Source organism: Zhihengliuella flava, from assembly GCF_015751895.1.
Classification (GTDB): Bacteria; Actinomycetota; Actinomycetes; order Actinomycetales; family Micrococcaceae; genus Zhihengliuella; species Zhihengliuella flava.
On record NZ_JADOTZ010000001.1, the window covers coordinates 459905 to 517575 of the forward strand.

General features: G+C 63.8%; 55 protein-coding genes, 1 tRNA gene and 1 other RNA gene (2 of these 57 running past the window's edge). 20 read left to right on the forward strand and 37 right to left on the reverse strand.

From position 1 onward, the window contains the following. The 4 genes from IW252_RS02175 to IW252_RS02190 form a co-directional block, all read right to left on the reverse strand. Positions 1-434: the 5' portion of a metal ABC transporter ATP-binding protein gene (locus IW252_RS02175; protein ID WP_231366111.1), read on the reverse strand. It extends 361 nt beyond the left edge of the window; 434 of the gene's 795 nt are visible here — the first part of the coding sequence; it begins with the start codon at positions 432-434; the stop codon falls past the left edge of the window. A gap of 34 nt (positions 435-468) precedes the next feature. Beyond that, on the reverse strand, positions 469-1491 hold the full coding sequence (locus IW252_RS02180; RefSeq protein ID WP_196835074.1) for a metal ABC transporter solute-binding protein, Zn/Mn family: 1023 nt from the start codon (positions 1489-1491) through the stop codon (positions 469-471). Between the two features lie 114 nt (positions 1492-1605). Beyond that, positions 1606-2694 carry a hemolysin family protein gene (locus IW252_RS02185; protein WP_196835075.1) on the reverse strand — a complete coding sequence of 363 codons (1089 nt, stop codon included), beginning with the start codon at positions 2692-2694 and terminating at the stop codon, positions 1606-1608. Continuing rightward, positions 2691-4010 carry a hemolysin family protein gene (locus IW252_RS02190; RefSeq protein ID WP_196835076.1) on the reverse strand — a complete coding sequence of 440 codons (1320 nt, stop codon included), beginning with the start codon at positions 4008-4010 and terminating at the stop codon, positions 2691-2693. The genes IW252_RS02185 and IW252_RS02190 overlap by 4 nt, the downstream gene beginning before the upstream one ends. Before the next feature lie 413 nt (positions 4011-4423). Between IW252_RS02190 and IW252_RS02195 the strand changes: the two genes are divergently transcribed. From IW252_RS02195 to IW252_RS13775, 3 genes are all read left to right on the forward strand, one after another. Next, a complete protein-coding gene (locus IW252_RS02195; protein ID WP_196835077.1) occupies positions 4424-8245 on the forward strand; it encodes a multifunctional oxoglutarate decarboxylase/oxoglutarate dehydrogenase thiamine pyrophosphate-binding subunit/dihydrolipoyllysine-residue succinyltransferase subunit in 3822 nt (1273 codons plus the stop codon). A gap of 113 nt (positions 8246-8358) precedes the next feature. Next, positions 8359-8964, forward strand: coding sequence for a GDSL-type esterase/lipase family protein (locus IW252_RS02200; protein ID WP_196835078.1), 606 nt, complete (start codon positions 8359-8361; stop codon positions 8962-8964). Positions 8965-9046: 82 nt separating this feature from the next. Further along, the gene (locus tag IW252_RS13775) at positions 9047-9124 is read left to right on the forward strand and encodes a 50S ribosomal protein bL37 (protein WP_373278143.1); all 78 of its coding nucleotides are present in this window, start codon (positions 9047-9049) and stop codon (positions 9122-9124) included. A 78-nt stretch (positions 9125-9202) separates the two neighbouring features. Here the strand turns inward: IW252_RS13775 and rsrA are convergent, their stop codons facing one another. Both rsrA and IW252_RS02210 read right to left on the reverse strand, forming a co-directional pair. Further along, a complete protein-coding gene (gene rsrA, locus IW252_RS02205; protein ID WP_196835079.1) occupies positions 9203-9469 on the reverse strand; it encodes a mycothiol system anti-sigma-R factor in 267 nt (88 codons plus the stop codon). Next, positions 9470-10114, reverse strand: coding sequence for a sigma-70 family RNA polymerase sigma factor (locus IW252_RS02210; RefSeq protein ID WP_196835080.1), 645 nt, complete (start codon positions 10112-10114; stop codon positions 9470-9472). Between the two features lie 233 nt (positions 10115-10347). On the opposite strand from IW252_RS02210, the gene IW252_RS02215 reads away from it, so the two are divergent. The 10 genes from IW252_RS02215 to IW252_RS02260 all read left to right on the forward strand — a co-directional run bounded on the left by IW252_RS02215 (position 10348) and on the right by IW252_RS02260 (position 18274). Then, complete coding sequence (locus IW252_RS02215; protein WP_196835081.1) at positions 10348-10866, forward strand: DoxX family membrane protein; 519 nt, start codon at positions 10348-10350, stop codon at positions 10864-10866. A 5-nt stretch (positions 10867-10871) separates the two neighbouring features. Further along, positions 10872-12197, forward strand: a complete 1326-nt coding sequence (gene aroA, locus IW252_RS02220; protein ID WP_196835082.1) for a 3-phosphoshikimate 1-carboxyvinyltransferase — start codon at positions 10872-10874, stop codon at positions 12195-12197. Beyond that, positions 12197-13300, forward strand: a complete 1104-nt coding sequence (gene rsgA / locus IW252_RS02225) for a ribosome small subunit-dependent GTPase A (protein WP_196835083.1) — start codon at positions 12197-12199, stop codon at positions 13298-13300. Before aroA ends, rsgA begins: the two co-directional genes overlap by 1 nt. A gap of 21 nt (positions 13301-13321) precedes the next feature. Continuing rightward, positions 13322-14119: a histidinol-phosphatase gene (gene hisN / locus IW252_RS02230; RefSeq protein ID WP_196835084.1), complete on the forward strand. Its 798-nt coding sequence runs from the start codon at positions 13322-13324 to the stop codon at positions 14117-14119. Between the two features lie 91 nt (positions 14120-14210). Then, positions 14211-15176, forward strand: coding sequence for a metal ABC transporter solute-binding protein, Zn/Mn family (locus tag IW252_RS02235; protein WP_196835085.1), 966 nt, complete (start codon positions 14211-14213; stop codon positions 15174-15176). After that, on the forward strand, positions 15173-15898 hold the full coding sequence (locus IW252_RS02240; protein WP_196835086.1) for a metal ABC transporter ATP-binding protein: 726 nt from the start codon (positions 15173-15175) through the stop codon (positions 15896-15898). Before IW252_RS02235 ends, IW252_RS02240 begins: the two co-directional genes overlap by 4 nt. Further along, the gene (locus IW252_RS02245) at positions 15899-16753 is read left to right on the forward strand and encodes a metal ABC transporter permease (protein ID WP_196835087.1); all 855 of its coding nucleotides are present in this window, start codon (positions 15899-15901) and stop codon (positions 16751-16753) included. Next, complete coding sequence (locus IW252_RS02250) at positions 16750-17388, forward strand: metal-dependent transcriptional regulator (RefSeq protein WP_196835088.1); 639 nt, start codon at positions 16750-16752, stop codon at positions 17386-17388. Before IW252_RS02245 ends, IW252_RS02250 begins: the two co-directional genes overlap by 4 nt. A 5-nt stretch (positions 17389-17393) precedes the next feature. Further along, positions 17394-17891, forward strand: a complete 498-nt coding sequence (locus IW252_RS02255; RefSeq protein WP_196835089.1) for a fluoride efflux transporter FluC — start codon at positions 17394-17396, stop codon at positions 17889-17891. Continuing rightward, on the forward strand, positions 17888-18274 hold the full coding sequence (locus IW252_RS02260; RefSeq protein WP_196835090.1) for a fluoride efflux transporter FluC: 387 nt from the start codon (positions 17888-17890) through the stop codon (positions 18272-18274). Before IW252_RS02255 ends, IW252_RS02260 begins: the two co-directional genes overlap by 4 nt. A 39-nt stretch (positions 18275-18313) precedes the next feature. Here the strand turns inward: IW252_RS02260 and IW252_RS02265 are convergent, their stop codons facing one another. From IW252_RS02265 to IW252_RS02340, 16 genes are all read right to left on the reverse strand, one after another. Beyond that, entirely contained in the window at positions 18314-18742 is a 429-nt protein-coding gene (locus tag IW252_RS02265) for a DUF2568 domain-containing protein (RefSeq protein WP_196835091.1), read from the reverse strand. Positions 18743-18913: 171 nt separating this feature from the next. Beyond that, positions 18914-19289, reverse strand: a transfer-messenger RNA (tmRNA) gene (ssrA, locus tag IW252_RS02270). 96 nt (positions 19290-19385) lie between these two features. Beyond that, positions 19386-19877 (reverse strand): SsrA-binding protein SmpB, encoded by a 492-nt coding sequence (gene smpB, locus IW252_RS02275; RefSeq protein WP_196835092.1) that lies wholly within the window; start codon positions 19875-19877, stop codon positions 19386-19388. Between the two features lie 75 nt (positions 19878-19952). Next, a complete protein-coding gene (locus IW252_RS02280; RefSeq protein ID WP_196835093.1) occupies positions 19953-21449 on the reverse strand; it encodes a M23 family metallopeptidase in 1497 nt (498 codons plus the stop codon). A 73-nt stretch (positions 21450-21522) separates the two neighbouring features. After that, positions 21523-22437: a permease-like cell division protein FtsX gene (gene ftsX, locus IW252_RS02285; protein WP_196835094.1), complete on the reverse strand. Its 915-nt coding sequence runs from the start codon at positions 22435-22437 to the stop codon at positions 21523-21525. Continuing rightward, the gene (gene ftsE, locus IW252_RS02290) at positions 22434-23237 is read right to left on the reverse strand and encodes a cell division ATP-binding protein FtsE (RefSeq protein WP_196835095.1); all 804 of its coding nucleotides are present in this window, start codon (positions 23235-23237) and stop codon (positions 22434-22436) included. The genes ftsX and ftsE overlap by 4 nt, the downstream gene beginning before the upstream one ends. A 186-nt stretch (positions 23238-23423) precedes the next feature. After that, positions 23424-24068 carry a CoA transferase subunit B gene (locus IW252_RS02295; protein WP_196835096.1) on the reverse strand — a complete coding sequence of 215 codons (645 nt, stop codon included), beginning with the start codon at positions 24066-24068 and terminating at the stop codon, positions 23424-23426. Between the two features lie 3 nt (positions 24069-24071). After that, complete coding sequence (locus IW252_RS02300; RefSeq protein ID WP_196835097.1) at positions 24072-24854, reverse strand: CoA transferase subunit A; 783 nt, start codon at positions 24852-24854, stop codon at positions 24072-24074. 91 nt (positions 24855-24945) lie between these two features. Further along, the gene (gene prfB, locus IW252_RS02305; RefSeq protein WP_196835098.1) at positions 24946-26064 is read right to left on the reverse strand and encodes a peptide chain release factor 2; all 1119 of its coding nucleotides are present in this window, start codon (positions 26062-26064) and stop codon (positions 24946-24948) included. A gap of 17 nt (positions 26065-26081) precedes the next feature. Then, positions 26082-26510 (reverse strand): hypothetical protein, encoded by a 429-nt coding sequence (locus IW252_RS02310; protein ID WP_196835099.1) that lies wholly within the window; start codon positions 26508-26510, stop codon positions 26082-26084. Positions 26511-26512: 2 nt separating this feature from the next. Beyond that, complete coding sequence (locus tag IW252_RS02315) at positions 26513-26983, reverse strand: hypothetical protein (protein WP_196835100.1); 471 nt, start codon at positions 26981-26983, stop codon at positions 26513-26515. Then, a complete protein-coding gene (locus IW252_RS02320; RefSeq protein WP_331271546.1) occupies positions 26976-27368 on the reverse strand; it encodes a TadE/TadG family type IV pilus assembly protein in 393 nt (130 codons plus the stop codon). Before IW252_RS02320 ends, IW252_RS02315 begins: the two co-directional genes overlap by 8 nt. Before the next feature lie 71 nt (positions 27369-27439). After that, positions 27440-27628 carry a hypothetical protein gene (locus IW252_RS02325; protein ID WP_331271547.1) on the reverse strand — a complete coding sequence of 63 codons (189 nt, stop codon included), beginning with the start codon at positions 27626-27628 and terminating at the stop codon, positions 27440-27442. A gap of 66 nt (positions 27629-27694) precedes the next feature. Continuing rightward, entirely contained in the window at positions 27695-28336 is a 642-nt protein-coding gene (locus IW252_RS02330) for a type II secretion system F family protein (protein ID WP_231365871.1), read from the reverse strand. Positions 28337-28632: 296 nt separating this feature from the next. Continuing rightward, positions 28633-29487 carry a type II secretion system F family protein gene (locus IW252_RS02335; RefSeq protein ID WP_196835102.1) on the reverse strand — a complete coding sequence of 285 codons (855 nt, stop codon included), beginning with the start codon at positions 29485-29487 and terminating at the stop codon, positions 28633-28635. Beyond that, positions 29484-30710 (reverse strand): CpaF family protein, encoded by a 1227-nt coding sequence (locus IW252_RS02340; RefSeq protein WP_196835103.1) that lies wholly within the window; start codon positions 30708-30710, stop codon positions 29484-29486. The genes IW252_RS02335 and IW252_RS02340 overlap by 4 nt, the downstream gene beginning before the upstream one ends. A gap of 1525 nt (positions 30711-32235) precedes the next feature. On the opposite strand from IW252_RS02340, the gene IW252_RS02345 reads away from it, so the two are divergent. Beyond that, complete coding sequence (locus IW252_RS02345) at positions 32236-34617, forward strand: ATP-binding protein (protein ID WP_196835104.1); 2382 nt, start codon at positions 32236-32238, stop codon at positions 34615-34617. On the opposite strand, the gene IW252_RS02350 is transcribed toward IW252_RS02345, so the two are convergent. Beyond that, the gene (locus tag IW252_RS02350; RefSeq protein WP_196835105.1) at positions 34614-35060 is read right to left on the reverse strand and encodes a hypothetical protein; all 447 of its coding nucleotides are present in this window, start codon (positions 35058-35060) and stop codon (positions 34614-34616) included. The two genes, IW252_RS02345 and IW252_RS02350, sit on opposite strands and share 4 nt — an antisense overlap. A 276-nt stretch (positions 35061-35336) precedes the next feature. Here IW252_RS02350 and IW252_RS02355 point away from each other — a divergent pair, with 276 nt between their 5' ends. Further along, positions 35337-35585, forward strand: coding sequence for a WhiB family transcriptional regulator (locus tag IW252_RS02355; protein WP_102157788.1), 249 nt, complete (start codon positions 35337-35339; stop codon positions 35583-35585). Positions 35586-35714: 129 nt separating this feature from the next. After that, the gene (locus IW252_RS02360) at positions 35715-37838 is read left to right on the forward strand and encodes a Stk1 family PASTA domain-containing Ser/Thr kinase (protein WP_331271402.1); all 2124 of its coding nucleotides are present in this window, start codon (positions 35715-35717) and stop codon (positions 37836-37838) included. On the opposite strand, the gene IW252_RS02365 is transcribed toward IW252_RS02360, so the two are convergent. From IW252_RS02365 to IW252_RS02375, 3 genes are all read right to left on the reverse strand, one after another. Next, positions 37812-38264 carry a hypothetical protein gene (locus IW252_RS02365; protein ID WP_196835106.1) on the reverse strand — a complete coding sequence of 151 codons (453 nt, stop codon included), beginning with the start codon at positions 38262-38264 and terminating at the stop codon, positions 37812-37814. The genes IW252_RS02360 and IW252_RS02365 overlap by 27 nt on opposite strands. Before the next feature lie 109 nt (positions 38265-38373). Continuing rightward, on the reverse strand, positions 38374-39771 hold the full coding sequence (locus IW252_RS02370; RefSeq protein ID WP_408065757.1) for a class II 3-deoxy-7-phosphoheptulonate synthase: 1398 nt from the start codon (positions 39769-39771) through the stop codon (positions 38374-38376). Positions 39772-39846: 75 nt separating this feature from the next. Next, the gene (locus IW252_RS02375; protein ID WP_196837049.1) at positions 39847-40566 is read right to left on the reverse strand and encodes a lysophospholipid acyltransferase family protein; all 720 of its coding nucleotides are present in this window, start codon (positions 40564-40566) and stop codon (positions 39847-39849) included. 126 nt (positions 40567-40692) lie between these two features. On the opposite strand from IW252_RS02375, the gene IW252_RS02380 reads away from it, so the two are divergent. Further along, complete coding sequence (locus tag IW252_RS02380) at positions 40693-41481, forward strand: alpha/beta hydrolase (RefSeq protein WP_196835108.1); 789 nt, start codon at positions 40693-40695, stop codon at positions 41479-41481. A 69-nt stretch (positions 41482-41550) separates the two neighbouring features. Then, on the forward strand, positions 41551-43353 hold the full coding sequence (locus tag IW252_RS02385; protein ID WP_408065758.1) for an AMP-dependent synthetase/ligase: 1803 nt from the start codon (positions 41551-41553) through the stop codon (positions 43351-43353). Positions 43354-43454: 101 nt separating this feature from the next. On the opposite strand, the gene IW252_RS02390 is transcribed toward IW252_RS02385, so the two are convergent. Further along, positions 43455-44714, reverse strand: a complete 1260-nt coding sequence (locus tag IW252_RS02390) for a MinD/ParA family ATP-binding protein (protein ID WP_196835110.1) — start codon at positions 44712-44714, stop codon at positions 43455-43457. Between the two features lie 131 nt (positions 44715-44845). Continuing rightward, positions 44846-48301 (reverse strand): pyruvate carboxylase, encoded by a 3456-nt coding sequence (locus IW252_RS02395; protein ID WP_196837050.1) that lies wholly within the window; start codon positions 48299-48301, stop codon positions 44846-44848. A 239-nt stretch (positions 48302-48540) separates the two neighbouring features. Between IW252_RS02395 and IW252_RS02400 the strand changes: the two genes are divergently transcribed. Continuing rightward, on the forward strand, positions 48541-49377 hold the full coding sequence (locus IW252_RS02400; RefSeq protein WP_196837051.1) for a ParA family protein: 837 nt from the start codon (positions 48541-48543) through the stop codon (positions 49375-49377). A 115-nt stretch (positions 49378-49492) separates the two neighbouring features. On the opposite strand, the gene IW252_RS02405 is transcribed toward IW252_RS02400, so the two are convergent. From IW252_RS02405 to IW252_RS02420, 4 genes are all read right to left on the reverse strand, one after another. Next, positions 49493-50083, reverse strand: coding sequence for a MerR family transcriptional regulator (locus tag IW252_RS02405; protein ID WP_196835111.1), 591 nt, complete (start codon positions 50081-50083; stop codon positions 49493-49495). A 181-nt stretch (positions 50084-50264) separates the two neighbouring features. Continuing rightward, a complete protein-coding gene (locus tag IW252_RS02410; protein WP_196835112.1) occupies positions 50265-50753 on the reverse strand; it encodes a bifunctional nuclease family protein in 489 nt (162 codons plus the stop codon). Between the two features lie 72 nt (positions 50754-50825). Next, the gene (gene ftsR / locus IW252_RS02415) at positions 50826-51572 is read right to left on the reverse strand and encodes a transcriptional regulator FtsR (protein WP_331271403.1); all 747 of its coding nucleotides are present in this window, start codon (positions 51570-51572) and stop codon (positions 50826-50828) included. 23 nt (positions 51573-51595) lie between these two features. After that, entirely contained in the window at positions 51596-52051 is a 456-nt protein-coding gene (locus IW252_RS02420) for an FHA domain-containing protein (protein ID WP_196835113.1), read from the reverse strand. A gap of 230 nt (positions 52052-52281) precedes the next feature. Between IW252_RS02420 and IW252_RS02425 the strand changes: the two genes are divergently transcribed. After that, positions 52282-53388 (forward strand): AI-2E family transporter, encoded by a 1107-nt coding sequence (locus IW252_RS02425; RefSeq protein WP_196835114.1) that lies wholly within the window; start codon positions 52282-52284, stop codon positions 53386-53388. A gap of 62 nt (positions 53389-53450) precedes the next feature. On the opposite strand, the gene IW252_RS02430 is transcribed toward IW252_RS02425, so the two are convergent. The 5 genes from IW252_RS02430 to IW252_RS02450 form a co-directional block, all read right to left on the reverse strand. Beyond that, a tRNA-Pro gene (locus IW252_RS02430) sits at positions 53451-53527 on the reverse strand. 122 nt (positions 53528-53649) lie between these two features. After that, positions 53650-55185, reverse strand: coding sequence for a ribosome biogenesis GTPase Der (gene der / locus IW252_RS02435; RefSeq protein WP_196835115.1), 1536 nt, complete (start codon positions 55183-55185; stop codon positions 53650-53652). Between the two features lie 58 nt (positions 55186-55243). Next, positions 55244-55909 carry a (d)CMP kinase gene (cmk, locus tag IW252_RS02440; RefSeq protein ID WP_331271404.1) on the reverse strand — a complete coding sequence of 222 codons (666 nt, stop codon included), beginning with the start codon at positions 55907-55909 and terminating at the stop codon, positions 55244-55246. Beyond that, on the reverse strand, positions 55906-57021 hold the full coding sequence (locus tag IW252_RS02445; RefSeq protein WP_331271405.1) for a prephenate dehydrogenase: 1116 nt from the start codon (positions 57019-57021) through the stop codon (positions 55906-55908). The genes cmk and IW252_RS02445 overlap by 4 nt, the downstream gene beginning before the upstream one ends. A gap of 63 nt (positions 57022-57084) precedes the next feature. Next, positions 57085-57671, reverse strand: the 3' portion of a protein-coding gene (locus IW252_RS02450) for a pseudouridine synthase (RefSeq protein ID WP_231365877.1). Its footprint extends 409 nt past the window's final position; only the last 587 of its 996 coding nucleotides appear in the window; its start codon lies off the right edge, out of view; the stop codon is at positions 57085-57087.

Consider the following 57671-nt stretch of genomic DNA (forward strand, 5'->3'; position numbering starts at 1 on the left):
TTGTCGGCCAAGGCCTGAGCCGCCCGCAGGCGCTGTTGCTCTCCCCCGGAGAGAATGCCAACGGGCTGGTCCGCGTAGTCGGACGCCCCCACGCGTTCCAGCAACGCGTCCACGGTCCGATTAATCTGCCGGCGATGAAAGAGGCGAGGCCCCCAGCGATGGCCGTCGATTCCGAGTGCCACAAGGTCCCTTGCACGCAACGGGGTGTCCTCGGCGAACGTCTTTTGCTGCGGAATCGTTCCGATGCGGCGGGACCCCGCGCGGGCGGGCTTGCCCGCAATCTCGACGGTTCCGGCGGAGAGTGGCCGCAGGCCAAGGAGGACCTTGAGAAACGTGGACTTGCCGGAGCCGTTCGGCCCGAGGACGGCGAGGAACTCACCGGGAGCCACATCGAGATCGAGCCCCTCCCACAACACTCGGTCGCCGAAGGCCATGCTCGCGCCGCGTAAGCGGATCGCGGGCGGTGTCTCACTCGGCAAGTGCATCCTCCAAGGCGGTCAGGTTGGCATCCATCCACTCAATATAGTCCTGCTGCTCAGGCAAGGTCTCCGTAAATTCAACCACGGGCACGCCTGCGGCCTCGGCGGCCTCGCGGGCGGCCTCCGTTTGCGGGCTCGAGGTCTGCGGATTGTAGGCGAGAACGACGACGTCGCCGCCGTCGAGGAGTTCTACCAGTTCGCGCTGGATCAGCGGTGCCACGTCGTCACCGTGCTCGATCGCCTCGCTGTATCCCTCGGGCGTCGCGTTAGACAAGCCCGCTTCCTCGAGCAGGTAGTACGGCACCGGCTCGGTCATCGCGTAGTCGCCGTCGATGCCTAGCCCGCTCTGGCGTTCTTCAAGTTCCGCCAAGCGGTCCGAGAATTCCTGACGATTGGCCTCGAAGGTCTCCGCCTGCTCGGGCTCTAGTTCGCTGAGCCGCTCGGCGATGTCGGTGGCCACCGCGTCCATGACGTGCAAGTCATACCACACGTGCTCGTTGTACTCGGCGTGGTGGTGCCCGGCATGCTCGTCGGCGGTTTCCTCGGCGTGGTCGTCGCCGTGATCGTGCTCGTCGCCGTGGTCATCGTCATGGCCCGCACTCTCGGCAGCCTCTTCCTCTGCGTGCTCGTGGGCAGCCTCGGAATAGTCCACCGCGGTCACCACCTGATCGTCCGCCAGGCCCAGATCCCCGACCAGCTGGTCCATGTAATAGTCGTACCCGCCGCCGTTGGCGACCACCAGGTCCGCTTTGGAGAGCGCCAGTTTGTCCTGCGCCGTCGCCTCGTACGAGTGCGGGTCCTGCGCCGTCGTCGTCACGATCGACGTGAGCTCAACAGCGTCGCCGGCGATTTGCTCCACGAGGTCCCCATAGACGCTGGTGGAGGCCACGACGCGCGTGACGCCGTCGTCCGCCGCCTGCTCGGACGACTGGCCTGCGGCACCGCAGGCGGACAGAGCGAGGGCGCCGACGGCGGCGGACGTAACGGCGAGGGGAAAACGGGAGCGGGGCACGAACTGGCCTACCTTTCACACACCGCATGCCAAGAGATGCGGACGTCTTGAGTCAGAAGGAGTGCGACGATGCGCACCACTGCACCCTACCCTAAATGCGAATCGTTTGCATTTTCACGGGGTGGGTGCCGACGCCGCATTCGCCGACCCGTTGCGGCGACGCTCCCCCTGCGCCTGAGTAGCGTCGCGGATTTCGCCCACCAACACTTCGATGACGTCCTCCAAGAACAGGATTCCGCGCGTGGCACCCTCAGAATCGATGACACGGGCCAAGTGCGACCCCGTTCGCTGCATGACCGAGAGGGCGTCCTCCACCTCCGTCAGGCCGGACAAGTTGGCCAGGGTGCGCAGGCGCGTCAGGGGAATGGCCTCATCGGACCGATGCGGCGGGATACTCATGACATCCTTCAAGTGCAGGTAGCCCGCCAAAAGGTCCTCGTCATCGCGCATGACGAAGCGGGAGAACCCGGTCCGCCCGACCGCCCGTTCGAACTCGTTCGGCGTCGTCGTCGCGGGAAGACTGACCAGGTCATCGAGCGGCACCATTAACGTCTCGGCCGTATACCCCGAGAACTCGAGCGCGCCCGAGATCACGCCCGATTCGTCCTCCACAAGCCCCTCCCGGCGCGACTCCTCGACGATGTTTTGGACCTCTTCTAGGGTGAAACTCGACGCCACCTCGTCCTTCGGTTCGACCCGCATTGCGCGCAGCAAGTGGTTGGCGACCCAGTTGAGGCTGGCCACCACCGGATGGACCAGCCGTGCCAGACCCAGCAACGGCGGGGCCAAGACCAGCACCGAGCGGTCGGCCACCGAGACGGAGATGTTCTTCGGCACCATTTCGCCGAAGGTCACGTGAAGGAACGTGACCAACAACAGCGCGATGACGAAGGCCACGGGCGACGCCAGCGAGTCGGGCACGCCGAGGGTATGCAGCGGCTCCGCCAAGAGGTGGTGGATGGCCGGTTCGGCAATGTTGAGGATCAACAATGAGCACACGGTGATGCCGAGCTGGGCGACAGCCAGCATCAAGGAGACGTTCTCCATGGCCCGCAGGGCGGTCGCCGCCGGCTTACTGCCCGCGTTGGCTTTAGGCTCAATCTGGCTGCGGCGGGCGGTCATGACGGCGAACTCGGCCCCCACGAAGAAGGCGTTGCCCAAGAGCAGGACGACGAGCCAGACGATTCCCATCCAGTCACTCATGCGGCCACCTCCGGACCTTCGGCGTGGTGCACGGGAATGTACCGCAATCGCTCGACGCGGCGCCCTTCCATGCGAACGACGACGAGTTGGCCGCGCTCCAGATCCACGCAGTCTCCGACGTCCGGAATGCGCCCGAGTTCCGCCATCATGTATCCACCGGCCGTCTCGTAGGCCCCGTCCTCAGGGATAGTGAGGCCGGCAATGTGATCGCCGATCTCATCTGGCCGCAGCATCCCGGGGAAGTACCAATCACCGCTGGCCGCTTGCAAGACGCCCGGCATCGTGCGGTCGTGCTCGTCGGCCACTTCGCCCACGATCTCCTCGACGAGGTCCTCGAGGGTGACCATGCCGGCCGTGCCGCCGTACTCATCCAGCACCATGGCCACCTGCAGATTAGCCTCACGGAGTTCGGCCAGCAGCGAATCCAGATGGACCGTCTCCGGAACGGAAATGATCTCCGACATGACATTAGCGGCCACGAGACCGTGACGACGCTCGCGCGGCACGGCGACGGCCTTCTTGATGTGGCAAACACCCAACACGTCATCCGGCGACTGGCCAATAACCGGGAACCGGGAGAAGCCCGTCCGGCGCGCCACCTGAATGATGTGTTCGAGGGGATCTTCAGCCCGCACGGATTCCATGCGGATGCGTGGAGTCATGACGTCCGCCGCCGACCGTTCGGCGAAGCGCAGGGAGCGTGACAGAAAGTTCGCTGTTTCCTGATCAAGCGTTCCCAAGTCGGCCGAGCGCCGGACCAGAGAAGCCAGCTCCTCGGGGTTACGGGCACTGGAGAGCTCCTCCTTGGCCTCGAGGCCCATCAGACTCAGGATCCAATTCGAGAATCCATTGAGCACCACGATGGCTGGCTTGAAAACCGCGGTGAACAGCAGCTGCGGGCGGGCCAAGGCCTTGCCCACGACGAACGCTTTGGCAATGGCCAGGTTTTTCGGCACCAACTCACCGATCAGCATCGAGAGTAAGGTAGCCAAAACCATGGCGACGATCAGCGCGGCGGGCCCCGCCGCGGCGTCGAACCCCCACGCCTCGAACACGGGCGCTAGGAGACGCCCGACGGAGGGCTCCATGACATAGCCAGTCAACAGCGTGGTGAGGGTAATTCCCAGCTGGCAGGACGACAGCTGCGTGGAAAGAGTCTTCAGGCAACGCAGGAGCGGCTTCGCACCACGATCACCGGCATTAATCGCTGCCCGCACCGTCGTCTGGTCGAGGGCGACGAGAGAGAACTCAACAGCTACAAAAAATCCTGTCCCGAGGATCAGGAGGAGGCCGAAGCCGAGATAGAGCCACTCCATTCAGCAGCCCGTTTCCAGCGACGGCGGCGCGCTGCGGCGAAAGCTCGGTCTAGAAGGCTCCGCGCTGGCTGCGTCGGCAGCGGGTTGGTCGGTCAGAGTACACAGGGAGGCGCCGGCGCTGGTGGCCGCGGAATGAACGCGCGCGGCCGGCCGGCTCAGAGAGTGACTGTCCATAAGAATCCCCAGTGTACGCAATCAGGATGAATGTGGGTATGGGGACGCGGCCCTGTCCCCGGGCCTGGGGCGTGGGCGGCCGCTCGCCGCGGGAACCAGACCGCTCACGACATGGCTGCAGATAGATTCGCAACTGAACGACGGAAGTCACTAGACTGACCGGAGGTCTAAGACTCACGCCCCGCACCACGTTCGCGGGGTCAACGCGGCGAGGCTATTCAAGGAAGAGGCGTATAGACGTGCCAGATCAACCGCACCACCGGCTGACCGAAGAATTCGGCGGAAACGAATGGCTCGTTGATGAGCTATATCAGCAGTACCGCCGGGACAAGAACTCTGTCGATAAAAAGTGGTGGGACATCTTCGAGTCCTTCGAGGAATCCGGCAACGGTGCCAGCGCGTCGTCGGCGCCACAGGCCGAGCCGGCAGCGAAGCCGGCCCCGACCCCCTCAGCCCAGAAGTCGCAGGACTCGGGCCAGTCCACTGAGCCGTCCTCCGCCACCCATGCCCGCGTCGTCGACACCACGGGCACTACCGCCGGCTCGTCCAGCGAGTCGTCCACGGGGTCCAGCAAGGAACGCCTCCCCGCCGACCCGTCCCCCGACAAGACCAAGCAAAAGTCCGCACCCAAGACGGCCCCGATCCCGGCCGAGCTGCCGAAATCGCAGGGTGAGGCGCCCACCGAGGAAGACGTGGTCAAGCCCCTGCGCGGGCCAGCCAAAGCCATCGCCACCAACATGGAAGCCTCCCTGACGGTTCCGACGGCCACCACTGTGCGCGCGGTGCCAGCCAAGGCACTCATTGACAACCGTGTCGTGATCAATAACCACCTCGCCCGCGCCCGCGGCGGCAAGGTGTCCTTCACGCACCTGATTGGCTTCGCCGTCGTTCGCGCGCTCAAGTTGTTCCCGTCCCAGAACGTGACATTTGACGACTCCAACGGCAAGCCTTCCGCTGTCCACCCGGCACACGTGAACTTCGGCATCGCCATCGACTTGCCGAAGCCGGATGGCTCGCGCATGCTGGCCGTGCCGAACATCAAGAAGGCCGAGACGCTCAACTTCTCGGACTACTGGAACGCCTACGAGGACCTGATCCGCCGGGCCCGCAATAACAAGCTGACCGCTGACGACTACGCCAACACGACCGTCTCGTTGACGAACCCCGGTGGCATCGGCACGGTGCACTCCGTACCGCGCTTGTCCAAGGGCCAAGCCACGATCGTCGGCGTCGGGGCCCTCGAGTACCCGGCCGAGTACCGCGGCGCCAGTGAGAAGACCATCGCGCGCGCCGGCGTCGGCAAGATCATCACGCTGACCTCCACGTATGACCACCGCGTCATTCAGGGCGCCGGTTCGGGCGAGTTCCTGCGCATCATCGAGAACCTGCTGCTCGGCGCAGACGGCTTCTACGACGAGATCTTCGAGGCCCTGCGGATTCCTTATGAGCCCGTGCGGTGGGTCCGGGACAACCAAGTTGATGCCGACTTGGAAGTCAACAAGATCGCCCGGATCCAGCAGCTGATTCACGCCTACCGTGTGCGCGGCCACCTGATGGCCGACACCAACCCGTTGGAGTACGTCCAGCGGCGTCACCCGGATCTCGACATTCAAACCTACGGCCTGACGCTGTGGGATTTGGATCGCGAGTGGGTGACGGGCGGATTCGGCGGCGATCAGCGCCTGCCGCTGCGAAAGATTCTGGGCGTTCTGCGTGACACGTACTGCCGGACGACCGGCATCGAGTACATGCATATTCAGGATCCCGAAGAGCGGGAGTGGTTCCAGGCGGAACTGGAACACGAATACTCCAAGCCCACGCGGGAAGAGCAGTTGCGCATTCTGGGCAAGCTCAATGCCGCCGAAGCCTTCGAGACCTTCTTGCAGACCAAGTTCGTCGGGCAGAAGCGCTTCTCGCTCGAGGGCGGGGAATCGCTGATCCCGCTGCTGGACGCCATCATTTCCGACGCCGCCGACGGCGGACTCGACGAGGTCGCCATCGGTATGGCTCACCGCGGCCGTCTGAACGCGCTCACCAACATCGCTGGCAAGACCTATGCCCAGGTCTTCCGCGAGTTCGAGGGGACCCAGGACCCTCGCTCGGTTCAGGGCTCCGGTGACGTCAAGTATCACCTCGGCACCGAGGGAAGCTACGTCTCGGACCATGGCAACGAGACCAAGGTCTACTTGGCCGCCAACCCGTCGCACCTCGAGGCGGTCAACCCGGTCCTTGAGGGAATTACCCGCGCCAAGCAGGACCGCCTCGACCGTGGCAGCGATGGCTTCTCCATCCTGCCGATCTTGGTCCACGGCGACGCGGCGTTTGCGGGCCAGGGCGTCGTGGCTGAGACCCTCAACCTGTCGCAGCTGCGCGGCTACCGCACTGGCGGAACCGTGCACGTCATCGTCAACAATCAGGTCGGCTTCACGACGGCACCGACGTCGTCCCGCTCCTCGGTCTACTCCACCGACGTCGCCAAGATGATTCAGGCTCCCGTGTTCCACGTCAACGGCGATGACCCTGAAGCCGTGGTGCGCGTGGCCCAGTTTGCGTTCAAGTACCGCCAGAAGTTCAACAAGGACGTCATCATCGACCTCGTGTGCTACCGCCGCCGCGGCCACAACGAGGGTGATGATCCGTCGATGACGCAGCCGATGATGTACAACCTCATCGAGGCCAAGCGCTCGACGCGCAAGCTGTACACCGAGGCGCTCGTCGGTCGCGGTGACATCACGCAAGAAGAGGCCGATCAGGCACTGCGGGACTATCAGGACCGGCTGGAGCGCGTTTTTGCGGAGACGCACGCCGCGCAGACGTCGCCGATCCCCGCGGTCAGCTCGGATGGCACCGTCAACGATCTGGAGCTGCCGAATGCTCAGGTGAGCGATGGCATCAACGCCCCCGCCACCACGGCGATCAGCGCAGAAACCCTCGCCCATATTGGCAGTGCGCACACGCAGATTCCGGAAAACTTCACGGTTCACCCGAAGCTCAAAGCACTGCTGGATCGCCGGGCCAAGATGTCGGCCGAGGGCGGTATCGACTGGGGCTTCGCCGAGATCGCGGCGTTCGGATCCCTCTCGATGGAGGGCGTCCCCGTTCGGCTGGCCGGCCAGGACTCCCGCCGCGGCACCTTCGTCCAGCGCCACGCCGTCTTCCACGACCGCAACACTGGCGATGAGTGGATGCCGCTGCAGCATCTTTCCGAGGATCAGGCCAAGCTGTGGATCTACGACTCCCTCCTGAGCGAATACGCCGCAATGGGCTTCGAGTACGGTTACTCCGTCGAGCGTCCCGACGCGCTGGTGCTCTGGGAAGCGCAGTTCGGCGACTTCGTCAACGGCGCCCAGACGGTCATCGATGAGTTCATCTCGTCGGCGGAGCAGAAGTGGGGCCAAAGCTCCTCGCTCGTCCTCATGCTCCCGCATGGTTACGAGGGGCAGGGGCCAGATCACTCCTCGGCACGCATCGAGCGTTTCCTGCTGATGTGCGCCGAGAACAATATGGTGGTGGCCAACCCCACGACGGGCGCCAATCACTTCCACCTGCTGCGCCGACAGGCGTACTCGCGTCCACGCAAGCCGCTGGTGATCTTCACCCCGAAGCAGCTGCTGCGCCTCAAAGCCGCGGCCTCTTCGGTGGAGGACTTTACCCAGGGCACGTTCCGCTCGGTGATCGGCGATACGGCCGACCTGTCGGCTCAGGACGTCGAACGCGTGGTCCTCGTCTCCGGTCGCCTCTACTACGATCTGGCCGCGGCACGGAAGAAGGCCGAAGACACCAAGACAGCGATCGTGCGCGTCGAGCAGTTGTACCCCCTGCCTGTCGAGGAGATTCAGTCTGAGCTAGCCAAGTACCCGAACGCCGACGTCGTCTGGGCTCAGGACGAGCCGGCCAATCAGGGCCCGTGGCCCTTCATTGGGCTGAACCTCGCCCCCGAGTTGGACCGGACGCTGCAGCTGGTCTCACGCACGGCCTCGGCCTCGACGGCCGCCGGTTCGCACAAGCGGCACGATGCGGAGCAAGCCACCCTGCTCACGCAAATTTTCGACCGCGGATAACCGAATCCACGCGGAGGGCGGGCACGACGTTCGTGCCCGCCCTTCGTGTTGCACGGCGCCACCGCGTCCACCCACTTGCTAGGGTTGAGCCACCGCCAGCAGAAAGGTCCCTCGTGGAACAACGAATTATTCGCCTCGTCGCCGTCGGTGACGAGCTTCTGGCCGGGCACGGCGACCCACGTGCCCTCGGATGGTTTGGGCGCGTTTTGGCCCGCACGACGAGCCCCGAGACCCTCGTGGAGCCCTATCAGTTGGCCGCGCCCCGCGAGGGGACGGAGGCGCTCGCCAAGCGATGGCTGACGGAGGCGCGCCCCCGGTTTTCTGACGCGCGGGAGAACCGCGTCGTCATCGCCTTGTCCGACGCGGATCTCGACGAAGAACTCTCCACCGCGCGGAGCCGACTCAACCTCGCCAACATGCTCGACGCCGCCTCCCAAGCCAGCATCAAGGCCATGGTGGTTGGCCCTCCCCCGGGACTCGACGCCGACCGCAACCGCCGTCTCGCCGAATTGTCCGCTGCTTTCGCCGATGTCGCCAGCCGGCGCCACCATGCCTACGTCGACACGTTCACGCCCTTGCAACACCATGAACAGTGGCGCAATGATTTGGCGGCAAACGACGGAGCCCCTGGTCAAGCAGGCTACGGACTCATCGCTTGGCTGGTTCTGCACCGCGGCTGGTACCAGTGGCTTGGCATGCCGGAGCCAGCTGCCGGTTAGGCCCCAGGACCTCGGTGTGGGAGACTGGTCTGTAGTCCTTTTCGGATGATCATCCTTTGACGAACCACCTTGAGGAGTCACCATGAGCAGCAAGCGTGCACGTAAGCGCAAGGATCGCAAGCGCGGCGGCGCCAACCACGGCAAGCGCCCGAACAGCTAAGCGATTCGTTCTGCGAATCACAGGAGGCCGGCACCCCGATGGGTGCCGGCCTCCTGTGCCTTCACGGCAGGGCCCAGGCTAGCGGTGCCCACTCTCGACTCGGATTTCACTGATGCGCATCATGATGCGCGATTTTAGCGTGTGCGGGGCTTGCTCCGTGCAGGATCGCTTGACCACGGAACGAATGATGCATTCCAAGTCGTACTCCTGCGCGCACTCCGTGCAGTGCTCGAGGTGGCGCTTGACGTCATTGAGGTCGTCGACAGACAAAGCGCCGTCGAGGTATTCGTAGAGCCGGACGATCCGCGAATCATCGCAGTCGCCCAGAGACTGACAGTCGCCCATTTACTTCTTCTCCTGCTTCTTCGCCGCACCGCGTGCGGTCCCCTGATCTCCGATACCGCGGTCTGCTGCGTAGTCGGCGAGTAGCTCACGCAACTGTTTGCGACCGCGGTGCAGACGTGACATGACAGTGCCCATCGGGATGCCAAGGATCTCTGCGACTTCCTTATAGGCATACCCCTCCACGTCGGTGAAGTAGACGGCCAACCGAAATTCCTCAGGGATGGTTGCCAAGGCGGTTTTCACGTCTGAATCCGGCAGGTGATCCAACGCTTCAGCCTCCGCAGACCGCAATCCCGTCGAGGTGTGCTCGGCGGCTTCGGCCATCTGCCAGTCTTCAACCGTGTCCGTGCTGGCACGCAGGGGTTCTCTTTGCCGCTTGCGGTAGAGATTGATGTACGTATTGGTCAGGATGCGGTACAGCCACGCCTTGAGATTGGTTCCAGGCTTGTACTGGTGGAACGCTGAATACGCCTTGGCGTACGCCTCTTGGACCAAGTCCTCGGCGTCGCTAGGATTACGCGCCATCCGCAGGGCCGCCGAGTACAGCTGATCGACGTACTGCAAGGCGTCCGCCTCGAAGCGCGACCGGCGCTCTTCGGTGGTCTCTTGCGCGGCCGTGTCCGTGCTGGTCTGTGAATCGGTCATCACGCGACAGTCTACGCGCGTCGGCCTCTCCATGACGGTCGTGGATGATCCAGCCACCGAGCGCCTCCATATCTCTGACTGTTCCTTGCAGGTCGTATAACGAACCCGGCCGCCATGCCTATTCCCGCGAGCTATTTCGGCTCCAGCACGACTCGTCAGCGCGGAAAGAACGCGCCAGCATCACAAAGATGTCAGACTAGGGACTGACACGTCGGCTTGACCATGGAGGAAGAATGACTGCTGTCCGCGCGATCGCACGCCCTTTGCTCGCTTCGAGCTACGTCTACACAGGACTCGAACGGCTACGGAAGCCGCAGCTCGCCGCCGTGCGCTTGCGGACGGTGCTTGATCGGGCCGCTGCCAAGGCGCCGCGCTTGGCGCCGCTGGCCGAGCGCGCCGAGTTGGTCGTGCGCGCTATTGGCGGGACGCAGATCGCTGCGGGGATTTTGTTCGCCGCAGGAAAAGCTCCTCGTTTCTCCGCCGCAACCCTCGTCCTCTCCTCTCTCGCGGCCGCCGCGGACGATTACGCCGATACCACCATCGCGGAGAAACTGAAGCACGCTTCCCTCGGCGGCGGAGTCCTCTTGGCCAGCGTCGACACGGCCGGGCAGCCCTCCATCGCGTGGCGCGCCCAGCATCTCACCAAGGACGTCCGCAAGCAGTTGGCCCGCACCAATCAGGACGTCACGAAGGCGGTGCGCTCCACGGCCAAGGATGCGGCCAAGAACGCCGAGGACCTGCTGAACCGTTAACCCAGATGACCACTTCAGGTATCTCTGCCGACCTGTGGCCGGCGCCGTACGTCGACGGCCCCGTTGACGCGACGGTTTCCATCCCCGGATCGAAGTCCCTCACAAACCGTTATCTGCTGCTCGCTGCCCTAGCGGACGGGCCTTCGATCCTGCGGCGCCCCCTCCATTCACGCGACTCCCGTCTCATGATCGAGGCCCTCGAAGCCTTCGGCGCCCGGGTGGAGGAGCTGCCCGGGCACGGCGAGTATGGGCCGGACCTCCGCGTGACTCCCCCCACCGCAACGATCTCGAACCCCGGCGTCGTCGACGTCGACTGCGGGCTGGCGGGTACCGTGATGCGCTTTGTCCCACCCCTTGCGGCAGTGTTGGGGCGCCGCGCCCGGTTCGACGGCGATCCGCACGCCCGCCAGCGGCCCATGTCTCCCATCGTCGACGCCCTTCGACAACTTGGCGCCACGGTGGACGACGACGGTCGCGGCGGTTTGCCCTTTGAGCTCTCCCCGCAGCCACCACAGGACGCACCGGCACAGGTGAGCATCGATGCCAGTGGCTCTTCGCAATTTGTCACGGCCCTCCTGCTCGTGGGGTGCGCGCTGCCCGGCGGCCTCACGGTCCACCATGTGGGCCCCACGGTCCCCAGCCCGGATCACCTTGCCATGACCCTCGACGTACTCCGCAGCGTCGGCGTTGACGCCACCCAAGTGGGGGCGTCCGCGTGGACGGTGGCTCCCGGGCGCATCCCGGCGTTCGACACGGTGATCGAGCCAGACCTGTCCAATGCGGGTCCGTTCTTGGCCGCTGCCATGGCAACGGCCGGCACGGTTCGCATTCCTGATTGGCCGCAGCGCACCACTCAAGTTGGTGACCAGTGGCGCTCCATCCTCACCCGCATGGGCGGAATAGTGAGCTGGGACGATCACGTGCTCACCGTCTCGGGGCCGGCCGAACTGCTGGGCATCGATGTGCCGGATTCCTCAGAGCTCGCTCCCACGGTGGCCGCGCTAGCGGCCTTGGCCACGACGGAATCCCGACTCACGGGAATTGCCCACCTCCGGGGACACGAGACGAATCGCTTGGCGGCCGTGGTCACGGAGATTCGACGCCTCGGTGGCCGCGCCGAGGAACTCGACGATGGGCTGGCCATCGCACCGGCGCCGTTGCATGCGGCGGACGTGCAGAGCTATGACGACCACCGCATGGCCACCTTTGGCGCGATCCTCGGCCTCGCGGTCCCCGGTCTGAGAGTCGAGAACATCGCCACCACGAGCAAGACCATGCCAGATTTCCCGGACATGTGGCAGCAGCTGGTCTCCACCGCGAGGCGCGCGTGATGGCTCGCTCCCACGACGACTGGGACGAATCAGACGTCCGCGTCCGCCCCAATAAGCGCGGGTCCAAACCCCGAACCAAGAAACGGCCCAAGCACGAAGATGCCGTCTCTGGACGCATCGTCACCGTCGACCGCGGCCGTTACACCGCGATGGTTGATGAGGGCGCGTCCACGGAGCGCCTCGTGATCGCCGCGCGCGCCCGGGCCCTCAACCGCCAGGCCGTCGTGCCTGGAGACGTGGTGGGGCTCGTCGGCGACACCTCAGGTGAGCCCGACACGTTGGCACGCTTGGTCCGCATTGAACACCGGCGCACGCTGCTGCGCCGCAGCGCCGATGATTCGGACCCCGTCGAACGCGTAGTGGTCGCCAATGCGGACCAGCTCGTCATCGTCGTCGCGGCTGCCAATCCCGAACCACGCACGGGATTCATCGACCGCGCCCTCGTGGCCGCGTACGACGCCGGAATTCACCCGATCTTGTGCGTCACCAAAGCCGACGTTAAGGATCCCGCAGAGCTCTTGGCGAACTACGCGCATCTGGATCTCGACGTCGTCGTCAGCCGCAGTACTCACGATGCGGCCAGCGGGACCGACGCACGGTCCGCGGACGGCGAGTCGGCACGTCTGGACTCGGCTGCGCTCGCTGCTTTGCGGAAGCTCTTGGACGGACAGATCAGCGCCGTGCTGGGTCATTCGGGCGTCGGCAAGTCGACGCTGGTCAACGCACTCACGGGAGCCGAACGCGCCACGGGCGGGGTCAATGCGGTCACCGGCCGTGGTCGCCACACGTCCTCCTCTGCGCTGGCTTTGCGGATCGACGACGCGGCCGCGGGCACGTGGATCATCGACACGCCCGGAATCCGCTCCTTCGGCCTTGCCCTCGTCGATCCTGAACACATCTTGGCCGCCTTCGACGACCTCGCCCCGGCCGCCGCGCACTGCCCTCGCGGCTGCGGGCACAGTGGCGCGGACCCCGGCTGTGCCCTGGATGCGTGGGTGGCCGATGGGCGCGCCGGTGACTACGGTGCGGACCGGCTGTCCTCCTTCCGGCGCCTGCTCGGCGCGGAAGAGGAGATCGAGACCAAAGAACTCGGTTCTCACTAGTGCTGGGGTAGGTTGGAGAGTATGACCTCCGACGTGATGACGTACAACGATGATCTGCGCTTGGCCCATGTCATGGCGGACTCCGTCGACTCGATGACCATGGAACGGTTCAAGGCGCAGGACCTAGCGGTGGAGACCAAGCCAGATCTCACCCCGGTCACCGACGCCGACCGCTCGGCAGAAGAAGCCATCCGCGGGCAGCTCAAGCGCTCGCGCCCCCGGGACGCCGTGCTGGGCGAGGAGTATGGAAGCACCGGCCACGGACCCCGCCGCTGGATTATCGACCCGATTGACGGGACCAAGAACTTTGTCCGCGGGGTCCCGGTGTGGGCCACGCTGATTGCCCTCGTCGACGAGGGGCGGCCCGTCGTCGGCCTGGTCTCCGCGCCGGCCCTCGGTCGGCGCTGGTGGGCGGCCGAAGGAATGGGGGCCTACACGGGGAAGTCTCTCGCCCGGGCCACTCCCCTCCGCGTCTCAGGCGTATCGGACATCGCCGACGCGTCTCTGTCCTATTCCAGCCTGTCCGGGTGGCGCGAGCGCGGCCAGCTGGAGGCCATGCTGGACCTTCATGATCAGGTCTGGCGCACGCGTGCCTACGGCGATTTCTGGTCCTACTGCCTTGTCGCCGAGGGCGCCGTCGATATCGCCACCGAGCCCGAGCTCGGCCTTCATGACATGGCCGCCCTCGTCCCAATCGTCCAAGAGGCCGGCGGCCGGTTTACCTCGCTCGAGGGTGAGGACGGGTGCTTCGGCGGCAACGCGCTGGCGAGCAACTCCCTGCTGCACGAGCAGGCCTTGAGGATCCTGTCCGCCAGCTAATTTTGGTACCCGTTGTAGTGCCACCGCTGGCCTGACCGCGATATTTCTCCTGCAGGTTGTGTTCTCCTCCGCCTCCGGGCAAAATTTAGGCATGACTAAAACTTCTCGAGGCCCGGCACGCCTCGTCCGCCGGGTCGCTGCAGCAGCGTTGCTGACGGCACCGCTGATACTCGCTGGGTGCGGCGCCGATGCCTCGCCCCCGGTGTCCACACCGCCCTCCCCCGGCGCCACAGGATCGACGGACGATCAACCGGTGGTACTGACGACGTTCAGCGTCCTGGCCGACCTCGTCCAGCACGTCGCGGGCGACCGCGCGGACGTCGTCTCGCTCACCAAGCCCGGCGTAGAGATTCACGGCTACGAGCCCACTCCCTCAGACCTTGTCCGCGTCAACGAGGCGGACCTCGTCATCGATAACGGACTCGGGCTGGAGCGCTGGTTCGAACGCTTCATCGAGGATGTCGACGTTCCGCACGCCGTACTGTCGGAGGGGATCGAGCCCATCGACATCGCCTCAGGCGAGTACTCCGGGACGCCGAATCCCCATGCCTGGATGTCGCCGTCGGCAGCTCAAACGTACGTTGATAACGCCGTCGCGGCGCTGAGCGACCTCGCACCTGAAGACGCAGACTACTTCGCCGCGAACGGCAAAGACTTCAAAGGCGAACTGCAACAACTGGCTCAACAAACGGCGGCCGCGCTTCCAGCCTCCGGCGCACTCGTGACCTGTGAGGGGGCCTTCTCCTACCTCGCGCGGGACCTTGGGCTCGATGAGCACTCGCTCTGGCCGGTCAATTCGGATGTCGAAGGCACCCCGCAACAAATCGCCGCCCAGATAGAGTTTGTGCGCTCCCATGATGTCCCCGCGGTCTTTTGCGAATCTACGGTCAACGACGGCGCCCAACAGCAAGTTGTCGCGGCCACGGGCGCTGACCTCGCCGGGCCACTCTACGTCGACTCGCTCTCGGGCCCCGACGGTCCCGTCCCGACCTTCTTGGATCTTCTGGAGTACGACCTGCGCATCATCACCGATGCCCTCGGGCAGGAGGCCTCGTGAACGTCATCGACGTCGAGAATCTCAGTGTGACCTACGGCAGCGTCAAGGCCCTCGATCAGGTCAGCTTCACGGTGCCCTCCGGGGAACTGTGCGGGTTGATCGGCGTCAACGGAAGCGGCAAATCCACGCTGTTCAAAGCCCTGATGGGTCTCGTCTCACCGCGCGCGGGCCGCCTTGAGCTATTCGGCCAGTCCCAAGCCGTGGCACGGCGCCAGCAATTGGTGACCTACGTGCCCCAGGCCGAGGACGTGGACTGGACCTTTCCCGTGAGTGTGCGGGAAGTGGTCATGATGGGACGCTACGGGCACATGGGGCGGGCGCGACGACCGCAGCCCGTCGATATCGAGGCCGTTGACGTAGCACTTGAACGCGTCGGGCTCACGGAGCTAGCTCACCGCCAGATTGGCCAGCTCTCGGGCGGCCAGAAGAAGCGCACCTTCGTCGCCCGCGGCATCGCTCAAGGCGCCGACCTCATGCTCTTGGATGAACCGTTCGCCGGTGTTGATGTCACCTCTGAACGCGTCATCTTGTCCTTGCTGACGGCCTTGACCGCTGAGGGACGCACCATCTTGATGTCGACACACGACCTCGCCGGGGTCCCCTCCTTTTGCACCCAGGCACTGCTCTTGCACCGCACCGTCATCGCCTCGGGTCATCCGGACGAGGTCCTGACCGAACACCACCTGGCCCGCGCGTTCGGCGGACCGAGAGAGGAGGCCTAAATGACACCCTGGGAATGGATCACGCAGCCCCTGTCCTATGGGTTCATGACCGACGCCTTGATCGTGGCCGTTGCCGCGGCCCTCGTCTGTTCCGTTCTCTCCTGCTGGCTCGTGCTCATGGGCTGGGCGCTCATGGGGGACGCGATCTCCCACGCCGTGTTGCCCGGTGTGGCGCTGTCCTATCTACTGGGGCTGCCGTTCGCCGTGGGCGCGCTCGCTTTCGGGCTCGGCGCCGTCGCCCTCATTGGCTCCCTGCGTTCCAGAACATCGCTGAAGTCAGACACGGCCATCGGGGTCGTCTTCACCTCACTCTTCGCCCTCGGTCTCGCGATTGTCTCCAAAACCCCGAGTGATGTCGACCTAGGGCATATCCTCTTCGGAAACGTCCTCGGCGTCACGGATGCGGAAATGCTACAGGTGCTCGCCCTCGCGGTGGTGACCCTTGGCGTCCTGCTCTACCTGCGCAAGGACCTGACGCTGTTGGCCTTCGATCGCGTTCACGCCCACGCCCTCGGCATCAATACCAAGACGCTCCATTTTCTCCTGCTGACTTTGCTCGCCCTCACCGTGGTGACCAGCTTGCAGGCCATGGGAATCATCTTGGTCGTGGCTATGCTCATCATCCCCGGGGCCACGTCATTCCTGTGGACACGTTCCTTCGGCAGGATGCTGTCCATCGCCGCCACGCTCGGCGTCACCTCCGCCGTGTGCGGCCTGTACCTGAGCTACTATCTGGACGTGTCAGCGAGCGCCGCGATCGTCCTGACGCAGGCTGCGTTCTTCGCCCTCACGCTCGCGGCGGCCCCCGAACAGGGGCTGGTTTCACAGGCTATCCGCCGGAGGAAAACAGCATGAACGGACCCGATGCTTCTTCCCTCAAACTGACGCCGAGTGAAGAGAACTACCTGAAGTCGGTCTACAGCTTGCGGGAGTGGGACGCACTCGAAGTCACGACGGGTGCCCTCGCCGGCAAACTCGGCGTGGCGCCCGCCTCCGCTACCACGATGGTCACCAAGCTCGTCGCCCGCGGCCTCATGGAGCATCCTCGCTACGGGGCCATCACCCTTACCCCCGAGGGGACTCGTGCCGCCCTCCAAGTCGTCCGCCGGCACCGGCTCATCGAGACCTTCCTCGTCGAGCAACTGGGCTACACCTGGGACCAAGTCCACGACGAGGCTGAAGTCCTTGAACACACAGTCTCCGAGCGCTTTATTGAGCGCATTGATGCGTTGTTGAACCATCCTCAGGCGGACCCGCACGGGGACCCTATCCCCACGGCCACCGGCCAGCCACGCCTGCCGGACGCCGTCCGCCTGGACCGGGCTCCGGCAACCGAAGGCGCCGTCGTCGTGCGCATTTCCGACGATGATCCAGAACTCCTCCGGGCCTGCGCGGAGTCGGGCGTCGTACCAGGGGCCACGCTCGACACGGCTCAGCACGGCCTGCCCCACGCGACAATGCGTGCCATCTGGGTACGCGTCGAGCGATAACGCGCATGTCGAATCACCAGTTGCGCATGACCTGGCCCGTCGTTGCCGCAGTTGCCGCCGCCGGATTCGTGGGCACACTGTTGCGCTACGGACTCAGCCATCTGCTCGGAGACGCTGCGCGACCCGTGGTCGAGGCCGGCCACGTGCAGTGGGACACCCTACCGTGGGGGACCGTGCTGGTCAACGTCGTCGGATGCCTAGCGTTGGGCTGGGTGACCGGATGGTGGGTGGCCGCCGGCATCACCCACGGCGGGCGACGGCGGCTCCGGCTGGCGGTCACCGGCGGACTTCTCGGCTCATTCACGTCATTTTCCGCGATCGCAGTGATCACACCCGGCGTAGCCCTGTCGGGCGCGGAGCTCAGCGACACCGGCCTGTCAATCATCTGGACACTGGGTGCCGCGCTGGCGTGCTGCGGTGCCGCGGCCGCGGGCTTACTCGGTGGACGTTGGTCCCACGGCGGATCGCGGCCACACCACGACCCAGCGGAGCCACGCTCATGAGTGCGCTCTGGCTGGCCCTGGCCGTCGGTATCGCCGGGAGCCTCGGTGCCGTGGCACGGGTATGGCTCGATCTCCGGCTGACTCCCCGCGGCTCGCCCACGCTCCCCCTCGGGACGCTCACGGCTAACGCCGTTGGATGCCTACTCCTGGGTGCGGCGCTCGGCGGCCTACCCGCCGAAGGAGCGGCCGTCTCCCTCCAGCCCGTGCTCACAGCGGGACTCTGCGGCGGGCTAAGTACGTACAGTTCATTCAGTGTGACGACCATGACCCTCTGGCTCGAGGGCGCCGTCGGCCGCGCCCTCGTCAACGCCCTCGCGAACCTCGCCCTCGGCGGCGCCTCGGCCGCCACTGGATGGGCACTGATCGACGTGTTGATCCGCTAAAGTTCATGTCGAGCCGGAAATCGACGTCAAGCGCGAAGGCTATTTCGAGGCGGCTCGCCGGCCGCGCGGGCGCTCCTTGGCCGCGGCGCGCCGTTCGCGCGCAGCCGTTCTCGATGCCCGCACTTGGTGATCTGCGGCGCCCAATACGCGCCGCAAGCGTATGGTCAACACCACGCTGATCGCCGTAAAGGTCACGATGCCCCACCCAAGGGTCAGGAAGTCCAACGCAATCAGGACGACGCCGGCGGCCGCGAAGAGCGCGTGGCTCACCACCGGCCGCACGGGCCACAACAAGCGCCACGAGGAATGTGCGCTCAGGAGGATGGTTGTCACGATAACGGCCGGCAGGCCACAGAGGAGGACCGCCCACACGATCGGCAGATCGACGACGTGGATACCCCACAGGATGACCGCACCAACCAACGCGACCTCGAGCACGAACGATAGCGCGTTAGCGACCTTGATCATCCAGCGACCCACCTTCCCCACAACCATGACCACGTGACACGTTTGGAAATTCTAGCTGCGGTCGGCCCCGGTGTCAGGTCACACCACACGCGGCGGTCTGCGGCCGCGCGCTACCGAGACGGCCGGGAAGGGCAACAAAAAACCCGCCCAAGCAGTGCTTGGGCGGGTTCGTCGTGGAGATGGCGGGAATTGAACCCGCGTCCGATGAGGTGTTGCCTGGTCTTCTCCGGGCGCAGTTTGCTTTGAGGTTTCTCTGCCCCTCAGGCCGTCACGCAAACAAGCGGCCTGTTCCTCCGGGCACAGTCATCTAAAAGTCCCGAACGTACCGATGACGAATACGTTCAGCAGTGGCTATCTAAACGACGCCAGATTCAGAGGCGATAGCAACCCCTGGCTGACGGACTGTCTGGCTGCTTAGGCAGCGAGAGCGAAGTCAGTGCGCTTAGATTCGGCACTTATTGGTTTGCAGAGAGCGTTTACGAGATAACTCTGCATCCTCGGCCCGCTTCTCCTGACGCGACTCACATCGTCGAAACCGATCATCCCCGTATGCGGTTGTCAATGGCGGTATCCCGCCTCAAACCACCGCAGCGCTAACTGCGGAAGTACCTAGTCTAACGCATCCGCCGGGTGGTTTCATTCCCTACGCCGTGTAACGGTTTCTCTCGCGCATCGCACGCAGCGCTTCGCGGTTGTCCTGCTTTTCCCGCAGCGTCTGCCGCTTATCAAACTCGCGCTTACCCCGCGCCACCGCAATTTCGACCTTGGCCCTGCCATCTTTGAAGTACAACTGCAGCGGAACGATGGTGTTGCCGGCCTCCTGCAGCTTGCGTTGGATCTTGGTCAATTCCTGACGATGCAGGAGGAGCTTACGACGCCGTCGGGCCGCATGGTTGGTCCACGATCCGTTGAGGTACTCGGGGATGTAGATCTGCTCAATGAAGAGCTCGTCCCCATAGAACTGGGCAAATCCGTCGACGAGCGACGCTTTGCCCTCGCGGAGCGACTTGACCTCGGTCCCGGTGAGGACCATGCCTGCCTCGAATTGCTCTAGCAACGCGAAGTCGTGCTTGGCCTTCCGGTTGGTCGCCACAACGTGATTTGCCGGATCCTTGGCACTGGTCTTTTTTGCCATGACAGCCTCCCTCTCAGACTCGATGCGCACGCATGACAGAACGTCTATGCTACGCGACGCTCGCCGCCTGGTGGTTCAGAGCAAGCCCAGTGGGTTGACGGCCTGCCCGTTGAGAATCGTCTCGAAATGCAGGTGGCAGCCGGTCGAATTGCCCGTTGTGCCGACATAACCAATGACCTGGCCCCGCGAAACACTTTGGCCGTTGGAGACCGCGAATCCGGACATGTGATGGTAGTTCGTCGCCAAGGCGTTGCCGTTGATCACCCCGTGGCTCACCGTGACCTTGTTGCCAGAGCTTCCGCCCCAGCCCGCAAACCAGACCTCGCCGCTCGCGGCCGCGTAGATCGGCCGTCCGCAGGCGCCGCCGAACCCGTAATCGATGCCAGCGTGGAGGTACCCGCCGGCACCCCCGTAATCGATCGTGCCGGAGGGAGTCGGGCGCCATCCAAATCCTGAGGTGATGTAGGCACCCGCCGCAGCGGGGTTCTGCAGCCCCCAGCTGCTGACCGAGCTATCTTGCGAGGAAACCTTGTCCTCCGCCTCGCGCGCTTCCTCTTCCTTGCGCTCGGCTTCCTGTTCCTTGCGCTCAGCTTCCTCCTGCGCAGCCTGATCCGCCCGCGCCTGCTCGGCGGCCTCACGAGCCTTGCGCGCTTCCTCGGCCTTTCGACGCGCCTCCTCGCGCTCACGTCGCTCCTGCTCGGCGATCTCCTGCTTGAGCTGCTCCTGGCGAGCAGCGATGTCGGAGATCACCTGCTCCTGCTCCTGCTCAAAGGCGCTGATCTGGTCCTGGATCTCCGGCCGTTTGGCCTCGAGCTCAGCACTGAGCTCCTCGGCTCCGGCAATCAGGCCATCCACTTCTTGCTTTTTGGCGGCTGCTTCATCACGTGCCGCCTGTTCCCGATCCAGCGCGTCCTCGGCTTCGGCCTTGAGGCTCCGGATCTCTTCCTCGACCGCTTCCAGTCGGACCTGTGCATTGCGCTCTGTCGCGGCCTTTTGGCTCAATTCCGTCAGAACGGCATTCTGACTGCGCAGGGCCTGTCCTGCGAGATCGAGGCCATCGGCGAGGTTGCCCTTCTCCCCCGCATTGAGCATCAGGCTCAGGTTGTTATCAACGCCCCCGCGCTTGTAGGCCTGCGTCGCAATCTGGCCGATGAGCTCGCGAGTTTCATCGATCTTGGCCTGATCTTGCTCCAGCTCGCTCGTGAGGTCGTCACGCGTCTGCTCGGCATCGGAGACCCGCTGTGTCAGCGTGGCGACCTCTTGAGCCGCGATATCGACGCGCCCTTCAGCCTCTGCGAGAGCTTGACGGGCCCCGGGCAATTGCGACTGATAATCCTGCAGTTTGGCCGCGGTTTCCTGAATGTCCTTATCCAGGAACTCCAAGTCGGTCTCGAGTCCGTTGATCTTTCCGTCCAGCTGGTCTTTTTGGTCCGACTGCTCTTGGATCTGATTCTTGAGCTCGTCGATCTCATCCGCCGTCGCTCCGGCGGCTCCCAACCCAACAGCGAGAACTGCTGCTAGCGCGCCGGAGAGGACGGCGCGTGAAAGGGTGCAGCTACGTTGCTCTGCCAAGGGTGTTCCTTCCTCATTGATGGCGGCCTAGGCCACCGCAGTGATCGAGCCGGCTCGTGACCGGAACGAGATCTTAGACCTTAAGGTACCGCCTCAACGTTAACATTGACGAGATACCCGCGAGTACGGCGCCAAGAACAAGCAGCGCTGGCGCGATCACCAAGACATCCGAGCTAGCGATGAACGCCGTTCCTGGATACTGCTGGGCCAAATGTCCTTCGATGAAAAAGTGCGCCACGGCCCACAGGGCGCCACTGGCTAGGGCAGCTCCAATGAGCGCAGCGATGACGCCTTCCAATACGAAGGGCAGCTGGATCACCAGCTTGGACGCGCCTACGAGCCGCATGATGCCCGTCTCGCGCCGACGGCTGAACGCGGAGAGGCGAATGGTGGTCGCGATCAACAGCACCGCGCACACGATCATGACCGCGGCAATGCCGAGCGAGACAAGCGAGGCCACATTCATGATGGAGAAGATCTGCTCCAGCAATTCACGCTGGTCAACCACCACATCAACCCCTTCCATGGAGGAGAACAACTCGTTGATGACCTCATACTTCTCCGGATCGATCAGGCTGACTCGGAAGGACTCCGGGAGCTGATCCGCGGTCACCGTGTCGACGATGGGAGAGTTCTCAAACTGGTCACGGAAGTGTTTCAGCGCCTCGTCTTGAGTCTCGTATTGGTAACTCTCAACGTACTGGCTGACAGCAGGTGAATCCATCATGGATTCGATGGCGGAGCGCTGCTCGTCCGTCACGGCACCTGCCGCGCACGTCTGAGTGCTCGAATTGTCTGCACAGAGGAAGATGGAGACTTGGACCTTGTCGTACCAGAAATCCTTCATCTGATTGATCTGCATCTGCAGCAGCCCGGCGCCACCGATGAAGGAGAGGGACACGAAGGTCACGAGGACGACGGAGACGACCATGGACAGGTTGCGGCGCAGACCGGAACCAATTTCCCCAAGGATGAATGCGAGCCTCACAGTTCGTCCTCCTCGGTGTCGAAGGGAGCGATGGCTTGATTTCCGGAACCGACCTCGCCTTGCGCTTCCTTCGCGGGCCGCAGTTCTCGTGTGCCATCCGCGTTCACGACCGGGATCATCGCGGTGTACTCACCACCTGTTTCATCGCGGACCACGCGCCCGGCGGACAGCTCGATCACTCGTCGCTTCATGCTGTTGACGATGTCGTCGTCGTGCGTGGCCATGACCACGGTGGTGCCGTTCTGGTTGATGCGATCCAAAATGTTCATGATGCCCACGCTCGTTGCGGGGTCGAGGTTACCGGTGGGCTCATCCGCGAGGAGAATTCCCGGCTTGTTGACGATGGCGCGGGCAATCGCCACGCGCTGTTGCTCACCGCCCGACAGTTCGTGCGGCATGCGTCGTTCCTTACCCTCCAGGCCAACGAGCTTGAGCACCTCGGGGACGGTCTCGCGAATCATGTGACGGCTCTTGCCGATCACCTGCATGGCGAAAGCTACGTTGCCGAACACGTCCTTATTCGGCAGGAGACGGAAGTCCTGGAAGACGACGCCGATGCCGCGGCGCAGTCGCGGAACCCGCCACGACGGCACGCGCGCCACATTCTTGCCGGCCACATAAACCTCGCCCGTCGTCGCGCGTTCCTCGCGCAGAACGAGTCGGAGAAAGGTGGACTTGCCGGAGCCGGACGGGCCCACCAAGAAGGCGAAATCACCATGGTCCACCTCGAGGTCAATACCGTCGAGGGCTGGACGCGAGGTCGCGTCGTACACCTTCGTGACGTCTTCGAATCTGATCATGTCGGTCCTGCCCGCACCAGCCACCGGCTATCGGCTGAGCGCGCGGGTCTTTGCTGGGGGAAGTGTCAGCACCGGCACTTGAACTTTAGCGTTTCTCGCACCGCACCCCGGGCAGGCGTGGCCGCGTGTCGTTATCAGTCTGTTATCAGCCGCCGCACAAGTTCGGCGAGGACGCCAACCTGCGACTCACTGGCGCACGCGTGAGACGTCGAGAGGGGCCGCCGTGGCGGCCAGAACCTCGTCCACACTCACCCCGTCCGCAGTTTCCACGAGGCGCAGACCGTCGGGCTCGACGTCGATGACCGCGAGGTCCGTGATCATCCGATCGACGACTCCGCGACCCGTCAGTGGCAACGTACATTCGGGGAGAATTTTCGGCTCCCCCGCCTTGGTGACATGCTCCATGAGGATGACCACACGCTCAGCGCCTTGGACGAGATCCATGGCACCGCCGGGCCCCTTGACCATCTTGCCGGGGATCATCCAATTCGCCAGGTCCCCCGTGGCGGAAACTTGCATAGCACCCAAGATGGCCGCATTGATTTTGCCGCCGCGAATCATCCCGAAGCTCGTCGCAGAGTCGAAGAAACTGGCGCCGGCCTTGACGGTCACGGTCTCCTTACCCGCATTGATCAAGTCCGGGTCAACATCGTCCTCGACCGGGTAGGGCCCGACGCCGAGGATGCCGTTTTCGGACTGCAGGACCACGGTCACGTCCTCGGGTACATAATTCGGCACCAGCGTTGGGAGGCCAATACCCAGATTGACGTAGTCGCCGTCGCGCAGCTCGAGGGCCGCGCGACGAGCCATCTCCTGACGGTTCAGTCCCATGAATCAGCCCTCTCCCCCGGACGGGCTGACCGTCCGCTTCTCGATGCGCTTTTCAATGTCGGTCCCAACCTCGATGATGCGGTGCACGTAGACGCCCGGAAGGTGCACTTGATCGGGGTCGATCTCGCCGGGCTCGACGAGCTCCTCGACCTGAGCGATGCAGATTCTGCCGGCCATGGCCGCTGGCGGACCGAATTGGCGAGCCGCCATGTTGAAGACAAGATTGCCGTGCCGGTCACCGCGCCATGCATGGACCAAAGAAAAGTCGGCAACGATCGACTCTTCGAGCACGTACTCGGCGGCCGTCCCTCCGGGCGCGAATTCTCGGACTTCTTTGGGCTGCGAGGCTTGGACCACCTGGCCCTCGGCGTCATACACCTGGGGCAATCCGCCGTCGGCCACTTGGGTGCCGACGCCGGCCCGGGTATAGAAAGCCGCGATCCCAGCGCCGCCGGCGCGCAGTTTCTCGGCCAGCGTGCCCTGCGGCGTCAGCTCAAGTTCCAGCTCGCCCGTCAGGTAACGGCGCGCAAACTCCTTATTTTCACCCACGTACGACGACGTCATTTTGCGGATTTGACCGGCCTCGAGCAGCACTCCGAGGCCCCACCCATCGACGCCGCAGTTGTTCGACACCACCGAGAGTTCGCTGGCACCCTGCTCGCGCAGCGCCTCGATCAGCGCAATGGGATTGCCCGAGAGGCCGAATCCACTGACGGCCAGCGTGGCTCCACTCGGTATGTCCGCCACGGCAACCGCCGCGGATTCAACCGTTTTGTCGAGTGACATCGACCCTCCAACCAGACTCATGCTACGGCGTCGTTGCCGCGCTGGTCCGATCGTAACGAGAACCGCGTCAAATGTTAAGGGTCACTAACTTTTACGAGGTGGGATTTGTCCGCTCTCCCGCGCGCCAACGAATGCCCGCGTCAATCAGTCCATCGATGTCGCCATCGAAGACGACGGACGGGTTGCCGACCTCGTATCCCGTGCGCAAGTCCTTGACCAGCTGCTGGCCGTAGAGGAAGTAGGAACGAATCTGGTCGCCCCAGCTGGCCGTGATATTCCCGGCCAACTCCTTTTTCTTGGCAGCGTCCTCCTCCTGCTGCTGGAGGAGCAGTCGGGTCTGCAGCACCCGCATGGCGGCGGCCCGGTTTTGGATCTGAGACTTTTCGTTCTGCATCGAGACCACGATGCCGGTCGGTAGGTGCGTCAGGCGCACGGCGGAGTCGGTTGTATTCACCGACTGGCCGCCAGGGCCCGAAGACCGGAAAACGTCGACGCGGATGTCATTCTCCGGGATCTCGACTTCCTGCGCTTCCTCCATGAGTGGCAGGACTTCGACGGCCGCAAAGCTGGTTTGGCGCTTGTCCGCCGATCCAAACGGGCTGATGCGCGCCAGGCGGTGGGTACCTGCCTCGACGGAGAGCGTGCCGTAGGCATACGGTGCGTCCACTTCAAAAGTGGCTGACTTGATGCCCGCACCCTCCGCATAGGACGTGTCCATGACCTTGGTCGAATAGCCGCGGCGCTCGGCCCAGCGCAGGTACATGCGGAGCAGCATCTCGGCGAAGTCGGTCGCGTCGTCGCCGCCAGCGCCCGAACGGATCGTCACGACGGCGGCGCGCTCGTCGTACTCACCAGACAGGAGGGTGACGACTTCGAGGTCGGAGAGGCTCTTCTTGAGGCTTGCGAGCTCCTTCTCGGCCTCGGCGAGCGTGTCCTCGTCGTCTTCTTCCTGAGCGAGTTCAACCATGACCTCGAGGTCGTCAATGCGTGCCGCGGTCCCCTCGAGGCGGCGCAGCTCGGCCTGGCGGTGGGAGAGCTTGGACGTGACCTTCTGCGCGGCGTCGGGGTCGTCCCACAGGTCCGGGGCGCCGGCCTTATCGGAGAGGTCGGCGACGTCGGCCCGGATTCGTTCGATGTCGCTGACGGACTCGATGGACGCGTACGTCGCGCGCAAAGCGCGGATCTCCTCGGCAAACTCAGATATAAGCATGGTGCTCCCAGACTACGTCATTGGTCGATCGAGGGACGCGCGCTCGCGTCGACGCCAATCCCGATTCCATCCGGCACAAACCACCCGATGATCGGCGGTGAAACCGTCGCTTCGAGTCGGATCAGCACGGTTGTCCCGGAGTCGGACAAAGTGGCCCGCTCAAGCTCGAGGTTTTCGTAGCGTCCGGCCGCGCCGCTCCGCACCAAATGCTGCTCACTGCGCGCCCGGACCACAGAGGTCGTCAGCACAGTAGCGGTTACCGAGCCCAGGCCCGAGCCATGGGCCGCTGCGTCGGCCACAGAGTCGGCCTCGGATTGAAGACGACGCGCCTCGAGGTTCACGGCCGTGGCGGCCAACATGGCGCTGATCGCCAGGAGGGCGATGACCACATACCCAATGATCAGGATGATGGTCTGCCCGTCGTCGCCGCTGTCGCGAATCTTCATACCTAGATCCCGCCGAAAATCCGGGTGGCTTGCGCATCAATTGTTCCGACGCGCATGTCAACGCCGGGCGGAGTCAGGGGAAGGTCAAGGTCCACGGTAATCGTCACGGTCACGACAGCGTCCCGGTCCATACACGTCGGGTGACAGGTGTAAGAGAAATCGACTCTCTGGCCCGAGACGCCCATGTTCTCAGCTGCTCGCTGCGCCGCATCATGAGCCCACTCCTGGGCCTCTTCCTCGCTCGCCGCCTGCACGAAGGCGTGGGCAGCGTGGTCTGCTGCACCCACTGCGGCGTAGCTCGCTGCCTGGATCTGACTCGCCGTGAGAATTAAGTAGACCAAGGGCACGAGCAGCAAGACACCGAGCATGGTGAATTCGACCATCGCCGACCCGGCGTCATCCTTCCACCAGCCCCACGGACCGGGACGATGTTCGTCCCTCTGCGCATCCTGAGAGCCCGTATTCCTAGTCATAGCCGACTGCTTCTCCGCTAACGTTGAGCTGACCCATCGAGGGTAAGAAGCCCAAAAGCGGCATGTGGGTGGAGATCTCCACGCGCACTCCCTCAAGGCCGTTGACGGAAATGGCTGTTGCGGACACATCCTCAGCAAAGCGCGGGGACAGGGAGGTTGAAACGATATCCGCCGTCCGCATCGCCCCTTCTTCGACGGTCCGGTCGGCGAGCGCACCATACCTGGCGCCGGCCGACGCCGCGTCCATGAGGGTATTGCGCACGTGGAGCACCAGCGCGAGTTGAAGCACTGCGAGAAAGACCGCAGTCAGCACAGCCACGGTCATCACAAACTCGGCGACGGCTGACCCACCGTCAAGAGCGGTCGATCGTCGAATCCGAGAAATTCTGACCCAACCCCAGCGCCGTGCTCGTGTGGTATCCACGTGCAATGACCTCGTCTAACCGTCGACGTCGATTAACCGAGTCCGGAAACTCGGTCGATGGCTTGCTCAAACAGGGCACTGAGCCGCGGACCGGCAATAGCCAGGAGTGCCGCAACGAGAACCGCAGACATCAGCGTGATCATGACCCATCCCGGAACGTCACCCCGTTCTTCTCGACGAATACGCTGACTCAAATTAATCACGGCCGTAAGCAAGGCAATGAGGACGACGTGTCCGAGGCCGCCATGTCGAATCAAGTTCTTCACTTTTTCTCCCTTGTTGATGCGTTAGAGGTTGAGGTCAATGAGGGACAACCCGGGAAAGACCGCGAACACAATCGTGAGCGGCAAGACTCCGAAGACGACCGGAGCCAGCATTCCAATTTCTTTCTTACCAGCCGTCTCCATCAGCTCGCGTTTAGCTGCGTCGCGCACATCTTGGGCTTGGGCTCTGACGACTTCCGCCAGTGGCGTACCCCGCTCCACCGCTACGGTGATGGCATCCACGAAACGTGTCATCGCGGAAAGGTCAACCCGATCCGCAAGTCGGCCGAGGGCCGAGCTCAACGTCGCTCCGGCCCTCAAATCGGCGAGGGTTAGCTCGAACTCGTCAGCCAATTCGCCGTCGACAAGGCGAGAAATGCGCTCAATAGCGCCAGAACTCGTCTCGCCCGCGGCTACGGAAAGCGCCAATAATTCCGCAATACTGGGAAACTCATGGAGAATTCGTCGGCTTCTTTTCTGAATTTGTTCTCCGAGGTACCACTCGCGCAAGAAGTAGCCGGCCATCGTCGCCCCCACTATGAGGATCACCGCAGAGACCCAATGCGTCGTCCCGGCGAGGGTTCCGAAAACCGTCCATGCGACGGCGAGCAGGAATCCACTACCAGCCCACACGACTTGCTCCGCCCGAAATTCGGTGACGGTCATTCGCAGACCCGCTTTTCGCAAGCGCGACTCTAACGTCCCGGATGCCGGATTCACGCGGTGGAGCCACCGCGTGAGATCGGTTAAGAGCGGACCAAAAACACTTCCGATAGGTCCCAGACCGGAGGCTTCGGCACGTATCCCACCCAAGATTCGGGAGCCGACGACATGCGCGCGCAATTGTGGCGCCACCCGTTCGGCAAATGTCATACGGCGCATGGCGGGGAGCCGCATGAGTGCCAACCACAGACCAGCACCCAGGCAGACTCCCAAGGTGAGTGCCCACGCCATCGGATAGCTCATTTGATGACCCGCTCTTCCTCGGGCAAGGCGCCAATCCGCAACATGATGCGATAGCAGACGAGGGAAACGACAAGTCCGCCCAACAGTACGCCGGCCCCCGTCCACGTCGAGTAGGCCTCGACAGCCTGCGGCTGCATCGCTAGGAGCAGCAGAATGACCCACGGAGCACCCACCGCAAGGCGCGCGGCATTGACTGTCCACGACTGACGAGCCTCGAGCTCGCCGCGCGTCCGAGCACTTTCACGTAAGAAAACGCTCAGCGTCCTCAGCATCTGACCCAGGTCGGATCCACCTACTTCGCGTGTCATCAGCAACGCGGTGATGATTTTGTCCGCCACGGGATCCGCCAATCGATGCCGTAGTTTTTCGGCCGCGTCACGGAAGCGACCGCTCGCCCGATAGTCCAACGCGAATTCACGGAAGTGCGGCTGTAAGTCAGGCGGACCTTGCGTGCTGAGCTGGGCCAGAGCATCAGGCAGCGGCAGTCCTGCACGAATGGCTGAGCGCAAGTGATCAACAACCTCTGGCCATTGCTCACGCAGCGCTGCAGACCTCTTGCCAGCGCGCCACCGCAAGATCACCCACGGAACTGAGGTACCGAAAATGGCGAAAACCGCTGCTATCAGCGGCGCAGCCGTAACCAGCAACACGATTAAAAAACTGACCACAGCACAGATCACCGACGCGGCGATCAATCCACGAACCGTGAGATTGTTGACTCCAGCTCGCAGAATCAACAACTCTGCCCGTCCGCGTCGGCGTGGCCGTCGGTCGTGCGGCGGAATGACCCAAAGCGAACGCCACACCAAGAACAGGCCCAGGCCGAGCAAGAATCCCAGCAATAGACTCACGACATGACCTCAGCCAAGGCGCTGATGTCCACGCCAGCTCGTACCAGTTTCTCGTGATGAAAGTCAGCCTGCGGATTTGCCGTCAGCTCGCCGTTCGTCCGTGAGAACACCGTAGAAGATTCAATGATGCCGTTCTCGACTCTGTGGCCCAGCTTGATGATTTCGGCAACTTGTCGGTGCCCCTGCGCCGTCCGCTCACAATGGACCACCAAATCAATGCTGGAAGCGACGGTGGGAACCACAAAGTGTGGCGTGATGTTCTCCCCAGCAAGAAGCGGCAACGTGCAGATCTTCGTCACCGCATCCTGTGCGCTGTTGGCATGGAGGCTTGCCATGCCTGGCAGCCCTGCGTTCATGGCGATGAGCATATCCAGGGCTTCAGCCTCCCGAACTTCGCCAACAACGACTCTGTCAGGTCGCATGCGCAGTGCCTCTTTGACGAGACGCCGCATGGTGACCTCACCTCCGCCTTCAAGATTCGCCTGCCGACATTGCAAAGCAACCACATCCCGACGATTAACCTTGAGCTCGAAAATTTCCTCGATCGTGACAACTCGCTCGCGAGTTCCGATGGCCGACGTCAGGCAATTGAGCATGGTCGTCTTACCAGCTTGAGTCGCGCCAGAAACGAGGACATTCATGCCACTCGATACAGCCGCCTGAAGGTACTGAGCCGCTCCAGGCGTCAGTGATCCCAACTCCACCAGTTGATCTAGTCGCTGTGCCCTGGCAATGAACTTGCGGATATTGACGGACCAATGGCGTCGGGTGATGTCCGGAATCACGACGTGCAGCCGCGAGCCGTCAGGCAGCGCGGCGTCAACGAATGGCGACGACAGGTCGAGCCGCCGCCCAGAAGGCTTGAGCATACGCTCGACGAGCGTTTCCACTTGGTCAGCAGTGAGCCGGATTGACGTCAGCTCGCTGACTCCGCCTCGGGCACAGAAGATTTCGGTGGGGCTATTGATCCAAATCTCTTCAACTTCAGGATCATCGAGCAGTGGCTGCAATGGACCGAAGCCCGCGACGGCGTCAAAGACCTGCCGGGTGACTTCGTCGAGGGCGCCAAGCCGCGGCAACGTCCCCCTCACCGAACGCTCATCATAATCACGGACTGCCGCGTACACGATGCGGCGAACTTCCGCGCTTTCCCGCGAGGGGTCTAGACCTCGTAGACGGATTACTTCCCGGACTTCATCTTCAACGATACGAACACCGTCCACCACGCCTCCCTCCGGCCCTTCGTGCAGAGCTCCATTTCATCCATCCAAAGAATTTGGCATTCACGAGGCTATCGACCCATGGGATGCATAAACAACTACATGATCACAATCTGTGGATAACTCGCACCGTCCACTGGTCAACTCCTGTCGCGTCACCGACGGTCCTATTGCTCCTAGGCTCATGAGCGCATCCCGATTCCATCGAGCGAGGAGTACAGTGCGCGGATTCATCTATCTGGATGACCACTTGTCGTATCCCCAGAAGACGCGGATCTTTGCCGTCGACACCTGCCGTGACATCCCCGGGGGGCAGCTGGCAGAGGCATTGACGCAGCTTGGTGCACCACAGAATCTCTACTACGGCGATCGGCAGCTCCAAGACCTCGAGACCGTCTCACTAGACCGCGCGATTCATGTCTCGCCGGTGCGTCAAACAGCCCTCCCGCTCGGCTTGCCGCGACTCTGGTTGACGGTTGAGTCGGGCCCCGATGCCGGTCGCAGCCTGACTTTAGACAGGGCGACCATCAGCATTGGACGCGGCGAGGGAACCTTGGACCTTTTAGACCCTGCACTTTCTCGACACCATGCGCGCATTGAATCTGACGCACAAGGCGTCCGCTTAGTAGGGACTGACGGCACTCACCGCACCTTGCACGTCGGGGACCGATTCACACTCGGATCCTCGAGCTTTGCGCTCCAAGAAGTCGCCCCGAGGAGCAACGCCACGACGGCGCCACACCAGCGCTGGCCCCCTCAGCCGCTCGATCCTGGTCCTCCGCCTCCCCGCCAACGGCCGTGGCTCCTGTTACTCGGCGCCGCTGCGCCCGTCGTTCTCGGATGTGTGCTGGCGCTCATGACCGGCTATTGGTTTTTCCTAGCATTCAGCGCGTTGGGCCTGCTCACGGGGGGCGTACAAGGAATCGACCACCTGCGGGACCAGCGCCGATTCGCAGCCGAGCTCCGGCGGCTGTCCACCGAGCACGCTTTACGCTTGGATAACGTGTGCCCCACGTTGGGTCAGCTGGGATTAGACCTACGGCAACCTGCCCAAACGCCTGAAACGGAGCACGCGGATCGAGAAGCTGTTCCGCCGGCGCTCGAACAACCTCTGCGTCTGGGCATGGGCCGCATCACCACACCACTCATACATCATGCAAGCAAAAACAGCAGTGTGGCACCCCGTCTGACCGGGCCTGCAGTCATCACACTACGCGCCGGACTCCACGCCGAATGCACGGGCGCTGCTTCATGGGCGATACTGATCCGCCTTTTGAACTTGGCCGCCGAGGGCTCAGTGACGGTCGTCCTTGACGAGGAGCTTAACCTCCCGCCTGAATTCTTGACCGTTCCAGGAGTGCTGCTTGGAGGCTCGGTCCCGGACCCTGAATTCGACCCCCATCTCTTGGTGGTTCACGTTTGCTCTCGCCGCCATGATCGCCCTCCAGGGCGGGACTCGGTACGCCTAGCGATGGACTGTTCTGATGCCACTCACTCCACGTGGAAGCTCATCTCAGCGCCAGAGGAGGTGGAAGCCTCACCAGATCACCCGGATGAACTCTTTCTCGATGGGGCGACGAGAGAGACAGCGCGCCGCCTCGCCAAGCATTTGTCCACACGTCGGCGTCGGCCGGGACACCGGCGTCGGCTCCCCGCTTCCCTTCCCCTGACGCGCCAAAACCCACCATGGACGGAATCCGCCCAGCATGGTCTCACGTGCACCGTCGGGCTGACACGTGACGGGCAGCTCGACGTCGACCTCGTCGCTGACGGTCCACACCTTCTGATCGCAGGAACCACCGGTTCAGGCAAGTCGGAACTGCTGAAGACCATCCTCACCGGCCTGACAGATGCCTACGCACCCCATGAACTCGGCCTCTTCCTCGTGGATTTCAAGGGCGGAGCAACCCTGAGCCCCTTCTCGGGCGGCCCGCACGCGCAGGCCTTCGTGACTGACCTGACGCACGAGTCCGCACAGCGCATGTTGGCTTGCTTGAGATACGAAGTCCGACGACGCGAACACGTTCTATCCACGCTAGAAGCGTCCGACTTTACCGACTACCGGCTCCGGTGTGCCGAGGCCACCTCGCCCTCAGAGCCCATGCCACGACTTGTCATCGCCGTCGACGAGTTCCGGGTTCTTGCCGAAGAACTACCCGAAGCCCTGACGGAGCTCCTGCGCATCGCCGCTGTCGGTCGCTCACTGGGGATGCATCTCCTGCTGGCCACCCAGCGTCCCCAGGGCATCATCACTCAAGATATCCGAGCCAATATCAACACCACGCTGTGCCTGCGGCTCCAGAGCGCCTTCGATGCCCAAGATCTCGTCGGCACTGATGAACCGGCTCTCATCTCAGCGGAAACTCCCGGGCGCGGCATCATCCGCCGCGGCGGGCGAGAGCCGCAAGAATTTCAGGCCGCCTCGAGTGCAGTCGCTGCGGCGCCATGGACCATCGCGGAGCTCACATCCTCCACCGCGCGTTCGATTGAGGTGCACGCCGAGCCTGCGCCCATCAGCCTTCCGCCACGTCAGGAACCGCCAGCCGGGCCGAGGCCACAGCTCTTCAGCCCTGCCTTGCCCGATTCCTTACACGCCCTAAGCCGCAGCCACTTGCGCTCGCTTCAAGCCACTGATGCGCCGGGCCAAACACACCTTGCCTTGGGGCTCCTCGATGACGTCAGTCGTCAGCGCCATAGCCCGTTGTTGTGGTCATGCGCCACCATGCCCCGCCTGGCACTCATCGGCGGACCCCTTGCGAACTACGCACAGTTCGTGCGCCGCGTGGCGCTTGGGGCCTGCTCTCTGAAGCAAGAGCACCACGTCTATCTAGCTGACGGTGCCGGCTGGTTGGCCGGCATCACGGAAGAGGCAACCCCGATCCCCCGCTTGGCCGGGTGGGCCACACCCGCCGAACCGAGCCGATTGCTGACCCTGTTCGACGTACTGAATAACACCGCAAGCCAGGTGCCCCGCCTCCTCATTGTGACAGGACTGGCCGAGTGGGCGGGCGCGCTCTCGCCTCCCGAGTACGCTCGCTGCGAGGAGCTTCTGGCGCTATTGGCCCGCACGGCGGAATCTCGGGGGCTCGCAGTCATCGCAGCCGGAGATCGGGACTTAACGTCGTCTCGATTCTTTCCCCTCGCCGAGCATCGGCTCTACAACAGTGTTGGATTGGGCCCCGAAACCACCATGAGTTGGCCGCGTCTCACGCCCACGCGCCCCGTACCATTAAGGTGCGCGTATACCGGACCAGAGACGGATCCACTGGGTCTGACAGCCCAGCTCCTCGGCGACGAAGAGCTGATCCAACACGGCGACGTCTACCCCGAGCCGACGCAGCCGATGTCGCGGTGCATTCCCCTTCCTTCGTTCGTCAGAGCCCCGATTCACGGCGGACCGACCTCTCGCCCTCACGTGGGCATCGCGTCTCCCGATCACCGTCCGTGGCACTGGAACGGTGAGCAAATCAATCTGATTCTGGGCCATTCGGGCAGCGGCAAGACAACGCTGCTCCAGCAGATTCACCAGCAATTGCCGGACTCGCTCATCTGGACTGGTCACGAACATGTCTCAGACCGTCCGGCAACGGTCCTTGTAGACGACGCTGATCAACTCACTGGGGAGTGCCGTTCCCGCCTCGAATCATGGTGCTCCCAGGGGACGACCGTCGTCATGACCGCACGCCCCTCTGCTCAATTGTTTGCCCGATTACCGCTCGCGCAGGCCGCACGGCAGTCGGGAACCGGAATACTCTTGGGGGCTCGTTCGCCACACGACGGAGATTTTTGGGGATGGCGCGTCGCGCCAACGACGCCAGCCCCTCCCGGTCGAGCGCTCACCATCATCGACGGAGAGCTCACGTGGGCTCAGGCCTGGGCGCCAGAAGAAGCCGTGCACGGAGTTGGCTAGCTTCGGGCCTCCGTGGCGGCGAGGTGCTGCCGGACGGCCGGACTAAAGAGGGCGATGATTCCTAGGGCGGCAACGGCCACCACGGCCCAGGCCACAGCCCGGGTGGCGTTGGTTCCGTCCGGCGAGGTGACGGGAATGGCGAGGATGATCTGAAAAATCTGCCACACCACGATGGCCGCTCTAGTCCACGCGTACCCCCGCCAGAAGCTCAAGGCCACCCAGAGTTGCGCGATTCCGGCCCCGGCAACCAAAGCCAGGAGGAACAGGCGCCCGGCCATACCCACTGGCCCCGGGGCCATGAGCTGCAGCCCCCACACCAACGCGATACCCAGCGCCGCGACAGCTTCCACTAATAGCACCAAGGAAACCAGCCACACGGCCGGGCTCTTGCGCGGGGCGACCGCACCGTCGTCGTGTGCGCGTGAAACCGGGGACTCACTCATACGCACCAGCTTATCGACACCCCCGGACGTTGGCGCGGCCCTCTTCCGCACGGCGGGCATCATATGCCATGGTTGTGATGAAGACCTCATCGGGTCGCGCCATTTTCTCCTGTTACACCCTTGTTTACGTATACGTAACGTGAAACCCTTGATTCTCGGCGTTGGGAAATCGGCCGCTTGTGCCTGAAGGTCCAACGCCGCTCGCAAGCTACCCGAACCCACCACAGCGGGCAGCTCGCCCCCATCTTTCACCCAGACCAAGGAGCATCATCGAGCATGGATTGGCGTAGTCGCGCAGCCTGCCTAGAGAAGGACCCGGAGCTATTCTTCCCCGTCGGGAACACCGGCCCAGCCCTGCTCCAGATCGAAGAGGCCAAGAGCGTGTGCCGGACGTGTGAAGTGATTGACACGTGCCTCCAGTGGGCCATTGAGTCCGGCCAAGATGCCGGCGTGTGGGGCGGCATGAGCGAGGACGAGCGCCGCGCACTCAAGCGCCGCGCCGCTCGCGCCCGCCGCGCGTCCTAGGCGCGCAACACTTAAGTCCGAGGAGCTGGCCGATGGCCGGCTCCTCGTTGTCTATCCGGAGACGGCTGCGGTCCACGATCAGCCGCGTTGGTCCGGCAAGAGCACCGGGAGTCTCGCTAGGATCGAGGAGTGGCAGTGCAGGGAAAGGACCCCCTTTATGGGGTGACGATTGACGGCCGGTATCGGGTGGAGTCCCGACTGGCTCGCGGCGGCATGTCCACGGTCTACCTCGCTCTCGATCAGCGCCTGCACCGCAAAGTCGCCCTCAAAGTGCTCTATCCTCACTTGGCCCAAGACCCCAAAGTGGTGGCCCGTTTTGAGGATGAGGCCATTAATGCAGCCAAACTCTCCCACTTCCACATCGTCAACGTCCTCGACCAAGGGGTCGATGGCGAGTATGCCTACCTCGTCATGGAATATGTCCCGGGCAAGACCCTGCGCGATGTCCTCGCGCAGCACGGTCGCTTGACGCCGCGCCATGCACTGCAATTAATGGACGCAATCGTCGATGGCTTAGCGGCAGCGCACGCCGCCGGCTTGGTCCACCGGGACATGAAGCCGGAAAACGTCCTCCTCGCCCCCGATGGGCGCATCAAGGTGGCCGACTTTGGCCTCGCACGGGCGGCGAGCAACCACACCGCGTCGTCAACGCTGGTGGGCACCGTGGCCTATATCTCTCCGGAGTTGGTCAAGGGAGAGCCGGCCGACGCGCGCAGCGACATCTACGCCATCGGCATCATGCTCTACGAACTCTTGACCGGCAAGCAGCCGTTCACGGCGGACATGCCCATCAACATCGCCTTCAAGCACGTCCAAGATGCTGTTCCTCCCCCATCCGAGGTGCTCCCAGGCCTAGCGCGCGACTTAGACGAGCTCGTGGAATGGTGCACCTCCAAAGATCCAGAGAACCGGCCGCATGACGCCGAAGCCCTCCTCGGCGAGTTGCGGCACATTGCCGGCGAGCTCACGGAGAAAGAGCTTGATTACGGGGCGAGCGAGGACTACACGACCCCCCTGCCGAGCGGTCCGGTCACTCTCGACCACGGCACGGATCCTGACGAGCAGATCCACAGCGCGACCGAAGTGGTACCTGGCGCGACCGAGGTGATTTCCCCCGACGCCGCAGCCACCAGCGTGATCTCCCCTGGACTCGCCGAGACGCAGGCCTTGGCAACGCCCACTAACGCGAGCTCAGGTGAGTCCCGCCGGTTCGACGACCAACCGGCGACGCCCGCCGAGGCCCTGCCCGCGGCCGCAGCCGGCGCCGCACTCACCCCGCGTCAAGCACGGAAAAAGGCCAAGCGCGACCACAAGCAGTGGAAAAAAGACGCTCAGGTCCCCCTCGAGTCTTTGGAGAAGAACCCGCGCCGGAAAGGCTGGCTGTGGGCCGGACTCGTCTTTCTCCTCGCGGCACTCCTGGGCACGGCCGGTTGGTTCTTCGGCATGGGTCCCGGGGCCAGCGTCACCATCCCGGCCTTGCACGGCGAATCGGCCGAAGATGCGACGGCTCGGCTGGACGAGCTCGGTGTTGCCGCCGCCTCGTCTCCCATCTACGACGACGACATGGCAGCTGGCTACGTGGTCGGCACCGACCCGGAAGCCAACACCACGATTCGACGCTTCCAGGGGGTCGAACTCCTCGTCTCCCGCGGACCCGAACTCTTCTCCGTGCCCAACCTGCGCGGCCTGACCTTGGATGCGGCCGAATCGGAGGTGGCTGAGGCCCAGTTGACCCTTGGGGAGACGACCGAGGACTACAACGAGTCGGTCCCGGCAGGCGAGGTCGTGTCCCAAGATCCCGCGCCAGACGAGGAATTGCGTCGAGGAACGGAAATCGACGTGGTGCTCTCCGCGGGGCCCGCGCCGGTCGATGTCCCCGATGTCACGGGCCTATCGGCGGAAGACGCGGAGAATCAACTCACCTCGCTGGGTCTGACCGGCGAGGTCGCCGGCGAGGAGCACAGCACCGAGGTTGCCGAGGGCCTCATCATCGCCCAATCGCCCTCGAGCGGTCAGGTGGAACGCGGGGGAACCGTCAGCTACACGGTCTCCCTCGGACCGCGCATGGTCGAGGTACCGCGCGTGACCGGCCGGCAGCTTGAGGAAGCCAAGCGCCTTCTCGAGGAGGCCGGATTCGTCGTCGAGGTCACCGAGGGCACCTTTGGCATCATCTTCAATACAGTGGCCACCCAAGATCCTGGCCGCGGTGAACTGCTGCCCGAGGGCTCAACAGTCACCATCGGCGTCGTCTGACGGGCCGTTCAGATCGAACTGCGGTTCGCCCGAAGATTGCTGCGACACGCGCACTCCCAGGTACCGCCGCCCATCGTCCATGACGAGGTCGACCAGCGCGTCCGCGCCGGTCCACGAATAGGACTCAACGCTGCGCACCTCAGGGAACGCCCGATGAATATTGGCGATCATGGCCTCGTCGGCCCGTTGCAGACCCACCAGCCCGCTGGCCACCATCACCAGGGCTAACACCAATGCCGCGGCGCCAACCCCCGCTTGGGTCCACAAGCTGGCCCGCCGCTGATACGTGCGCAGCCCGCGGGAATCACGACGGTACCGCCGCCAACGCAGCAACACGTGGACCAGCAGCGGAACCGCGACCAACAGTCCGACAACAGCCGCACCCAGTTGCACCATTGGAGTCAGGTAGTCCACGTGTGTGTACATGCCCCTCACCCTATCCACCCGTACCGTGGCAAAACGACGGCGGTGGGCGCCCACCTTGGGGCCGCCCACCGCCGTCGTCCCCGCCGCCACCTCGGCGTCGCGGGACGGTTCAGCCGCGCGGGCCCCGATCCGCGAGCGCGCCAGAGACGAGGAAGGCCATCTCCAAAGACTGACGATGGTTGAGCCGCGGGTCGCAGAGTGACTCGTAGAGGTCATCGAACTGGTCCTCGCGAATAGGATCAGCGCCGCCGAGGCACTCAGCGACGTCGTCGCCCGTCATCTCCACGTGGAGGCCGCCGGCCACCGTGCCGAGCGAGTCATGGACCTCGAAGAAACCCCGAACCTCATCCATCACGTCATCGAAGCGCCGGGTTTTGTACCCATTAGCGCTGGTCACCGTGTTGCCGTGCATGGGGTCCGTGACCCACACGACCTCGGCACCGGACGCGGCCACCTTCTCCACCAACTGCGGCAGCTTCTCCCGAATGTTCTTCGCCCCCATGCGGGAGATGAAGGTCAAGCGGCCCGGCTCACGATTCGGGTCGAGCTTGTCGATCAGGGCGAGAGCATCATCAGGCGTGGTGGTGGGGCCGAGCTTGACCCCGATCGGGTTATGGACCCGGGACAAGAAGTCCACGTGGGCACCGTCGAGATCGCGTGTACGCTCGCCAATCCAAAGGAAGTGACCGGAGGTGTCGTACGGCAACCCCGTGCGCGAATCCGTGCGGGTCAGCGCGCGTTCGTAATCGAGCAGCAGGGCTTCGTGGGCCGCGAAGAATTCGGTCCGCTTCAGGGCCTCGAAATCGGCGCCGCACGCGGACATGAAACGCACCGCCCGGTCGATCTCAGCGGCCAAGGACTCATATTCCTTGTACGCCGGGTTGGCCCGGAAACCTTGGTTCCACTGATGCACCGCTCGCAGGTCGGCGAAACCGCCTTGCGTGAAGGCCCGGATCAGGTTCAGCGTGGACGCTGAGGTGTGATAGGCCTGCACCATGCGCGCCGGGTCGTGCCGGCGGGACTCTTCGGTGAAGTCATACCCATTGACGATTTCGCCGCGGAACGCGGGCAACGTCACGCCGTCGCGCGTTTCCATGTTCGACGAGCGTGGCTTGGCAAACTGGCCGGCCATCCGCCCCATCTTGATGACGGGCATGGAAGCGCCGTAGGTCAGAACCACCGACATCTGCAGGATGGTCTTGACGCGTGCGCTGATCTTGTCTGCCGTGGCACCTTCAAAAGTCTCCGCGCAATCCCCACCTTGGAGCAGGAAGGCGCGCCCCTTGGCGGCCTCGGCGAGGCGTGCGCGCAGGATGTCCACCTCGCCAGCGAAGACCAACGGGGGCAAGGCGGAAAGCTCGGAGACGGCCTGCTGCTGCTCAGCGGTCCCGGACCAGTCGGGCTGCTGCTTGATGGGCAGCTCGCGCCAGGCGTCAAGCCCAGGATCGGTTGCAGGGCCAGGGATGGGCGCCGTCAACGGCGCGGATGCGTTTCCTACGTGACTCACGCACACCAGCGTAAAGCTCTGCGGGCGTCCTCCCCCAGCCGGGTCCGTAATATGGGCACCGGTGACGGTTGGATATCACTCCGGGCCAGAGGCGCCGCCGTCGGTAGCCTCGGGCGGCGTCTGCCGTTGGTTCTTCACCGACGCAGCGTAGAGGTCCGCGTACTCTTGACCGGACAAACGCATGATCGCGTACATGATCTCGTCGGTCACCGATCGCTGAACGTAGCGATCGTCCTCCAGCCCGGCATACCGGGAAAAGTCCAGCGGCTCCCCAATGATCATGCCGACGCGCCGAATATTGGGGACCGTCTTGCCGATGGGTTGCACCTTGTCCGTACCGATCATCGCCACGGGGATGACCGGCACCCCCGTGGAGAGCGCCAGTTTGGCGACGCCGAGTTTTCCTCGGTACAGCTTCCCATCCGGGCTTCGCGTGCCCTCTGGGTAGATGCCCAGCAATTTCCCGTCCAACAGCGCCTTCTCCCCCGCACCGAGCGACTTCGCCGAAGCGGGTCCGCCGGAGCGATCCATGGGGAGTTGATTCGTCAGGCGGAAGAACGCGGCAGTGATCTTCCCTTTGAGCCCTTGGCCCGTGAAGTATTCACTTTTGGCCAAGAACACCACTGGGCGGTCGACCTCGACGGGTAAGAAGATGGAGTCGGACACCGACAGATGATTGCTGGCGAGAATCGCGCCGCCCGACGTGGGGATGTTCTCAAGGCCCTTCACCCATGGCCGAAAGAGAATCTTGACCAACGGCGCAATCAAGAGCCGTTTCATCACCCAATAAAACACGTGTTTGCCTTCCACGTTAGAAAAGCCAGACCTTCTCCCCTACGAGGTCGGCTCGATGCCGTTTAAGCTCTACTCTAGGCTTAAGCGCACCTCACGTGCGTGGTCGCCCAGTTTGGAGCCCTCGTGATGGACCTTCCCAACGATCCACTCTCGCCCCTCGCGGTCAGCCCCTCCGGCGCGCGCGACGCCGTCGTGGTCCTTCACGGCTTTACATCCTCCCCAGCCAGCGTGCGCGGTTGGGCCGAGGACTTGTTGAGCGCTGGCTACGCCGTCGAGCTCCCCCTCCTCCCTGGCCACGGCACCCGCTGGGAGAACCTGGCCGCCACGCCGTGGACGGCCTGGCGGGATGCCGCAGTGGCGGCCTACGACCGGCTCCAGCGAAACCACCGGCGCGTGTTCGTCTGCGGCCTCTCCATGGGTGGCGCACTGGCGTTGGAAGTTGCGGCTGCACGGCAGCCTGCGGGGCTGGCCCTCGCGAATCCGGCGTTGACCTTCGCTGACCCCACTGCCCACTTGGCCCCAGTCCTGAAATATGCCGTACCCACCGTCGCTGCGATCGCCAACGACATTGCGCGGCCTGGCCAGGACGAGCATGCATACTCGCGCACCCCCGTCGCCGCTGTGGCCCAGCTGGGCGCCCTCTTCCGTCATGTCCGCACCGTGCTGCCCCGCGTCAACGCTCCGCTGGTGGCCTTCCGATCCACCACGGACCACGTCGTTCCCGACTCGAGCCTGGAGACCCTTTGGAAGCGCGTCGGAACGGATCCGGCGCGGCGGCGCGTGTATTACTTGGAACAGAGCTACCACGTGGCCACGCTCGATTTCGATGCCGACCGGATCACCACCGAAACGCTGCGCTTCTTCGCCAACCTTTCTGCCCCGGAGATCGCAGGCCAGCCTGTAAGTTACTCTTGAGTACACTGTGAGCCACGCCACTGATTACCGCGTATGATCGACGCAACAACAATGAACTGGGAGGGTCTCGTGCACGAGAAGAGCGTCGCCCCGCTGATCGTCAGCCCGAAGGAAACCAACGCCACCGATTTTGTGTTGCGTCAGGAGGCAAACCCGGAGAACCTCGCGTTGTTCTCCGTGCCATCGGCTGACGGCACCTGGACAGATATCAGCGCGCAGGAGTTTGCGGCCGACGCGCGCCGTATCGCCAAGGGGCTCATGGCCAGCGGCCTCAACGCGGGAGACCGCATCGGCATCATGTCCCGGACCCGCTACGAGTGGACCCTCGTCGACTTCGCCATTTGGTTCGCTGGTTGCGTCTCCGTTCCGGTCTATGAAACGTCCTCGCCGTCTCAGGTGGCCTGGATCTTGGGCGATTCCGAAGCCCACGCCGCTTTTGTCGAGGCCGGACGCCACGAGAACGTGGTCCGCCAGGCAGCGCAACAGGAGCAGCTGGCCATTGCCGACGTCTGGCAGTTCGACGACGACGGTTTGGACGAGCTGCGGCAGCTCGGCGCCGAGGTCAGCGACGAGGACCTCGAGGCACGCCGTTCCTCGCTCACGCTCGACTCCCTCGCCACCATTATTTACACCTCCGGTACCACCGGCCGGCCTAAAGGCTGCGAGCTAACCCACGCCAACTTTGTGGAGCTGGCCGAGAACGCCGTCGCATCGCTGAATTCGGTGGTGTATCCCGGCTCGTCCACCATTATGTTTCTCCCGCTGGCGCATGTCTTCGCCCGTTTCATCGCCGTCTTGAGCGTGGCGGCGGGCACCCGAGTGGGGCACACGGCCGATGTGAAGAACCTCTTGGAGGACCTCCAAAGCTATCAGCCCACGTTCCTCCTCGCGGTCCCCCGCGTCTTTGAGAAGGTCTACAACAACTCGATGCTCAAGGCTGAAGATGCCGGCAAGGGAAAGATCTTCCATGCCGCGGCCGCCACGGCCATTGCCTGGTCTGAAGCCCAAGAGACCGGCGGCCCGTCCTTCTTCCTCAACGTCAAACACAAGGTGTTCGACAAGCTGCTCTACAGCAAGATTCGTGCTGCGATGGGTGGCAAAGTGACCCACGCCGTCTCGGGTGGCGCCCCGCTGGGATCGCGTCTAGGGCACTTTTTCCGAGGACTCGGCGTCACGATTCTCGAAGGGTACGGCCTGACGGAAACGACGGCGCCCATTACGGTGAACACCCCGCAGTTGAACAAGGTTGGCACCGTTGGCCCGCCCCTGCCGGGCAACTCCGTACGCATCGCTGATGACGGTGAGATCTTGGCCCAGGGCGTGTGCGTCATGCGCGGCTACTATCAGCGCGATGATCTGACTGAAGACGCCATCCGTGACGGCTGGTTCCATACGGGTGACATTGGTGAGCTGGATGACCACGGCTACCTCAAGATCACCGGCCGGAAGAAGGAAATTCTGGTGACCGCTGGTGGGAAGAACGTGATTCCCGCTCAGCTCGAGGACAGCATCCGCTCCCACGCGATCGTGTCTCAGTGCGTGGTGGTCGGCGACCAGAAGCCCTTTATCGCCGCGCTCGTGACGATTGACGAGGAAGCCCTGCCCGGATGGCTCCAGCGTCATCACCTCGAGGCCCAAACAGTTGAACAGGCGGCCCAGTTGCCACAGCTAAAGGAGGAGATCCAGAGCATTGTGGACCAGGCCAACAGCCACGTCTCTCAGGCAGAAGCCATCAAGGAATTCCGCATTGTTCCGTCGGACTTCACGGAAGCGTCCGGTCACCTCACCCCGTCGATGAAAATCAAGCGGGCGCAGGTCCTGAAAGACTTCGCGGGCGTAGTCGACGACATCTACGGGCAGGCGACGTCCTAGTCACCTCACGAGTGCAGGACACAGGAGGGACGGGCCATCAGCTCAAGGCGATGGCCCGTCCCTCCGCTGTACTGTGTGGTCCTGCGGGCTCGGGTACGCCGCTAGGCTCCGCGCAGCTGATCCACCACCAAGGCGGCCAGCTCCATGACCGCCTCACGCGTCGCCGGGCGCAGGCGGTCCAAGGCCACCTCAGATCCCTCGGCCAAATGCGGGTCGTACGGCAATCGAACCACCGAGTCGACGCGGCTTGTGAAGTGCGCTTCGATCTCGTCCACCTTGACGCCGCGGCTGAGTCCAGCCGACTGGTTGATCACTACAATGGCCTGCTGCGCCAGATCCTTGCGCCCATGGGCCTCGAGCCACGACAGGGTTTCTGAGGCTAAGCGTGCCTCATCCACGCTCGCTCCGGACACCAACACCACGAGGTCTGATTTCTCCAGCGACCCCCGCATCACCGAGTGCACCATGCCAGTGCCCGAGTCGGTGAGGACGATCGAGTAGAACTTGCTCATCAGATCCGTCACTACACGGTAATCCGAATCGTCGAACGCTTCCGCGACGTGCGGGTCCGTGTCAGAGGCCAGCACGTGTAGGCGCGACCCCTTCCGTGCGGCGTACTGGGAAATCTTGGCGAAGGAATCCACGAGATACCGGTTCTGCACGAGCTGGCGGCCGGTAAAGCGCGCGGTACCTGGTGACCGATCGCTGAGCGTTCCCCGGTCCGGGTTCGCGTCGAGGGCTGCTACGCGGTCCTCCCGTACTTCTGCCAAGGCCATCCCCAGCAGGGTCGTCGCAGTGGTTTTACCCACGCCGCCCTTCCGCGAGAGCACGGTGATGAACTTGGTCCCGCCCTCGAGCGGTCCCTTAATTTTGGTCTCCCGCATGCGCCGCATGCGGACCGCATCCGAGTCCCCGACGTTCACGCGTCCCAGCGTCGCTTGATAGAGCCAACGGCGCCAGCCACTTTCCGGACTCTTCTCGCGCGGAGGGATCAGCCGATCGGCGGTTAAGGAATCGGCGCGCTCGGGGACGCTGGCGGAGGCCGCCGCCTCGTCCCCTTGATCCGCCGAGGGGCGATCCAACTCGCCCGACTGTTCTCTCGCGGGAAAGCGCGTTGCATCCTCGGCTGTGGCACGCATGGCCTCGTTCAGCACCTGCTCCAACGGGTCTTCCCGCAGGGCCTGCCCACGCTCGTCTGGCAGCTCGCCCTGCCGCGGGTCGCCATCCACGGGGTTCTCTTCCACCGTCGTAGGTTCCTCGTTCGGTGCATCTGCCGCCTCGGAGGAGTGGTTCTGCGAGGCATCCGCGGAGGAAGACGTCGATGAATCCTCCGGGCGCGAGTTCTTCGGCTGCTCAGTCATGTGGCCCTCTCACTTCTTGGGTCCGCGGGCGTCCAGCGGCACATTCAGCACTCACCCTAACCCACCACAGAAAACGGCGGCGGTGAAGACCCTGTCGGGTTCCTCACCGCCGCCGTCGTCGTCAGCACTACCTAGGAGGTGGCCTCCAGAACGATCAGCAGGTCCCCGCCGTCGACCTGAGCCGTGCCGGAGATGGCCAGGCGGGCAACTCGGCCTGCCTGCGAGGTGGTGATCGCCGCTTCCATTTTCATGGCCTCGATGGTGGCGACCGTATCCCCCACCTCGACGACGTCTCCCACCTGAACCAGAGTGGTCACGGCCCCAGCGAACGGCGCAGCAACATGATTCGGCTGGTGGGGATCCGCCTTCTCAGCCACCGCGACGGTCGATTCCACCGACCGGTCGCGGACGACGATCTGGCGCATCTGGCCGTTCAGCGTGCACATCACCGTGCGCATGCCCTTCTCGTCCGGATCACTGATGGCCTGCAGCGTGGCCAGTAGCCGCACGCCCTTGCCCAAACTAATGACGTGCTCATGGCCCGCCTGCAGCCCGTAGAGGTAGTCCCGACTGTGCAGGACGGAGACGTCACCAAAGTCGGCACGAGTCTTCTCGAAATCACGGGTTGGACCCGGGAAGAGCAGCCGGTTCAACGTGTTTCGACGCGTCTGCGAGTCGGCCCGCAACGCATCGCGATCCTCGCGGTCTAGGGACTCGACGCGGATCTTGACCTGCCGGCCGTCGAGAGCCTTCGACCGGAACGGCTCAGGCCAGCCTCCCGGTGGGTCTCCGAGTTCCCCGGCGAGGAACCCAATCACCGAGTCCGGTATGTCATAAGCCTTGGGATTTGCCTCAAAATCCGCGGGGTCCACGCCTGCGCCGACGAGCTGCAGGGCGAGGTCTCCCACGACCTTGGACGACGGCGTGACCTTGACCAAGCGGCCAAGGATCGCGTTCGCGGCCGTGTACATGTCCTCGATCGCTTCGAACCGCTCGCCGAGCCCCAAAGCAATGGCCTGTTGGCGCAGGTTGGACAACTGACCGCCCGGGATTTCGTGTCGGTAGACACGCCCTGTGGGTCCGGGCAGCCCGGACTCGAACGGCGCGTACATGGCACGCACGGCCTCCCAGTAGGGTTCCATGGCGGCCGCGGCGTCAACCTCGATCCCGGTGTCACGCTCCGTGTGCGCCAGCGCCGCGATCAAGGCCGACATCGATGGTTGGCTCGTCGTGCCGGCCATCGAGGCGCTCGCGACGTCCACGGCGTCGACCCCGGCATTTACTGCCGCCATGATAGTGGCCAACTGACCACCAGCGGTGTCGTGCGTATGCAAGTGCACGGGCACTTCGAAGCGCTCGCGCAATGCCGTGACCAGCTGCTCCGCAGCGGCTGGTCGCAGCAGTCCAGCCATGTCCTTGATCGCGAGAATATGGGCTCCCGCGTCCACGATGCGTTGAGCGAGATTGAGGTAGTAGTCCAGCGTGTACAGATCCTCGGCGGGATCCAGCAGGTTTCCGGTGTAGCACAGCGCCACCTCTGCGACGGCGGTGCCGGTCTTACGTACCGCGGCGATGGCCGGGGCCATCTGATCGACATCGTTGAGCGCGTCGAAGATGCGGAAAATATCAATCCCGGTGGCCGCAGCCTCCTCGACGAAGGCATCCGTCACTTCCGTCGGATACGGGGTGTAGCCCACCGTATTGCGGCCGCGCAACAGCATCTGCAGGGGGATGTTTGGCAGTTCCGCGCGCAGCAGTTCCAGACGTTTCCACGGGTCCTCGCCCAAGAAGCGCAGCGCGACGTCGTAAGTCGCACCGCCCCACACTTCCATCGAAAATAGCTGCGGCAAATTGTGCGCCATTGCCGGGGCCGCAGCCAGCAGGTCCCGCGTCCGCACCCGGGTCGCCAAGAGCGATTGGTGCGCGTCGCGGAACGTGGTGTCCGTCACCCCAACGGCAGACTGCGCCCGCAGCTGCGCGGCGAAACCCTCCGGGCCCTTCTCTAGGAGCACCTGCCGCCAGCCCGACGGCGGGGTGAGTCCGGGCGCCGGGCCATCGAACGGGCTCCGCACCGGCTGTTCCGACTTGTCACCTGGGTAGTACGGCAGCTTAGACCGGGGGTCGATGCCATCGATCCGCGGGCCATTCGGCTGGTTCACCGTCACGTCAGCCAAGTACGTCAGGGCCTTGGTACCCCGGTCCTGGGACCGGTTGCCTTCGAGCAAATCCGGGCGTGAGTCAATGAAATCCGTCGCCACGTCGCCCGCAATAAACTGTGGATCGTCGAGGACGTTCATCAAGAACGGGATGTTGGTCGCCACGCCGCGAATGCGGAACTCGGCCAGAGCACGCCGGGCGCGCCGAACCGCCATCGGATAGTCCCGGCCACGGCAGGTGAGCTTGACCAGCATGGAGTCGAAATGCGGGGAGACTTCCGCCCCGGTGTAAATCGTCCCGCCATCCAACCGCACCCCGGATCCACCGGCCGAGCGGTACACGCTGATCGTCCCCACGTCCGGGCGGAACCCATTCGCCGGGTCTTCCGTCGTGATTCGGCACTGCATCGCGGCACCGCGGATCCGCAGATCTTCTTGACGGATCTGCAGATCCTCGAGCGTCTCCCCGGCGGCGATCCGTAGCTGCGAGGAGACCAAATCGATGTCCGTGATTTCTTCCGTCACGGTGTGCTCGACCTGAATCCGAGGGTTCATCTCGATGAATACGTGCTGCCCAGCCCGTTCGCCCACCGTGTCCACGAGGAACTCGACCGTGCCCGCGTTTTGGTACCCCAGAGCCTTCGCGAACTTCACCGCGTCGGCATACAACGCCTGGCGAGTCCCCTCGTCGAGGTTCGGTGCGGGCGCCATCTCAATGACCTTCTGGTGCCGGCGCTGCAACGAGCAGTCACGCTCAAACAGGTGCACCACATTCCCCTGGCCATCGGCCAGGATCTGCACCTCGATATGTCGCGGCCGCAAGACAGCCTGCTCCAAGAACACCGTGGAATCACCGAACGCCGTTTCGGCCTCGCGCATGGCAGCGCCCAATGACTCTGGCAAATCCTCCCGACGATCGACGCGGCGCATACCGCGGCCGCCGCCACCAGCGACGGCTTTGACGAAGACTGGGAAACCGATCCGATCGGCCTCGGCTAGGAGATACTCTTCATCGCGGCTTGGTTCGGACGACGCGAGGACGGGGATGCCCGCCTTCCGCGCGGCACGCAAGGCCTCAACCTTGTTTCCGGCCAGTTCGAGCACCTCGGGTGGCGGCCCGACGAAGGCAATCCCCGCGTCGCGCGCGGCGCGCGCCAGATCGGGATTTTCCGACATGAACCCGTAGCCGGGATAGATCGCATCGACGCCGGACTCAGTCGCGACGCGGATGACCTCGTCCACGTCCAGATAGGCGCGCACAGGATGTCCCTGCTCGCCAATTTCGTAGGCCTCGTCGGCCTTCTGCCGGTGAATCGACCCACGATCCTCATGCGGGTAGACGGCCACGGTCTTTGCGCCCAGTTCGTATCCGGCGCGAAAAGCTCGGATAGCGATTTCGCCACGGTTCGCGACGAGAACCTTCTTGAACATCATGCTCCTGAATGCCTTGGTCGGCGGCGTCTCAACGGGTTTCGTTGTGGCGCCGGGACACACCGTTGTGTCCGACGTGTGATCCACGCTATAGGGCGGGGCCCACCAGCAGAAAACCTGCCGTCATATTGAATCTATTTGTCACCGAGCCATGTTGGGGCGCGTGGCCTCTCGCAACGTATGATGACTGGGGTGAGCACGCCGGAAGGCAATACACAGAAGGGGATGTGGTCAGTTCCGTGCAGGTTGTGGGTATTAGCAGTCTCAAGGGCGGAGTGGGTAAGACCTCCGTCACGCTCGGGTTAGCCTCTGCCGCACTCTCCGCCGGCACGCCGACGCTTGTCGTCGATCTGGACCCACATGCCGACGCCAGTACGGGCCTTGGCGTCGCCCTGACTCACCCCCAACAGGAGATCGGGCGCCAACTCAAGGCTGGCCGCCGCGGCGACCTCGAAGCCAACGTTCAGCCCAGCCCATGGGCCTCGCGTTCCGAACGCGACGCGGCCGTCCTCGATGTAGCCGTCGGGGGCTCTTACGGCACGGTCTACGACCGCCCGGATCTACGCCCCCGTGACTTGCGCCGCCTGAAGCAACTGCTGGACAAGACGTCCAAATACGATCTCGTGCTCATCGACTGCCCGCCATCCCTCAACGGCCTGACCCGGCAGGCGTGGACCGCCAGCCACCAAGCCGTCCTCGTCGCAGAGCCCAGCCTTTTTTCCGTCGCGGGCACGGAGCGCACCATGCGTGCCATCGACATGTTCAAGAATGAATTCACCACCCCTTTGAATTCCACCCGAGTCGTGGCCAATCGCTTCCGCGAGTCTTCGACCGAACAACGCTTCCGTCTGTCCGAAATGCGCCGAATGTTCAGCTCGCACTTGATGAACCCGGTCCTGCCAGAGCAGCCTGACTGGCAGCAGATCCAAGGTGCAGCATATGCAGTGCACCAGTGGCCAGGCGAGGCGGCCAAGCAGACGGCTCAGCACTTCGATCAGTTACTCGCCAGCCTGCTGGGCACGCAGCAGAAGCGCCCGCGCACGCGCGGCGTCCCGGCAGCATCCACGACGGCGTAGTTTCGCGCGAAACGCTGAGGGTGCCCCCCTAGTGGCTGGCACGACCGCGTTGTGAAGTTAACGACGACGGCGCCAACACCACCGTGGTGTTGGCGCCGTCGTCGTTTGTGACCTCTTAGCTCGCCGTCCGCTTTTTGGCCTCGCGGCGCCGGCTCAGTTCGTCCTCAGGGAAGTCGTGGCTTTCCGCGGACTCACTGGGCAGTTCGGAGAGGCTGCCTTCGACCTCGCGCCAGACGCGACCCACCGCGATTCCGAACACGCCCTGTCCGCCCTGAACCAGGTCGATGACTTCATCGGCTGACGTGCACTCGTAGACGGACGCACCGTCGGACATCAGCGTGATCTGAGCCAAATCCTCAACGCCGCGTTCGCGCAAGTGACCCACCGCGGACCGAATCTGTTGCAGGGAAACGCCGGTGTCAAGCAGGCGCTTGACGACCTTGAGCACCAGAATGTCACGGAAGCTGTAGAGCCGTTGGCTGCCGGAGCCATGGGCTCCACGGACCGCTGGCTCAACCAACCCAGTGCGCGCCCAATAGTCGAGCTGGCGGTAGGTGATACCAGCTGCCTTGCAGACGATGGGACCGCGGTAACCGGCGTCTTCATCGAGATGCGGCAGATCTTCCGTGAACAGCAAGCCCTGTGCATGGCGGACAGCCGCAGCATCACTGCGCGGACCGGTGCGGTGATCGCTGGTCGGACTCACGTGAACCCTCCTTGTCATGGCTCCCCGTGGGGAAGTGCTCGAGGGACACTGCCACATGGACGCCTCCATCCATTGTGCCGACAAGTCATCACTCGAGGCAATGAGAACCTTGGCTCTGACGCTACGGGGTGCGGGGGGTCCGGTCAATGACCTTCAAGTTTAACTTGAGGGCGTGTCGCGGTTACCGCTCAAAGTCCTCAGGTTCGATATCCGCCAAAAACTCCCGAAATTCGCGGACCTGGTCCTCCTTGCGCGCTGCGCTCTCGCCGTCGTCAGCCTCGCCAATGAGGACGCCGGCTTCCTCGAGGACGTCTTCGCCGCAGCGCAGGGGGGCCTGGGTGCGCAAGGCGAGCGCGACGGCGTCGGACGCGCGAGAATCGACTTCGGCTCCATTCGACAGGACGATGCGAGCGAAGAAAACGGCCTCTTGTACGTCAACGATCTTGACTTCAACAACAGCGACACCAGAGGCCTCAAGCAGGGCCACCATCGTGTCGTGTGTCATGGGCCGCGGCGTGGAAATCGCCTGCAGGGACATCGCAATAGCGGAAGCCTCCGGAGCACCAATCCAAATCGGCAGATGCCGCTCACCGTCACGCTCCTTCAGGAGGATCAGCGGCTGATTGGAGGGCAGCTCAATTCGAACTCCTACGACGTCTATCTCGATCATCCGACTCCCCGCCTCACCCGAGCCAATGGTGGCCTCTGCGGGACAGCGGCTCGGTGACCTGCCCGTTTCAGCCTAGTGGTCGAGTCGCGAAAGCGCACCCTGCACGAGAGCGCTATGCAGCGTCAGGCACGCCTCGCTCATTTCCCGTGCGGATTCTGCGGCCTGGGCCCGCGATGACACTTCCTTGCGTGAGCTCACGGGGGCGATGGCGCGCTCAACGAGGCCGACCTCGCGGTCGGCTGCCGTACGGAAGGCGCGCAGGTGGCGCGGTTCGATCCCGAACCCTGCCAGTTTGACCGCCGCCGAAACAACGCGCACGTTGTGCTCATCGAAACGGTCGTCGTCCGCAGCGATGAGGCCATACGCCACGAGTTCGTCGATCAATCCGCCATCGGCCCCTGTCACGCCGATCATCTCCGCCCGCGTCAAGTGACGCGTTCGCCCGGCCAGTTCTTGGGCCAACTGCTCCCCGACGCTCCGAGGAGCCAGCGTGATCCCGCCGGGCAACTGCTCGGGGCGTTCGCCCCGATCCACGGCGTCAAGGTAATCCTTGATGACCTTCAACGGTAAGTACTGGTCCCGCTGCAGGGCCAAAATAAATCTCAGCCGATCAATGTCCCCCGGCGTGTACTTCCGGTAACCGGCAGCCGTGCGCTGGGGCGTAACCAGTCCCTTTTCCTCAAGAAAACGGATCTTCGAGGCACTGACTTGCGGGAAATCCTCCTGCAGCTCGGACAGCACCTCCCCAATATTCAAGACCTGAGGGCGCGCCGGACCGCCGGCAGCGGATGGCTGACGTGCATGTGCGGATGAAACCACTGTGGACAGTCCTTGGATCGAAACTAGGCGTGCGAGCCGGCGTAGAAGGTCAACCGGAACTTTCCGATCTGGACTTCAGCCCCTTGCCGCAAGATCACAGCATCAACCCGGTCATGATTGACGTAAGTGCCGTTCAGGCTGCCGGCGTCGACCACTTGAAACCCGTTCTGGGCGCGCCGAAACTCCGCGTGCCGTCGCGAGACCGTGACATCGTCCAAGAAAATATCTGCCTCGGGGTGGCGTCCTGCAGTGGTCAGGTCTTCGTCGAGCAGGAAACGCGCCCCGCGATTTGGCCCTGAATGAGCAATCAATAGCGCCGACCCGGCGGGCAGCGCGGCGACTGCCTCACGTTCCTCGTCGGACAGCGTATGATCCACCGCGCCGCTGTCCGGGCTGGGAGGCAAACTGATGTTCGTTGTCTCGGTCGCCAGCTCGGCGGGGGCCTGCGTCGGCGTCTTCTCCCCATCATGAGCGCTCATGGCGTCTCCTCCTCAGTCACACGGTATAACCACAGCTCAGCGCCGGAACTCTCCCGGCGTCACCGCCGAGCTTCAGTCCATCCAGCCTAGCCCAAGTTAATCATGTTGTTATCACCGAGTGCACTCCTCACAGGGAATTATTCGCCAATGATGAGCAAGAAATACTCGTTCCCGAGACTTCACCTTCTGTCCCTGCCGGGATACCGCCCTGTGCGGTTACAGTGTGTCTCATGGACACCGGGCAAGAAAAGACAGAGTCAACGGCACGGCCGACGCGGTCAGCGCTCTCCGAAACCATGGTGCGACAACCGTTTAGTCTCGGCTTCTTCGTCACCCTCGGAGGGCTCTTGGCCTTCGCCTTAGGTGCGGCCATCGACAACCTCTCGACCATACTGGTCTACATTGCGCTGGCCTTGTTCATTGCCTTGGGCCTCGATCCACTCGTGGTGCGGCTATCCCGGGGCGCGCTGAGTAGGACGCGGGCCATTGTGATCGTCTGCCTCGGATTTTTGACTGTCATCGGCGGGGTACTTCTCCTGATCGTCCCCACTGTCGTAGGCCAAATTGCCCAGTTCATCCGTTCGGCTCCCACCCTCGTCGCTGATTTTCAGGAATCGTCGTTTTTCGGCTGGGTCCAGGAGACGTTCGGCGACCAGGCAGGCTCGCTCATCGCCGATGCACAACTCTTCGTCACGGATCCGGGAAATATCGCCGCGATCGGTGGGGGCGTCCTGCAGGTTGGGTCCACCGTGGCCACCGGGATTTCCGGGGCGGTCATCGTCATCGTGCTGGGCCTCTACTTCCTCGCCTCACTGCCCGTCATGAAGACGTCCCTGTTGCGATTCGTCCCCGCACGCAACAGGCAACTGGTCGGTTCGATTTCGGATGAGATCACAGCCTCCGTCGGCAGCTACCTCTCCGGAATGGTCATCCTCGCGCTGCTCAATGCGTGCTTTACGTTTGTCATGCACCTCATCTTGGGCCTGCCGTTCCCCCAGCTCATGGGCGTCGTGGCCTTCTGCATCACGCTGATCCCGCTGATCGGACCCGTCCTGTTCTGGGGCATCGGCTCCCTCGTGGCCCTCTTCTCCAGCCCGGTCGATGCCCTGATATTCGCCTTGGCCTACGTGGTGTACATGCAGGTCGAGGCCTACGTTCTCACTCCACGCGTGATGAACAAGACCGTTTCCGTGCCAGGTTCCCTCGTGGTCATCGGGGCCCTGGTCGGTGGAACACTCTTGGGATTGCTGGGCGCCCTCGTCGCCATCCCCGTGACTGCAGGACTGCTACTCATCCTCAAGCAGGTCATCATCCCCCGCCAGGACGCCAAGGTCTAGCAACGAGGATCACCCCGTTTAAACACAAAAGGGCCCGGCGAGTTGAACTCGCCGGGCCCTGGTGGTCGGGCTGACAGGATTTGAACCTGCGACCCCATCACCCCCAGTGATGTGCGCTACCAAGCTGCGCCACAGCCCGAAGTTTTCGCAGCGTTCTCCCCGGTCGGGCCGAGGTACCGTCTGCGAAAAGCTCCTCAAACACTCTACCCCATCACCCGCCCGGAACGCGCATCGAACGCGGTGAGCGCGTGGCGGATCACCCTAGCGCCGCTTGCTGCGCTTCTCCCGGACACGCATCCCGATCTCAATCGGGGTGCCCGCGAACCCGAACGTCTCGCGGAGGCGGCGGGTAATGAACCGGCGGTAGCCCTGATCCAGGAAGCCCGTCGTGAACAACACGAATCGAGGCGGCCGCGAGGACGCCTGCGTCGCAAAGAGAATCCGCGGCTGCTTACCACCGCGCACCGGATGCGGATGCGCGGCCACGAGCTCACCCAAGAAGGCGTTGAGCTTGCCGGTGGGGATGCGAGTGTCCCATGACTCCAGCGCTGTCGACAGAGCGGGCACCAGCTTGTCCTTGTGCCAGCCGGTCTTGGCGGACAGGTTGACCCGCGGGGCCCAGTGGACGTGCGCCAGATCCCGCTCGATTTCCCGCTCCAAGTAGTAACGACGCTCGTCGTCCAAGGTGTCCCACTTATTGAAAGCCAACACCAGGGCACGACCAGAGTCGATCGTCATCTGCAAGATGCGGACATCCTGTTCGGAGAGCACCTCATCGACGGCCAACAGGACGACGGCGACCTCCGCTTTATCGAGGGCACTCTGTGTCCGGAGGGAGGCGTAGTAGTCCGACCCGTGCGCCATGTGCTGGCGGCGCCGGATTCCTGCGGTATCGACGAAACGCCAGGTGCGCCCGCCCAGTTCCACGAGCTCGTCCACCGGGTCGCGGGTGGTGCCGGCAAAATTGTCTACCACCACGCGTTCTGAGCCAGCCAGCTTGTTCAGCAGCGACGACTTCCCCACGTTGGGGCGCCCGATAAGAGCCACCCGGCGTGGTCCGCCGCGCGGAACCAGTCCCCCATGTGCGGAGTGCTCCGGCAGCTTCTTCAACAGATCATCGAGCAAATCGGCCGTGCCTCGCCCATGCAGCGCGGACACGGGATAAGGCTGTCCGAACCCGAGGCTCCAGAGGGCGTGTGCCTCGGCCTCTTGATTGAAATCGTCGATCTTGTTGGCCACCAGGAACACGGGTTTCTGGATGCGACGGAGCATCTTGACCACAGATTCGTCGGTCGCGGTGGCACCCACCATCGCGTCGACGACGAAGATGACTGCATCGGCCAGATCCGCGGCGATTTCCGCCTGTTCAGCCACGCGGGCATGAATGCCCTTCGCGTCGTGCTCCCACCCGCCGGTATCGACGAGCGTAAAGGGGCGCCCCTCCCATTCGGCCTGGTACGAGACTCGATCGCGTGTCACGCCGGGAACGTCCTCGACGACGGCTTCGCGGCGCCCAATGATGCGGTTCACCAAGGTCGACTTGCCGACGTTCGGACGCCCGATGATCGCCACCACCGGCGGAATCTCGTCGTCGTCCTCCACGAAGCCGTCCTCGGAGAGAGCGGCGAGCAGGGCGGCGTCATCCTCGTCGAGATCGTAATCGTCGAGGCCGGCGCGCAGCGAGGCCATCCGGGCCTCAGCGTCCTCGTCGGAGATCTGCGCGAAACGCTCGGCGACTTGGTCCTCACCCGCGGGCAGGTATTCCTCGTCCTCGCCCGGGTAGGCGGCATCAGTCATCGTTACTCGTTCCTTCGTTTCTGGCAGGCCGTGGTCAATCGCTCCAGTGTAGTCGTTGCTACCCCTCGTCGACCAACGTGAGCACGGCCTGCACCGTTTGCTCAAAGGTCAGATCGGACGAGTCAAGGGTGATCACCCCATCGGAGGCACGCGTGAAGTTGGAGACGGTGGAATCTTTGGCATCGCGTTCGATGACCTGACGCTGGAGCGCCGCGGCATCCGCTTCCCCCAACTGAATCCCCCGCCGACGCAGTCGCGCCTCTTCGGAGGCCGTGAGCAAAATCCGCGTCTTCGCGTCTGGGGCCACCACCGTCGTGATGTCCCGGCCCTCGGCAACGATGCGCGGCTGCGCCGCGATGAGTGCGCGTTGACGTCGTACCATCTCCTCGCGCACGTCGAGATTGGTGGCAACGGCCGAAACGGCCTCGGAGACGAACGGTAACCGGATCGTCTCCGTGACATCCGTCCCGTGGATCCTCACCCGCTCGAGGCTCGGATCAGTACTGATCTCCAACTCGGCCGCGCGCACTGCCTGGGCGACGGCGTCGGCATCGTCGAGATCCGTTCCCGCATCAAGGCAGTGCCACGTGACGGCGCGGTACATGGCACCGGTATCGAGGTAGGCGGCACCGAGCCGTCGCGCCGCTTCCTTGGCTACCGAGGACTTGCCGGAGCCCGACGGGCCATCAATCGCCACCACCAGGGCTGCATCCGTTACGGTCACTGAACTACCTTCCACTCACGTTCGGTCAAGAATTCCATCAACTCGGCGCTTCGGCCCGGCAACACGGAAATCTCCACCATGCCGACGTCATGCCCCGACGAATGCTCCATCCGCAGATCCTCGATATTCACACCTGCCGAGCCGACTGCGGTGAGCAATTCCGCGATCTGCCCCGGACGGTCATCGACGATCACCGTGACGACGGAGAAAGCCTGCGGCGGAGCACCGTGTTTGCCCGGAATGCGCGCGTGGCCCGCATTGCCCTCGCTCATCAGTTCAGCAAGGTCCAACAGAGCCCCCTCGGCGTGCGGGTCCTCCAGCGTGCCGATGAGCCGGTTCAGGTCCTCCCGCAATCCGTACAAGATCTTGACCAGTTCGCCGGAATTGTGGCTCAGGATCTGGATCCACAGCTTGGGGTCACTCGCGGCGATGCGCGTGGTGTCCCGCAGTCCGTTGCCGGCGAGCGCGAGGGCATGCCCGGGCGCGTTCATCAGGCGCGATGCGAGCAGGGACGACGCCACTTGCGGGAAGTGAGAGACGAGGGCGACGGCGGCGTCGTGTTCTTCGGCGCTCAAGCGCACAATCGTGGCCCCGAGGTCGATGCCCACATCCGTGGCGGCGCGCACCGCGCGCGCGGAGGACGTCGCGTGGGCGCACACGACCCATGGCATGGCGGTGAAGAGTTCGCCCCGTGCTGCCGCTGGCCCGGACTTCTCGCGTCCTGCCATGGGATGGGCGCCCACGTACCGGCTCAGCTGCTGCTCCGACAATTCACCACGATCACACCGAAGACGCAATTGACGCAGGATGCTGCCCTTCACGGAAGCAATGTCGAGCACAATGGCGTCGTCGTAGTGCGTCAGTGCGTCAGCGACGACGTCGGCGGTGACATCCGGTGGGGCGGCGACGACGACGAGGCGAGGAACCGTTTCTTCCCCCTGCTGCAGCACAGTGCCGGCGCCAATGTCCTGCGCCACGCGGGCGGCCGTCGGCGAGGGGTCTGACAACCACACCTCGACGCCGAGCCGGCTCAACCCCAAGCCGAGGCTCGCGCCGAGCAAGCCCGTGCCGATCACCAACACCGGCCCCGTCACATGGTGAGCTGCGGACACGCTTGTTCCCTTCTTGGCGAGGGCCGGTCTGCCGGCCGTATCGATGATCAGTGGTCTGGGTGCTTACATCTCCACGGAGGCAAGCAGATGGCCAACCTCCTGCGGGCCGAGCGCGCGGACCACGCCCTGCTTCTGGTCGCCCAGCCGCAACGGGCCCATCTCGAGCCGGACCAAGCGCTTGACGGGGAAGCCCACGGCGTCGAACATGCGCCGCACAACGCGATTACGTCCCGAGTGCAGGACGACCTCGATGAGCACCTTGCCCGGCGTGGAATCAACCAGCTTGAACGAGTCGACGTTGGCCACCCCGTCCTCGAGCTCGACTCCACGCTTGAGCTGTGCGCCCACGCCTTGGGGCAACGGGCCGTTGACCTGAACCAAGTACTTCTTCGGGACCTCGTACGAAGGGTGCGTAAGCCGGTTCGCCAGCTCGCCGTCGTTCGTCAGGATCAGCAGGCCCTCCGTGTTGACGTCCAGGCGACCGACGTGGAAAAGACGCACGTTCTTGTCCTTGACGTAGTCGCTGATGCACCGACGCCCCTCAGGGTCCTCCATCGTCGAGACCACGCCGCGCGGCTTATTGAACACGAAGTACTTGAGCGTCTCGTTGAGCTGAATCCGCATGCCGTCGACGTGAACGGCATCGCGAG

Coding starts and splice junctions, on each gene's coding strand:
- IW252_RS02260 (WP_196835090.1), top strand. CDS start 17,888: ATGAGTGCGCTCTGGCTGGCCCTGGCCGTCGGTATCGCCGGGAGCCTC.
- rsrA (WP_196835079.1), bottom strand. CDS start 9,469: ATGGGCGACTGTCAGTCTCTGGGCGACTGCGATGATTCGCGGATCGTC.
- IW252_RS02425 (WP_196835114.1), top strand. CDS start 52,282: ATGGACACCGGGCAAGAAAAGACAGAGTCAACGGCACGGCCGACGCGG.
- IW252_RS02350 (WP_196835105.1), bottom strand. CDS start 35,060: ATGAGTGAGTCCCCGGTTTCACGCGCACACGACGACGGTGCGGTCGCC.
- IW252_RS02365 (WP_196835106.1), bottom strand. CDS start 38,264: ATGTACACACACGTGGACTACCTGACTCCAATGGTGCAACTGGGTGCG.
- IW252_RS02310 (WP_196835099.1), bottom strand. CDS start 26,510: ATGAAGATTCGCGACAGCGGCGACGACGGGCAGACCATCATCCTGATC.
- ftsE (WP_196835095.1), bottom strand. CDS start 23,237: ATGATCAGATTCGAAGACGTCACGAAGGTGTACGACGCGACCTCGCGT.
- aroA (WP_196835082.1), top strand. CDS start 10,872: ATGACCACTTCAGGTATCTCTGCCGACCTGTGGCCGGCGCCGTACGTC.
- IW252_RS02295 (WP_196835096.1), bottom strand. CDS start 24,068: ATGGGACTGAACCGTCAGGAGATGGCTCGTCGCGCGGCCCTCGAGCTG.
- IW252_RS02255 (WP_196835089.1), top strand. CDS start 17,394: ATGTCGAATCACCAGTTGCGCATGACCTGGCCCGTCGTTGCCGCAGTT.
- IW252_RS02245 (WP_196835087.1), top strand. CDS start 15,899: ATGACACCCTGGGAATGGATCACGCAGCCCCTGTCCTATGGGTTCATG.
- IW252_RS02215 (WP_196835081.1), top strand. CDS start 10,348: ATGACTGCTGTCCGCGCGATCGCACGCCCTTTGCTCGCTTCGAGCTAC.
- IW252_RS02355 (WP_102157788.1), top strand. CDS start 35,337: ATGGATTGGCGTAGTCGCGCAGCCTGCCTAGAGAAGGACCCGGAGCTA.
- smpB (WP_196835092.1), bottom strand. CDS start 19,877: ATGGCAAAAAAGACCAGTGCCAAGGATCCGGCAAATCACGTTGTGGCG.
- IW252_RS02235 (WP_196835085.1), top strand. CDS start 14,211: ATGACTAAAACTTCTCGAGGCCCGGCACGCCTCGTCCGCCGGGTCGCT.
- prfB (WP_196835098.1), bottom strand. CDS start 26,064: ATGCTTATATCTGAGTTTGCCGAGGAGATCCGCGCTTTGCGCGCGACG.
- IW252_RS02410 (WP_196835112.1), bottom strand. CDS start 50,753: ATGATCGAGATAGACGTCGTAGGAGTTCGAATTGAGCTGCCCTCCAAT.
- IW252_RS02190 (WP_196835076.1), bottom strand. CDS start 4,010: ATGGAGTGGCTCTATCTCGGCTTCGGCCTCCTCCTGATCCTCGGGACA.
- IW252_RS02250 (WP_196835088.1), top strand. CDS start 16,750: ATGAACGGACCCGATGCTTCTTCCCTCAAACTGACGCCGAGTGAAGAG.
- IW252_RS13775 (WP_373278143.1), top strand. CDS start 9,047: ATGAGCAGCAAGCGTGCACGTAAGCGCAAGGATCGCAAGCGCGGCGGC.
- der (WP_196835115.1), bottom strand. CDS start 55,185: ATGACTGATGCCGCCTACCCGGGCGAGGACGAGGAATACCTGCCCGCG.
- IW252_RS02420 (WP_196835113.1), bottom strand. CDS start 52,051: ATGAGCGCTCATGATGGGGAGAAGACGCCGACGCAGGCCCCCGCCGAG.
- IW252_RS02210 (WP_196835080.1), bottom strand. CDS start 10,114: ATGACCGATTCACAGACCAGCACGGACACGGCCGCGCAAGAGACCACC.
- IW252_RS02390 (WP_196835110.1), bottom strand. CDS start 44,714: ATGACTGAGCAGCCGAAGAACTCGCGCCCGGAGGATTCATCGACGTCT.
- IW252_RS02315 (WP_196835100.1), bottom strand. CDS start 26,983: ATGACTAGGAATACGGGCTCTCAGGATGCGCAGAGGGACGAACATCGT.
- IW252_RS02330 (WP_231365871.1), bottom strand. CDS start 28,336: ATGACCGTCACCGAATTTCGGGCGGAGCAAGTCGTGTGGGCTGGTAGT.
- IW252_RS02185 (WP_196835075.1), bottom strand. CDS start 2,694: ATGAGTGACTGGATGGGAATCGTCTGGCTCGTCGTCCTGCTCTTGGGC.
- hisN (WP_196835084.1), top strand. CDS start 13,322: ATGACCTCCGACGTGATGACGTACAACGATGATCTGCGCTTGGCCCAT.
- rsgA (WP_196835083.1), top strand. CDS start 12,197: ATGGCTCGCTCCCACGACGACTGGGACGAATCAGACGTCCGCGTCCGC.
- IW252_RS02300 (WP_196835097.1), bottom strand. CDS start 24,854: ATGTCACTCGACAAAACGGTTGAATCCGCGGCGGTTGCCGTGGCGGAC.
- IW252_RS02265 (WP_196835091.1), bottom strand. CDS start 18,742: ATGATCAAGGTCGCTAACGCGCTATCGTTCGTGCTCGAGGTCGCGTTG.
- IW252_RS02380 (WP_196835108.1), top strand. CDS start 40,693: ATGGACCTTCCCAACGATCCACTCTCGCCCCTCGCGGTCAGCCCCTCC.
- IW252_RS02395 (WP_196837050.1), bottom strand. CDS start 48,301: ATGTTCAAGAAGGTTCTCGTCGCGAACCGTGGCGAAATCGCTATCCGA.